The 54382-nt window shown below is 68.2% G+C and carries 57 protein-coding genes (1 of these 57 cut by a window edge); 34 read left to right on the plus strand and 23 right to left on the minus strand.

Annotated elements, in window-relative coordinates; genetic code table 11:
• The first annotated feature begins 259 nt into the window (after positions 1-259).
• The 3 genes from ALA01S_RS11245 to ALA01S_RS11250 all read left to right on the plus strand — a co-directional run bounded on the left by ALA01S_RS11245 (position 260) and on the right by ALA01S_RS11250 (position 3747).
• Entirely contained in the window at positions 260-1594 is a 1335-nt protein-coding gene (locus ALA01S_RS11245; protein WP_066336083.1) for an anthranilate synthase component I family protein, read from the plus strand.
• A 55-nt stretch (positions 1595-1649) separates the two neighbouring features.
• On the plus strand, positions 1650-1826 hold the full coding sequence (locus ALA01S_RS32875) for a hypothetical protein (RefSeq protein WP_157118928.1): 177 nt from the start codon (positions 1650-1652) through the stop codon (positions 1824-1826).
• A 331-nt stretch (positions 1827-2157) separates the two neighbouring features.
• Entirely contained in the window at positions 2158-3747 is a 1590-nt protein-coding gene (locus ALA01S_RS11250; RefSeq protein ID WP_084267447.1) for a BCCT family transporter, read from the plus strand.
• A gap of 69 nt (positions 3748-3816) precedes the next feature.
• Here the strand turns inward: ALA01S_RS11250 and pcaD are convergent, their stop codons facing one another.
• Genes pcaD through ALA01S_RS11270 form a run of 4 tightly spaced genes read right to left on the minus strand, consistent with a single transcriptional unit; the run spans position 3817 to position 7273 of the window.
• On the minus strand, positions 3817-4626 hold the full coding sequence (gene pcaD / locus ALA01S_RS11255) for a 3-oxoadipate enol-lactonase (protein WP_066336085.1): 810 nt from the start codon (positions 4624-4626) through the stop codon (positions 3817-3819).
• 14 nt (positions 4627-4640) lie between these two features.
• Positions 4641-5846, minus strand: coding sequence for a 3-oxoadipyl-CoA thiolase (gene pcaF / locus ALA01S_RS11260; protein WP_066336086.1), 1206 nt, complete (start codon positions 5844-5846; stop codon positions 4641-4643).
• 29 nt (positions 5847-5875) lie between these two features.
• Positions 5876-6556: a 3-oxoacid CoA-transferase subunit B gene (locus tag ALA01S_RS11265; protein WP_066336089.1), complete on the minus strand. Its 681-nt coding sequence runs from the start codon at positions 6554-6556 to the stop codon at positions 5876-5878.
• Between the two features lie 15 nt (positions 6557-6571).
• Positions 6572-7273: a 3-oxoacid CoA-transferase subunit A gene (locus ALA01S_RS11270; protein ID WP_066336092.1), complete on the minus strand. Its 702-nt coding sequence runs from the start codon at positions 7271-7273 to the stop codon at positions 6572-6574.
• Positions 7274-7487: 214 nt separating this feature from the next.
• Between ALA01S_RS11270 and ALA01S_RS11275 the strand changes: the two genes are divergently transcribed.
• Positions 7488-8336 carry an IclR family transcriptional regulator domain-containing protein gene (locus tag ALA01S_RS11275; protein ID WP_084267448.1) on the plus strand — a complete coding sequence of 283 codons (849 nt, stop codon included), beginning with the start codon at positions 7488-7490 and terminating at the stop codon, positions 8334-8336.
• A 120-nt stretch (positions 8337-8456) separates the two neighbouring features.
• On the opposite strand, the gene ALA01S_RS11280 is transcribed toward ALA01S_RS11275, so the two are convergent.
• Positions 8457-9074 (minus strand): FMN-dependent NADH-azoreductase, encoded by a 618-nt coding sequence (locus tag ALA01S_RS11280; RefSeq protein ID WP_066336095.1) that lies wholly within the window; start codon positions 9072-9074, stop codon positions 8457-8459.
• 108 nt (positions 9075-9182) lie between these two features.
• On the opposite strand from ALA01S_RS11280, the gene ALA01S_RS11285 reads away from it, so the two are divergent.
• Positions 9183-9617 carry a winged helix-turn-helix transcriptional regulator gene (locus ALA01S_RS11285; RefSeq protein WP_066336103.1) on the plus strand — a complete coding sequence of 145 codons (435 nt, stop codon included), beginning with the start codon at positions 9183-9185 and terminating at the stop codon, positions 9615-9617.
• 198 nt (positions 9618-9815) lie between these two features.
• Here ALA01S_RS11285 and ALA01S_RS11290 read toward each other — a convergent pair whose 3' ends face one another.
• Positions 9816-10694 carry a LysR family transcriptional regulator gene (locus tag ALA01S_RS11290; protein ID WP_066336237.1) on the minus strand — a complete coding sequence of 293 codons (879 nt, stop codon included), beginning with the start codon at positions 10692-10694 and terminating at the stop codon, positions 9816-9818.
• Positions 10695-10809: 115 nt separating this feature from the next.
• On the opposite strand from ALA01S_RS11290, the gene ALA01S_RS11295 reads away from it, so the two are divergent.
• From ALA01S_RS11295 to ALA01S_RS11330, 8 genes are all read left to right on the plus strand, one after another.
• A complete protein-coding gene (locus ALA01S_RS11295) occupies positions 10810-11958 on the plus strand; it encodes a muconate/chloromuconate family cycloisomerase (protein WP_066336106.1) in 1149 nt (382 codons plus the stop codon).
• Positions 11959-12021: 63 nt separating this feature from the next.
• Positions 12022-12312 carry a muconolactone Delta-isomerase gene (gene catC / locus ALA01S_RS11300; protein ID WP_066336107.1) on the plus strand — a complete coding sequence of 97 codons (291 nt, stop codon included), beginning with the start codon at positions 12022-12024 and terminating at the stop codon, positions 12310-12312.
• 34 nt (positions 12313-12346) lie between these two features.
• Complete coding sequence (locus ALA01S_RS11305) at positions 12347-13273, plus strand: dioxygenase family protein (protein ID WP_066336110.1); 927 nt, start codon at positions 12347-12349, stop codon at positions 13271-13273.
• Between the two features lie 427 nt (positions 13274-13700).
• Positions 13701-15167: a purine-cytosine permease family protein gene (locus ALA01S_RS11310; protein ID WP_218011452.1), complete on the plus strand. Its 1467-nt coding sequence runs from the start codon at positions 13701-13703 to the stop codon at positions 15165-15167.
• A gap of 74 nt (positions 15168-15241) precedes the next feature.
• Positions 15242-16012 (plus strand): creatininase, encoded by a 771-nt coding sequence (locus ALA01S_RS11315; RefSeq protein ID WP_066336113.1) that lies wholly within the window; start codon positions 15242-15244, stop codon positions 16010-16012.
• Between the two features lie 139 nt (positions 16013-16151).
• Positions 16152-18569: a bifunctional diguanylate cyclase/phosphodiesterase gene (locus ALA01S_RS11320; RefSeq protein ID WP_084267453.1), complete on the plus strand. Its 2418-nt coding sequence runs from the start codon at positions 16152-16154 to the stop codon at positions 18567-18569.
• A 122-nt stretch (positions 18570-18691) separates the two neighbouring features.
• Positions 18692-19099 carry an antitoxin Xre-like helix-turn-helix domain-containing protein gene (locus ALA01S_RS11325; protein ID WP_066336117.1) on the plus strand — a complete coding sequence of 136 codons (408 nt, stop codon included), beginning with the start codon at positions 18692-18694 and terminating at the stop codon, positions 19097-19099.
• Positions 19096-19794, plus strand: coding sequence for an RES family NAD+ phosphorylase (locus ALA01S_RS11330; RefSeq protein WP_066336120.1), 699 nt, complete (start codon positions 19096-19098; stop codon positions 19792-19794). Before ALA01S_RS11325 ends, ALA01S_RS11330 begins: the two co-directional genes overlap by 4 nt.
• A gap of 49 nt (positions 19795-19843) precedes the next feature.
• Here the strand turns inward: ALA01S_RS11330 and ALA01S_RS11335 are convergent, their stop codons facing one another.
• The 9 genes from ALA01S_RS11335 to ALA01S_RS11370 all read right to left on the minus strand — a co-directional run bounded on the left by ALA01S_RS11335 (position 19844) and on the right by ALA01S_RS11370 (position 27992).
• Positions 19844-21139: an amidase gene (locus ALA01S_RS11335; protein ID WP_066336123.1), complete on the minus strand. Its 1296-nt coding sequence runs from the start codon at positions 21137-21139 to the stop codon at positions 19844-19846.
• Positions 21136-21666 carry a flavin reductase gene (locus ALA01S_RS11340; RefSeq protein WP_066336125.1) on the minus strand — a complete coding sequence of 177 codons (531 nt, stop codon included), beginning with the start codon at positions 21664-21666 and terminating at the stop codon, positions 21136-21138. The genes ALA01S_RS11335 and ALA01S_RS11340 overlap by 4 nt, the downstream gene beginning before the upstream one ends.
• A gap of 20 nt (positions 21667-21686) precedes the next feature.
• Positions 21687-22676, minus strand: a complete 990-nt coding sequence (locus ALA01S_RS11345) for a PDR/VanB family oxidoreductase (protein ID WP_066336128.1) — start codon at positions 22674-22676, stop codon at positions 21687-21689.
• A 53-nt stretch (positions 22677-22729) separates the two neighbouring features.
• Entirely contained in the window at positions 22730-22882 is a 153-nt protein-coding gene (locus ALA01S_RS32880) for a hypothetical protein (protein ID WP_157118929.1), read from the minus strand.
• A 69-nt stretch (positions 22883-22951) separates the two neighbouring features.
• Complete coding sequence (locus ALA01S_RS11350) at positions 22952-24079, minus strand: porin (protein WP_238455770.1); 1128 nt, start codon at positions 24077-24079, stop codon at positions 22952-22954.
• A gap of 85 nt (positions 24080-24164) precedes the next feature.
• Positions 24165-24695, minus strand: a complete 531-nt coding sequence (locus ALA01S_RS11355) for a tripartite tricarboxylate transporter substrate-binding protein (RefSeq protein ID WP_169805900.1) — start codon at positions 24693-24695, stop codon at positions 24165-24167.
• Between the two features lie 32 nt (positions 24696-24727).
• Positions 24728-25204 carry an aromatic-ring-hydroxylating dioxygenase subunit beta gene (locus tag ALA01S_RS11360; RefSeq protein ID WP_066336244.1) on the minus strand — a complete coding sequence of 159 codons (477 nt, stop codon included), beginning with the start codon at positions 25202-25204 and terminating at the stop codon, positions 24728-24730.
• A gap of 50 nt (positions 25205-25254) precedes the next feature.
• The gene (locus tag ALA01S_RS11365) at positions 25255-26529 is read right to left on the minus strand and encodes an aromatic ring-hydroxylating oxygenase subunit alpha (protein WP_066336246.1); all 1275 of its coding nucleotides are present in this window, start codon (positions 26527-26529) and stop codon (positions 25255-25257) included.
• A 98-nt stretch (positions 26530-26627) separates the two neighbouring features.
• The gene (locus ALA01S_RS11370) at positions 26628-27992 is read right to left on the minus strand and encodes an MFS transporter (RefSeq protein WP_066336135.1); all 1365 of its coding nucleotides are present in this window, start codon (positions 27990-27992) and stop codon (positions 26628-26630) included.
• A gap of 403 nt (positions 27993-28395) precedes the next feature.
• Between ALA01S_RS11370 and ALA01S_RS11375 the strand changes: the two genes are divergently transcribed.
• Entirely contained in the window at positions 28396-29295 is a 900-nt protein-coding gene (locus tag ALA01S_RS11375) for a LysR family transcriptional regulator (protein WP_307189675.1), read from the plus strand.
• 37 nt (positions 29296-29332) lie between these two features.
• Here the strand turns inward: ALA01S_RS11375 and ALA01S_RS11380 are convergent, their stop codons facing one another.
• The gene (locus tag ALA01S_RS11380; RefSeq protein ID WP_066336143.1) at positions 29333-30508 is read right to left on the minus strand and encodes an acyl-CoA dehydrogenase family protein; all 1176 of its coding nucleotides are present in this window, start codon (positions 30506-30508) and stop codon (positions 29333-29335) included.
• 338 nt (positions 30509-30846) lie between these two features.
• On the opposite strand from ALA01S_RS11380, the gene ALA01S_RS11385 reads away from it, so the two are divergent.
• From ALA01S_RS11385 to ALA01S_RS11400, 4 genes are all read left to right on the plus strand, one after another.
• Entirely contained in the window at positions 30847-31569 is a 723-nt protein-coding gene (locus ALA01S_RS11385) for an EthD family reductase (RefSeq protein WP_169805901.1), read from the plus strand.
• A gap of 35 nt (positions 31570-31604) precedes the next feature.
• Complete coding sequence (locus ALA01S_RS11390) at positions 31605-32171, plus strand: nuclear transport factor 2 family protein (RefSeq protein WP_238455771.1); 567 nt, start codon at positions 31605-31607, stop codon at positions 32169-32171.
• Between the two features lie 194 nt (positions 32172-32365).
• Positions 32366-33319, plus strand: a complete 954-nt coding sequence (locus tag ALA01S_RS11395; RefSeq protein ID WP_066336147.1) for a LysR family transcriptional regulator — start codon at positions 32366-32368, stop codon at positions 33317-33319.
• A gap of 57 nt (positions 33320-33376) precedes the next feature.
• A complete protein-coding gene (locus tag ALA01S_RS11400; RefSeq protein ID WP_174548618.1) occupies positions 33377-33937 on the plus strand; it encodes an isochorismatase family protein in 561 nt (186 codons plus the stop codon).
• A gap of 109 nt (positions 33938-34046) precedes the next feature.
• Here ALA01S_RS11400 and ALA01S_RS11405 read toward each other — a convergent pair whose 3' ends face one another.
• Positions 34047-35012: a LysR family transcriptional regulator gene (locus ALA01S_RS11405; protein ID WP_066336149.1), complete on the minus strand. Its 966-nt coding sequence runs from the start codon at positions 35010-35012 to the stop codon at positions 34047-34049.
• A gap of 111 nt (positions 35013-35123) precedes the next feature.
• On the opposite strand from ALA01S_RS11405, the gene ALA01S_RS11410 reads away from it, so the two are divergent.
• Both ALA01S_RS11410 and ALA01S_RS11415 read left to right on the plus strand, forming a co-directional pair.
• Complete coding sequence (locus ALA01S_RS11410) at positions 35124-35876, plus strand: SDR family oxidoreductase (RefSeq protein ID WP_066336152.1); 753 nt, start codon at positions 35124-35126, stop codon at positions 35874-35876.
• A 175-nt stretch (positions 35877-36051) separates the two neighbouring features.
• Entirely contained in the window at positions 36052-37014 is a 963-nt protein-coding gene (locus ALA01S_RS11415; protein WP_169805902.1) for a cyclase family protein, read from the plus strand.
• 23 nt (positions 37015-37037) lie between these two features.
• Here ALA01S_RS11415 and ALA01S_RS11420 read toward each other — a convergent pair whose 3' ends face one another.
• Positions 37038-38012, minus strand: a complete 975-nt coding sequence (locus ALA01S_RS11420) for an AraC-like ligand-binding domain-containing protein (protein ID WP_066336157.1) — start codon at positions 38010-38012, stop codon at positions 37038-37040.
• Positions 38013-38261: 249 nt separating this feature from the next.
• On the opposite strand from ALA01S_RS11420, the gene ALA01S_RS11425 reads away from it, so the two are divergent.
• From ALA01S_RS11425 to ALA01S_RS11475, 11 genes are all read left to right on the plus strand, one after another.
• Complete coding sequence (locus ALA01S_RS11425; RefSeq protein WP_066336162.1) at positions 38262-38771, plus strand: cupin domain-containing protein; 510 nt, start codon at positions 38262-38264, stop codon at positions 38769-38771.
• A 28-nt stretch (positions 38772-38799) separates the two neighbouring features.
• On the plus strand, positions 38800-39810 hold the full coding sequence (locus tag ALA01S_RS11430; protein ID WP_066336165.1) for a hydroxyquinol 1,2-dioxygenase: 1011 nt from the start codon (positions 38800-38802) through the stop codon (positions 39808-39810).
• Positions 39811-39922: 112 nt separating this feature from the next.
• A complete protein-coding gene (locus tag ALA01S_RS11435) occupies positions 39923-40831 on the plus strand; it encodes a transporter (RefSeq protein WP_066336167.1) in 909 nt (302 codons plus the stop codon).
• Between the two features lie 11 nt (positions 40832-40842).
• On the plus strand, positions 40843-42585 hold the full coding sequence (locus ALA01S_RS11440; RefSeq protein WP_066336169.1) for an FAD-dependent oxidoreductase: 1743 nt from the start codon (positions 40843-40845) through the stop codon (positions 42583-42585).
• Complete coding sequence (locus ALA01S_RS11445; RefSeq protein WP_066336172.1) at positions 42582-42953, plus strand: c-type cytochrome; 372 nt, start codon at positions 42582-42584, stop codon at positions 42951-42953. The genes ALA01S_RS11440 and ALA01S_RS11445 overlap by 4 nt, the downstream gene beginning before the upstream one ends.
• A 14-nt stretch (positions 42954-42967) precedes the next feature.
• On the plus strand, positions 42968-43444 hold the full coding sequence (locus ALA01S_RS11450; RefSeq protein ID WP_066336174.1) for a nuclear transport factor 2 family protein: 477 nt from the start codon (positions 42968-42970) through the stop codon (positions 43442-43444).
• Between the two features lie 55 nt (positions 43445-43499).
• Positions 43500-44966 (plus strand): aldehyde dehydrogenase family protein, encoded by a 1467-nt coding sequence (locus ALA01S_RS11455; protein WP_066336253.1) that lies wholly within the window; start codon positions 43500-43502, stop codon positions 44964-44966.
• Between the two features lie 36 nt (positions 44967-45002).
• Positions 45003-45968, plus strand: coding sequence for a Bug family tripartite tricarboxylate transporter substrate binding protein (locus tag ALA01S_RS11460; protein ID WP_066336176.1), 966 nt, complete (start codon positions 45003-45005; stop codon positions 45966-45968).
• A gap of 10 nt (positions 45969-45978) precedes the next feature.
• Entirely contained in the window at positions 45979-47040 is a 1062-nt protein-coding gene (locus tag ALA01S_RS11465) for a maleylacetate reductase (RefSeq protein ID WP_066336180.1), read from the plus strand.
• Between the two features lie 36 nt (positions 47041-47076).
• A complete protein-coding gene (locus tag ALA01S_RS11470) occupies positions 47077-47916 on the plus strand; it encodes a dioxygenase family protein (protein ID WP_066336181.1) in 840 nt (279 codons plus the stop codon).
• A 2-nt stretch (positions 47917-47918) separates the two neighbouring features.
• Complete coding sequence (locus ALA01S_RS11475; protein ID WP_066336183.1) at positions 47919-48236, plus strand: YciI family protein; 318 nt, start codon at positions 47919-47921, stop codon at positions 48234-48236.
• 99 nt (positions 48237-48335) lie between these two features.
• Here ALA01S_RS11475 and ALA01S_RS11480 read toward each other — a convergent pair whose 3' ends face one another.
• Both ALA01S_RS11480 and ALA01S_RS11485 read right to left on the minus strand, forming a co-directional pair.
• A complete protein-coding gene (locus ALA01S_RS11480) occupies positions 48336-48809 on the minus strand; it encodes a MaoC family dehydratase (protein ID WP_066336186.1) in 474 nt (157 codons plus the stop codon).
• Positions 48810-48823: 14 nt separating this feature from the next.
• Complete coding sequence (locus ALA01S_RS11485) at positions 48824-49423, minus strand: TetR/AcrR family transcriptional regulator (protein ID WP_066336188.1); 600 nt, start codon at positions 49421-49423, stop codon at positions 48824-48826.
• An 87-nt stretch (positions 49424-49510) separates the two neighbouring features.
• Here ALA01S_RS11485 and ALA01S_RS11490 point away from each other — a divergent pair, with 87 nt between their 5' ends.
• The 3 genes from ALA01S_RS11490 (at position 49511) to ALA01S_RS11500 (ending at position 52022) form a co-directional block, all read left to right on the plus strand.
• Complete coding sequence (locus tag ALA01S_RS11490; RefSeq protein ID WP_169805903.1) at positions 49511-50740, plus strand: MFS transporter; 1230 nt, start codon at positions 49511-49513, stop codon at positions 50738-50740.
• Positions 50741-50887: 147 nt separating this feature from the next.
• Entirely contained in the window at positions 50888-51124 is a 237-nt protein-coding gene (locus ALA01S_RS11495; RefSeq protein WP_157118931.1) for a hypothetical protein, read from the plus strand.
• 529 nt (positions 51125-51653) lie between these two features.
• On the plus strand, positions 51654-52022 hold the full coding sequence (locus ALA01S_RS11500) for a hypothetical protein (protein WP_157118932.1): 369 nt from the start codon (positions 51654-51656) through the stop codon (positions 52020-52022).
• Positions 52023-52052: 30 nt separating this feature from the next.
• On the opposite strand, the gene ALA01S_RS11505 is transcribed toward ALA01S_RS11500, so the two are convergent.
• The 3 genes in view from ALA01S_RS11505 to ALA01S_RS11515 are tightly spaced (at most 56 nt apart) and all read right to left on the minus strand, a layout consistent with a single transcriptional unit that may run on beyond the window.
• On the minus strand, positions 52053-53039 hold the full coding sequence (locus ALA01S_RS11505) for a Bug family tripartite tricarboxylate transporter substrate binding protein (RefSeq protein ID WP_066336209.1): 987 nt from the start codon (positions 53037-53039) through the stop codon (positions 52053-52055).
• Positions 53040-53095: 56 nt separating this feature from the next.
• The gene (locus tag ALA01S_RS11510) at positions 53096-53443 is read right to left on the minus strand and encodes an NIPSNAP family protein (RefSeq protein WP_066336211.1); all 348 of its coding nucleotides are present in this window, start codon (positions 53441-53443) and stop codon (positions 53096-53098) included.
• Positions 53433-54382, minus strand: partial view of an FAD-dependent oxidoreductase gene (locus tag ALA01S_RS11515; protein ID WP_066336214.1) — the 3' portion only. 814 nt of this gene lie beyond the right edge of the window; 950 of the gene's 1764 nt are visible here — the last part of the coding sequence; its start codon lies off the right edge, out of view; the stop codon is at positions 53433-53435. Before ALA01S_RS11515 ends, ALA01S_RS11510 begins: the two co-directional genes overlap by 11 nt.

A 54382-nucleotide genomic window follows, 5' to 3' on the forward strand; every position in this document is an offset into this window, starting at 1 on the left:
GCTGGCCCTGGTGCAGCCAAGCCACTGATTTCAGCAACCGAAACTGTCCATGCATGCTTGTTTTCAAGGTCAGCCATGGGCACTTGTTGCCAACCTGCTGTTTCAGGTGGCCCGTGAAAACCGCCGTGCATCCATTGCTTTTTGGTTGCCTGAAGCATCTAAATGATCATTGAGAAGATGCCGCACACCATGAGCGCAGGTTTTCGCGAAGGGCCCGGCATGGCTGGCCGGCGTTGATCCCTGCCCACACCGCCTCACCATGGTCCACCCCCCTTTCGCCTTGCTCGACGACTGCGGCGCCACGCCAGGGCGTCCTTCAAGCCGGCTGTATGGCGGCTTCGTGCGCGAGCACCGCTGCACCGATCCGGCGAAGCTGGACGAGGTGATGGCCGCCGTGGACAGCGACATGGCTGCGGGCCTGCACGCCGTCGTGCTTGCGGACTACGAGTGGGGCGTCAAGCTGCAGCGTCCTGGTGGACGGGTGGGGGCGGACACGGGTTGCGATGGCGGCTCGGCGCTCAGGCTGCTGATGTTCTCGGACATGGCGCTCTTGTCCAGAGAGCAGGCGGATCAATGGATGGCGAGCGCGGTGGGACAGGCGGGCACAACGGGACAAGCCGGCGTGGCCTTGTGGCGCGAGAGCCTGGACGAGGCGGCGTTCCACGGCGCCGTGGACGCCATTCACCAGGCCATCCGCGAAGGGCAGACCTACCAGGTCAACTTCACCTACAGGCTCTGCGGCCAGGCCGTAGGCACGCCGGCGAGGATTTACAGCCAGCTCCGCTCCCGGCAGCCGGTGCGCTATGGAGCGTTCCTGGCACTGCCTGCGGGCGGTGACGTCGATTTCGTGCTGTCGTGCTCGCCGGAGCTCTTCCTGCGCCATGCGGCGGGCGTGATCACGGCGCAGCCGATGAAGGGCACGGCGCCCCGGTGTCCGAACGCTGAAGACGACAGGGCCATGGCACGGTGGCTGGCCCTGGACGTGAAGAATCGGGCCGAGAACCTGATGATCGTGGACCTGCTGCGCAACGACATGGGCCGCATGGCCGTGCCGGGCTCCGTGCGGGTGCCGGCACTGTTTGACGTCGAGTCCCATGCATCGGTGTTCCAGATGACGTCCACGGTGCAAGCGGCAGTGCGGCCGGACGTTGGATTTGCGGACGTACTGCGGGCCACCTTCCCCTGCGGGTCCATCACCGGGGCGCCCAAGCTCCAGACGATGAAACTTATCGAGGCGCTGGAATCAACGCCGCGCGGCCTCTACACCGGAAGCATTGGCTGGCTGGAGCGGCCCGCCGACGGGCGCCGTTGCGGGGATTTTTGCCTGTCGGTCGCCATCCGCACACTGACCCTGGGTCCTGAGATGCAGGGCATGAGAGAGGCCAGGCTTGGCGTGGGCGCCGGCATCGTGCTCGACAGCGACGCGGGCTCGGAATTGGCCGAGTGCAGATTGAAGGCGCGCTTTGCCACGGCGCCGTCACCCTGGTTCGACGCCTGCCAGGCAGGCGCGGAGCCTTCTCGCGAAGGCGATGGTCCGGCGCAGGTGTCGCCGGCTCGCGCGACGGCGTTTGCGCACGTCACCTCGTCCCTGTAGTTGCGTATGAATTTGGGCCGGATGCATGCGGCCATGGAGCAGTAAGGAGCGTCCCATGACAGAGACCAACGGTGTGTCCGTGGAGTACCAGCGGGCCTTTGCCGAGCTTGAACGCAGAGCGGCCTTGGGCGAGGTCACGCTCGCGCAGCTCAGACGGGAAGTTTTTGAGCTTCGCGAGAAGTTCTCCTGCGGGCTGCCGGTGGTGTTGCACCGGCAGCCGTTGCCGCACTGAAGCTTCCCGCGGCTTCAGCCGTTTCGCTCGGCCCTGCTGACCCGCGCGGGGCGGGCACGCGCGCGCCTGCGTGTTCCGCCTGGGCATGACCGGGCAAAACCCGGTCGTCGTTTTTGAGCAAGTCGATGTCGTGCGAACTGCGCAAAGCTCGATGGGATGCTCATCTAATGCCCCAACGATGTCCTTCCCCGTCACTTGCAAGCGGACGGGATAACTACTTGGCCAGCATTTTGGACGCGAGTTGCCAAATGCAAGCGAAAGGACCGTGCCCCTCTTTTCAAGAATACGAGGATGGCCGGATTCGCGCCAAAGAAGATCTTTAGGAGACAGCATGGACGCAAAAGTATCGGCACGAATCAAGACGCGCCCTCCACACCGCAGTGCGGTGGCATCCAACGAGAATATTCAAATATTAGGTCTGGATGTCCACCGCATCGTATGTCCGGCCGCGGTGCTCATGATCGTGGCTTTGGTAATTTATTCGGTTTCGGATCCAGCCAGCGCCGGGCACTTTCTTAACAAGGCAAAAGACTGGACCATCGTCAATTTTGACTGGTTTTATATCATCGCCGGCAACGCCTTCGTTGCCTTTTGCCTCTTGCTTGTGCTGTCGCCCGCGGGCAATGTGCGGATAGGCCGTGGCGAAACCAGGCCGGAATACGGAATCGTTTCCTATTTCTCGATGCTGTTTGCGGCCGGTATGGGCGTCGGCCTGTTGTTCTGGGGTGTGGCTGAGCCGCTGGCCTATTACACGGGCTGGAGCCATACGCCTCTCAATGTTCCGAAGGAAACGCCGGAGGCCGTGCATGCGGCGATGGGTGCGACGCTGTTTCACTGGGGGCTGCATCCCTGGGCTGTTTACTGCATCGTCGCATTGATCATTGGTTATTTTGCCTACAACCGTGGGCTTCAAAACTCTCTGAGGTCAGGTCTTGAGCCGCTGATCGGCGCGGCCCACAAGGGGTGGATAGGCCATGTGGTGGATATCTTCACGATTCTCCTGACCACGTTTGGCCTGTCTACCTCGCTGGGCCTGGGTGCCATGCAGGCGGCGGCCGGCATGCATCATGTGTTTGGCACGCCCAACTCATTTGCGATGCAGGCGGGTTTCATCGTCTTCGTCTCCGTGCTGTCGGCGCTGGGGGTGGGAGCGGGCATGCATGCCGGCATCAAGCTGCTGAGCAACATCAATATGGCGTTGGCGCTCGGCCTGCTCATTTTCGTGATCATCGGCGCCGGCGTCGTGAGCTTTATCGCCGGCCTGGGCTCGACCACCGTGGATTACGCCGAGTATTTCATTCCCCTGGCAAATTGGGCCGGCCGAAAAGACTCGGAGTGGTTTCGCGGTTGGACGGTTTTCTATTGGGCCTGGTGGGCCAGTTGGGCGCCTTTTGTCGGCATGTTCATCGCCAGTATTTCGCGGGGCCGCACGGTCCGGCAAATCGTGATCTCGGTCATGATTGCGCCCACCCTGGTGGCCTTGCTCTGGATGACTGCATTTGGCGGCGCCGCCATTCATCAGGCTGAAAGTGGCGTGGGCGAGCTCGCGGGCGGTATCAAGGACGTCACGCTGACCCTGTTCTGGTTCCTGGAGGCACTGCCTTTCGCCCAACTGACCTCCTTTTTGGCCGTGATACTGCTGGCCATATTCATGGTGACCTCGGTCAATTCCGGCTGTCTGGTGGTCGACACGCTGGCCTCAGGCGGCAAGGAGACCACCAGCGGATTTCAAAAGGTTGTCTGGGCAGCCGTGGTCGGTGTGGTGACGCTGGTCTTGTTCATCGTGGGTGGCGATGACGCGCTGAAGGCGGCACAAGCGGGTGCCATTGCGCTGGGCTTGCCTTTCATGGCGCTGATGTTCGTGCTCATGCTCGGCCTGTTCAAGGCGCTCATCGGCGAGCATAAGAAGCGCGCTTGGTAAAAGCCCCGGGGTGGCTCGCGTTCAAGGTTTGAATGCGTGTCGGGTCCGCCACTCCCGGGCAGCAGGACGTCAGCCCCGCAGCGATGCCAGCCAATCGTCCAGCGCCTGCATGAACGCCGCGGGCTGTTCCAGCACGCTCAGGTGCGAGGCCTCGCGCAACACCACCAGCCGCGCGCCGGAGATGGCGCGCGCGATGGTGTAGGCCATCTCCGGCGGCGTGCCCTGGTCCAGCTCGCCGCCGATGACCAGCGTGGGCACACCGATGCCTGGCAGCCGCGCGGTGGTGTCCACGTCGCGAATGGCTTCGCAGCAGGCGATGTAGGCGGCGCGGTCGCAGCCCAGCACGCGCTCGCGCCAGTGCGCCACGGCCCGGGGCTGCTCGGCGTGGAAGCCGGCATGGAACCAGCGCTGCAGCGCCCCGTCCACGATGGCTTCCAGCCCGCCCGCGCGCACGCCGGCAATGCGCTGCGCCCACCCGGCGCGCGCTTCGGCCGGATAGCCGGACGTGGTGTTGGCCAGCACCAGCGCCTGCACCTTGTGCGGGTGCCGCAGCGCCAGCTCCTGGCCCACCATGCCGCCCATGGACAGGCCTATCCAGGTGACGGCGCCCAGCTCCAGCTCGTCGATGAGCCGCGCCGCGTCGTCGGCCAGCTCGGCCACGGTGTACGGCCCCCCCGGCGCCGGGCTGCGGCCATGGCCGCGCTGGTCGTAGCGCAGCACGCGGGCGTGTGCGGCCAGGTGCGCGGCCAGCGCGTCCCACATCGTCAGGTCGCAGCCCAGGGCATGGGCCAGCACGAAGGTGCGCCGCGCGGCCCGGCCGTCGCCCGGGCCTTCCAGCACGTAATGCAGGCGCGGGGCGCTGCGGGTGAGGCCGTCCATGAAAGCCCCCCGCCTCACACGCGCTCGACGATCAGCGCGATGCCCTGGCCCACGCCTATGCACATGGTGCACAGCGCGTAGCGGCCGCCCGTGCGCTGCAGTTGGTTGACGGCCGTGGTCACCAGCCGCGCGCCGCTGGCGCCCAACGGGTGGCCCAGCGCGATGGCGCCGCCGTTGGGGTTCACGCGCGGGTCATCGTCGCGCAGGCCGAGCTGGCGCAGCACCGCCAGGCCTTGCGCCGCGAAGGCCTCGTTGAGCTCGATCACGTCCATCTGCGAGAGCTGCAGCCCGGTGAGCTGCAGCACCTTTTGCGTGGCCGGTGCCGGGCCTATGCCCATGATGCGCGGCTCCACCCCGGCCGTGGCCATGCCCACGACGCGCGCGCGCGGCACCAGGCCGTGGCGCGCCGCGGCGGCCTCCGAGGCCAGGATCAGCGCGCAGGCACCGTCATTGACGCCCGACGCGTTGCCGGCCGTGACGCTGCCGTCCGGGCGCACCACGCCCTTGAGCTTGGCCAGCGCCTCCAGGCTGGTCTGGCGCGGATGCTCGTCCTGGCCCACCAGCACGGGGTCGCCCTTCTTCTGCGGCACGGCCACCGGCGTGATCTCGGCGTCGAAGAAGCCCGCTTCCTGCGCCGCCACTGCCTTCATCTGCGACGCCAGCGCCATGCGGTCCTGGTCCTCGCGGCTGATGCCGAACTGCTGCGCCACGTTCTCCGCCGTCTCCGGCATGGAGTCCACCCCGTAGCGCTCCTTCATCAGCTTGTTGACGAAGCGCCAGCCTATGGTGGTGTCGTGGACGGCGTTGTCGCGGCTGAAGGCGGACGTGGCTTTCGGCATCACGAAGGGCGCGCGGCTCATGCTCTCCACGCCGCCGGCGAGCATCAGCTGCGCCTCGCCGGCCTTGATGGCGCGCGCGGCCGTGCCGATGGCGTCCATGCCGGAGCCGCACAGGCGGTTGACGGTGCTGCCGGGCAGCGACAGGGGCAGGCCCGCCAGCAGCAGCGACATGCGCGCCACGTTGCGGTTGTCCTCGCCGGCCTGGTTGGCGCAGCCGTAGATCACGTCGCTGAAGGCTTCCCAGTCCAGGCCGGGGTGCCGCGCGGCCAGGGCCTTGAGGGGCACGGCGCCGAGGTCGTCGGCCCGCACGGAAGACAGGCTGCCGCCGTAGCGGCCGAAGGGTGTGCGCAGTGCATCGCAGATGTAGGCGTGGGTGCTCATGGGGGTGTCTTTCGCAGGGCTTGTGAAGCTCAGGCCTGGCGCAGCGTCACGCCGGGCGTGAGCGCCTGCAGGTCGCGCAGGGTGAGGCCGGGGGCCAGCTCGATGACGGTGGCCTCGCCGCCGGCCAGGTCGATGACGGCCAGGTCCGTGTAGAGGCGGCTCACGCAGCCCAGGCCCGTGAGCGGGTAGCTGCACGCGCTCACCAGCTTGGCCTGCCCGTCGCGGGTCAGGTACTCCATCATCACGAAGGTCTTCTTCGCGCCTATGGCCAGGTCCATGGCGCCGCCCACGGCGGGAATGGCGTCCGGCGCGCCGGTGTGCCAGTTGGCCAGGTCACCCTGCGCCGAGACCTGGAAGGCGCCCAGCACGCAGATGTCCAGGTGGCCGCCGCGCATCATCGCGAAGCTGTCGGCGTGGTGGAAGAAGCAGCCGCCGGGCAGCAGCGTCACGGGCTGCTTGCCGGCGTTGATGAGGTCGAAGTCCTCCTCGCCCGCGGCCGGCGCCGGGCCCATGCCGATGACGCCGTTCTCGGAGTGCAGCACCACTTCCTTGTCGGCCGAGAGGTGGTTGGCAACCGCGGTGGGCAAGCCGATGCCCAGGTTGACGACGGCGCCGTCAGGGATGTCGCGCGCGACGCGCTGCGCCATCTGCTCGCGCGTCCAGCGCGTGGCGGGGGGAGAGACTTTCACGGGGGTGGCTTGTGCGCTCATGGTCGTATTCCTGGCTCAGGCGGCCTGCTTGAAGCCGCCGGCGGCGGTGGCGACGCGGTCGACGAGGACGACGCGTTGGACGAACAGCCCCGGCGTGACGACGGCTTCCGGGTCCAGCCGGCCCAGCTCCACGATCTCGTGCACGGTGGCCACCGTGGTCCTGGCGGCCATGGCCATGATCGGACCGAAGTTGCGCGCCGTCATGCGGTAGGTCAGGTTGCCCCAGCGGTCGCCTTTTTCCGCCTTGATGAGCGCGTAGTCGGCGTGGATGGGCGACTCCAGCACGTAGTGGCGGCCGTTGATCTCGCGCGTTTCCTTGCCCTGCGCCAGCGCCGTGCCGTAGCCCGTGGGCGTGAAGAAGCCGCCTATGCCGGCGCCCGCGGCGCGGATGCGCTCCGCCAGGTTGCCCTGCGGCACCAGCTCCAGCTCGATCTCGCCGGCGCGGTAGAGCGCGTCGAAATGGTGGCTGTCGGCCTGGCGCGGGAAGGAGCAGATGATCTTGCGCACCCGCTTGAGCGAGAGCAGCCGCGCCAGCCCCGTGTCGCCGTTGCCGGCGTTGTTGTTGACGATGACCAGCTCGCGCGCGCCGGTGTCTATCAGCGCGTCTATGAGCTCGTTGGGCTGCCCGGCCGTGCCGAAGCCGCCGATCATGACGGTGGCGCCGTCGCGGATGTCCGCCAGGGCCGCCGCCGCATCAGGCACGATTTTGTCGATCATGGAACTGCTCTCTGGATGGGCCGGCCGCAGCCGGCCAGCGAAGGAACACACGGGTGCCGGCCCCTTGAGTGCCGGCCGGGCTTATGTTCTAATAGCGAACATTGGTTCGTAATAAGAACAACTGAGGTGCGCAGGCTAAGGACGCGGTGCCGGCCTGTCAAGGCCATGGCGGCGCGGCCGTGTGGCTTTACCTCGGCCTTTGGAGCGGAAAACGATGGCGGGCAAGAGAGCGCAACAGGCGGAGCAGGACCCTCAGGCGGAAGATGCGCCAGACGCGGCGCACGCGGACGCGGGCGAGGCGTTGAAACCCGGCGACGGCTACGTGCAGTCCTTCGCGCGCGGGCTGGAGGTGCTGCGCAGCTTCGGCGCGCAGGCGCCGGCGCAGACGCTGTCCGAGGCCGCGCAGCGCGCGGGCCTCACGCGCGCGGGGGCGCGGCGCATCCTGCTGACGCTGCAGACGCTGGGCTACGTGGAGCAGGACGGGCGGCAGTTCCGCCTCACGCCCAAGGTGATGGAGCTGGGCTTTGCCTACCTGAGCGCGCAGCCCTGGTGGCACCTGGCGCAGCCGCTGATGGAGGAGCTCACGCAGCAGCTCAAGCAGTCCACCTCGGCGGCGGTGCTGGACGGGGCCGACATCGTCTACGTGCTGCGCGTGCCCATGGAGAAGATCATGTCCATCAACCTGGGCGTGGGCTCGCGGCTGCCGGCGCACTGCACTTCCATGGGCCGCGTGCTGCTGGCCGGGCTGGCCGAGGAGCAGCGCGAGGCGCGCGTGGGCACCCTGGTGCTGGAGCCGCTGACGCCGCGCACCATCACCGACCCGGAGAAACTGCTGGCCACGCTGTCGCAGGTGCGGCGCCAGGGCTACGCGCTGGTCAACGAGGAGCTGCAGTTGGGCCTGATGTCGCTGGCCGTGCCCATCAAGGACCGCGGCGGCCGCGTGATGGCCGCCATCAACGTCAGCAGCCCGGCGCAGCGGCAGACCGCCGCGCAGATGCAAAAGGCCTGTCTGCCTGCGCTGCAGGCGGTGGCCGAGCGCATCAGCGCCATGCTGCCGCGCTGAGCCGCCCAAGGCGGCGCGGCGCGCGCGGCGCATCCTTCTTTCAAGGCTTCCTCGATGAGGTGCCTTGCTGTCGGCCCGGTCGCGCCGAGTAGCGCGATGGTCTTTTTCCCGGCGATGAGGTCACGCGGCCTTTGCCAGCAAGGCCTTGATGGCCGTTTCGGCATTGGCGATGGCGGCCTTCACCGCATCGGGGCCGAAAACCGTGCCTTCGACGCGCACCACTTCAACATCGGTCAGGCCGATGAAACCGAGCAGGTGCAGCAAATAGTTGGTCTGAAAGTCGAACGGTGCCCAGGCACCTTCCGAGAACACGCCGCCAGCAGCGGTCACGAGATAGACCTTCTTGCCGGTCAGCAGTCCTTTCGGCCCGGCGTCGCCATAGCTGAAAGTGACGCCTGGCCAAGTGACGTGATCGAACCACGCCTTGAGCTGTGAGGGCAGACCGAAATTGATCATGGCCGAACCGAGCACGATCACGTCGGCGACCTTCAACTCATCTACGAACGCTTGGGCGAACTTCACCGCCTCGACCTGTTCCGGCGTGTGATCTTCGGCCGACCTGATCCGGCCTTGGATGTAGGCCGGCGTGATGTGCGGCGGCGGATTTGCCGCGAGGTCGCGCACGGTCAGCGGGCCGCCCAAGCGGGCCTGAATGCCTTCGGCGATTTCGGTGGCAAAGCGGCTGGAAAGGCTGTCAGCCCCGCGCGGACTGGAAGTAACCAGCAGAGTATGGCTCATGATGTTTCTAGGTATAAAATGAGAACTGAGTCAAAAATTGATTCTGACTTACCAATTCATACAGAGGATCGTAAGGTTCCTTCCCTTCCCCTACAAGAAGGCACATGCATGTCACCTGGTCACAGCGAGCTACCTGCCGATATGCCTGCACCTGACGCTGGCGGCTGTCTGGCAACCCGTGAAATCCTGGATCGCATCGGCGACAAGTGGAGCCTCTACATCGTGGCCGTGCTGGCCAATGGCTCGCGGCGCTTCAACGAATTGAAGCGCGGCATCGACGGCATTTCCCAGCGGATGCTGACGCTGACGTTGCGCGGACTGGAACGCGACGGACTGGTCACGCGAACGATGTATCCGACGATTCCTCCGCGCGTCGATTACGAGCTCACTGACATGGGAAGAACGCTGTTGAAGCCTGTCATGGCGCTGGTCAACTGGGCGAACGAAAACCAGGCCGCCATTGCCGAGGCGCATAAGCGTTTTGACGAGGCGCCGGAGCCCGATCAAGTCTTGGTTCAGGGCGTTGTCTACCAGCGTCGATAAGCGAGCCCCAGGCTGTTGGGCCTGTGCCAATGCAGCGGCGTCATTTCACCAAGGGCGCCGCGTTGGCGCCCGATTTCCCACGACACACCGCCGCCGCGCACCGGTTCGCAGTGACTCAACGGTGGCCGACCGCATCAGCAGCCATGCTGCCGCGCCGAGGCCTCCATGGCGGCGCAGCGCGCGGGCGGGTGGCGGGCCTCACCCCCGGCTGCTGACCAGCTCCTTGAAGTGCCCAAGCAGCGCCGAGCGGTCGCCTCTCCTGAAATTCATGATCACCGGCGAGACCACGCCGGCCTCGGCCACGGGCCGGTAGTCAACGTCGTCGCGGTGCAGCCGGCGCACCGACTCCGGCACCAGCGCCACGCCCAGGCCCGCGGCCACCAGGCCAATGGCCGTTTGCAGCTCGTTGGCCTCCATGGCCACGCGCGGGGCCAGGCCGTGACCGCGGAACATCTGCAGCACCTGGTCCGCGTAGCTGGGCCGCGGCCGCGCCGGGTACAGCACCAGCGGCTCCTCGGCCAGCAGTGCAAGGCTCAGCCGCTCGTGGCGCAGCAGCGCGTGGCGCGCGGGCAGGGCGGCCACCACGGCCTCTTCCAGCACCGTCTCGGCCTGGATGTCGGGGTCGCCCAGGGGCAGGCGGCCAAAGCCCACGTCGATGCGCCCGGCCTTGAGCGCGTCGGCCTGCTGCACCGTGGTCAGCTCCGACAGGCTCACCTCCACCTCCGGGTGATCCGCGCGAAAGCGCCGGATGAGCTCCGGCAGCAGCCCGTACAGCGTGGACGGGACGAAGCCGATGCCGAACCACGCGCGCTGCCCCTGCGCGATGCGCCGCGTCGCCTCGCCCACCTCGGCCAGCCGGCCCAGCACCTGCACCGTCTGCTCCAGGAAAAAGCGCCCCGCCGGCGTGAGCTGCATGGGGCGCGCCTTGCGGTCCAGCAACTGCGCGCCCAGCGCCTCTTCCAGTTGCTGTATCTGGCGGCTCAGCGGCGGTTGGGCGATGTGCAGCCGCTCGGCGGCGCGGCTGAAGTTCATCTCGGTGGCCACGGCCTCGAAGTAGCGCAGGTGTCTCAGCTCGATCATGGGGTTTGTACCGGGGAACGATACCTTTGGGGTATCGCGAAGGATGCCAACGATATTGGACGCCGAGCTCCCTGGCGCCGAACATGTGGACATCCCCCACGCAATACCCGGCATGAAACCCGCAACCATTGTTTCCATGGAGGCCGTCCTGGTGGACCTGCCCACCATACGGGCCCACCAGCTGGCCATGACGACCATGCACCGGCAGACGCTCGTCATCGTCAAGCTGCGCTGCAGCGACGGCATCACCGGCATCGGCGAGGCCACCAGCATCGGCGGCCTGGCCTATGGCGACCAGAGCCCGGAGAGCACCAAGCTGGCCATCGATGCCTACCTGGCGCCGCTGCTCATCGGCCAGGACGCGGGCAACGTCAACGCCGCCATGGCGCTGGCGGGCAAGCAGGTGCAGGGCCAGTCCTATGCCAAGTCGGCGATAGAGACGGCGCTGTTCGACGCCCTGGGCCAGCGCCTGGACCAGCCCGTGCACGCGCTGCTGGGCGGCGCGGTGCGCACCTCGCTGCCGGTGCTGTGGACGCTGGCCAGCGGCGACAGCGGCCGCGACATCGAGGAGGCGCTGTCGCTCATCGAGCAGCGCCGCCACCGCGTCTTCAAGCTCAAGATCGGCCGCGGCGACCCGGACGCCAACGTCGCCCACGTTGCGCGCATTAAGCAGGCCCTGGGCGCCGACGTGCTCATCACCGTGGACGTGAACCAGGCCTGGGACGAGGCCACCGCCACGCGCGCCATCGCCGCGCTGGAGGACGCCGGCGTGGGCCTGGTCGAGCAGCCCGTGCCGCGCCGCCACCGCCAGGCGCTGCGCCGGCTGGCCCAGCGCTTTGACGTGCCCATCATGGCCGACGAGTCCCTCAACGGCCCCGAGGACGCGCTGGAGCTGGCCGCGGAAGGCGCGGCCGACGTCTTCGCCTTGAAGATTTCCAAGGCCGGCGGGCTGCTGGCCACGCTGCGCACCGCGGCGGTGGGCGAGGCCGCGGGCGTGGGCCTGTACGGCGGCACCATGCTCGAAGGCAGCGTGGGCAGCATCGCCGCGGCGCACGCCTTTGCCGCCTGCCCGCAACTGCGCTGGGGCACGGAGCTGTTCGGCCCGCTGCTGCTCAAGGACGACGTGGTGCTGCAGCGTCCCGTCTACCGCGACTTCGAGCTGCAAGTGCCGCAGGGCCCGGGACTGGGCCTGCGGCTGGACGAGGACAAGCTGGCCCATTACCGCCGCGACCGCGAGCGCGTGCAGGTGGCCGTGGCCTGAACGCGCCGGCAAGACCCAAGCACGACCCAAGCACGACTCGAACATTACCCAGGAGTGACCACGATGCTGTTTCATGTCCAGATGACCGTGCGCCTGCCGCACGACATGCCCGCCGCGCAGGCCGATGAGCTCAAGGCCCGCGAGAAGGCCATGGCGCAGGAGCTGCAGCGCGCTGGCAAATGGCGCCACCTGTGGCGCATCGCCGGGCGCTACGCCAACGTGAGCGTGTTCGACGTGAGCGGCCCCGACGAGCTGCACGACACGCTCTCGCGCCTGCCGCTGTTCCCCTACATGGACATCGAGGTCCAGGCGCTGTGCCGCCACGCCTCGTCCATCCATGCCGACGACCGCTGACCGCGCAACGATTGAACACCGAGGAGACAACGCCATGAGCGCCAACGAATTCACCGTGCAGCAACTGCTGGAACGCGTCAACACCACGCGCCGCGCCGAGGGCCAGGGCAACGAGCGCGTGCGCCAGATCACGGCACGCATCGTGGCCGACCTGTTCCGCACCATCGACGAGCTGGACGTGAACGCCGACGAGTTCTGGGCCGCCACCGACTGGCTCAGCCGCTTGGGCGCCAGCGGGCAGATGGGCCTGATCACGGCCGGCCTGGGCTTCGACCGGCTGCTGGACATCCGCGCCGACGAGGCCGACCGCCGCGCCGGCCGCGCCGAGGGCACGCCGCGCGCCATCGAGGGGCCGCTGTACATCGCCGGCGCGCCGTTGAGCCGCTACGAGACGCGGCTGGACGAGGGCGAGCCGCGCGGCGAGGTGCTGGTGATGGAGGGCCGCGTGCTGGACGAGCAGGGCCAGCCCGTGGCCGGCGCCCTGGTGGACGTGTGGCACGCCAACGAGCAAGGCCGCTACTCGCACTTTGACCCCGAGCAGCCGCCCTACGCGCTGCGCCGCCGCATCGAGACCGACGCGCAGGGCCGCTACCGCTTTCGCAGCTTCCTGCCGCCGGGCTACGCCATTCCGCCGGGCAGCCCCACCGCCGAGCTGTTCGACGCCCTGGACCGCCATGGCAACCGGCCGGCGCACATCCACTTCCTGATCGCCGCGCCGGGGCAGCGGCTGCTGACCACGCAGGTCAACCTGCCCGGCGACACCTTCATCGACGACGACTTCGCCTTCGCCACGCGCGACGGCCTGGTCCTGACGCTGGAGCCCGGCACGCCGCCGCAAGGCTACGAGTCGCTGGGCGTGAACGCGCCGTTCACCCGCGTGCGCTTCGATTTCAAGTTGCAGCGCGCGCTGGACGAGGACGAGAGCAAGCCCCTGGCACGCATGGCGCGCGTGAAGGCTTAAGGGCGAGCGGCCCAGGCCGCGGCGGCCCGTCCGCGCCGTGCGGCCCTTGAAGCCACAAGCCCAGCATTCAGGCACCCACAGCCCACGGCGGTTCCGCAGGAGCCGCCGTGGGCTTTTCCGCTTTGCGCATGCCGGATGAAAAGTCTAGGCAGTAGCCCGGAGGGGGAAAACGCCAGCGCCGCCTGTCGCAGACGGGAAGCGCCATGGCGCAGCGGCAAAGCGTCCAGGGCGCCGCCACCACACCATGGCGTCACCCTTGACCCCCACCGGAGACGACCCATGGACATATTCAAGACCATTCGCCCGGCCCCGACGGCAAGCCATTAATTAGAAAAATATCAATAAACGCATGCAGCCGTCAGGCCGCACGGATATTCGAATTCCTGCGGCTGAATGAGTGGCATATATCTATTCGGAGACAAACCCAATGAGCAGTCAGAGCAGCGGCGCGGACGATCTCGAAGAGATGCTGCAGCCCATTCCCGAGAGCCGGCGGACCAAAAGCGTCTGGGGCCAGTTCTGGATATGGTCGGGCGCCAACGTGGCGCCCATCAACTGGATACTGGGCGCATTGGGCATCAATCTGGGCCTGTCGCTGGCCGACACGGTGACGGTGCTGGTGCTGGGCAACCTGGTCGGCATGATTGGTTTCGGCGCCTTTGTCCTGCTGGGGCAGAAAACCGGCGTGACCGGCATGGTGCTGTCCCGCGCCGCGTTTGGCCGCAAGGGCGCTTATTTGCCCGCCGCCATACAGGCCACGCTGGCCGTGGGCTGGACGGCGGTGAATACCTGGATCATTCTCGACCTGGTGATGGCGCTGTTCGGGAAAATCGGCTGGGTGGACCCGGCCGCCGAGAATTTCTGGTGGCGTTTGTCCACCGCGGCCACCATCATGACCATCCAGGTCGTCATTTGTTATCTCGGCTACCGTGCCATTGCGGCCTTCGAGAAATGGACGGTGCCGCCCACGGTGCTGGTGCTCGTGCTCATGAGCCTCGTGGCCTGGACGCAGTTCGACATCGACTGGTCCTACGCCGGCCCCGCCGACAAGGTGCTCACCGGCATGCCGCGCCTGGCCGCCATGAGCGGCGTGATGACGGCCATAGGCATAGGCTGGGGCATAGGCTGGTTCACCTACGCGCCGGACTACTCGCGCTTCGTCTCGAATGCCGTGCCCAAAACCCGCCTCTACATTGCCAGCACGCTGGGCCAATTCATTCCGGTCGTGTGGCTGGGCATATTGGGCGCGAGTTTGGCCACCAAGAACGGCAGCGCCGACCCCGGCGCGCTGATCGTCGACAATTTCGGCGTGCTGGCGATTCCGGTGCTGGCACTGGTGGTGCACGGCCCCATTGCCACCAATATCATCAATCTCTACACCTTCGGCGTGGCCGCGCAGGCCATGGACATCAAGGTATCGCGGCAAAAGCTCTCCATACTGGTCGGCATTTTTGCGATGGTCGCGGTCATGTTCTTCATGAAGCAGGAAAACTTCGCCCATGCGCTGGATGCCTGGCTGGTGTCCATCGTCGCCTGGGTGGCCACCTGGGGCGGCATCATGGCCGTGCACTGCTTTATTTTTGAGCGCAACACCCGGAATTTCGATTTCCTGTTTGAAGGGGCGGAATCCAGGCACATGGACCGCTTCAATCCCGCGGCGCTGGTGGCCTTTGCAGGCGGGCTGGTCTGCACCTATATGTTCATGTACGGGATCATTCCGCTGTTCCAGGGGCCGGTTGCAAAGGCCATGGGCGGGGTGGACCTGTCCTGGCTGGCCGGCGGCGGCAGCGCCGCGAGCCTGTATTACCTGCTGGGCCGCAAATATGCCCGCCGCTACCGGCAGCGGCCGTCGTCCCTGAATATCCAGGCGGGCGTTTCCCGTAAATCAGCCTGATGGCCGGATGGCTGGAATATCGGTCGATCCATATTTGAAATCTGCTCTTCGCGAGTATTGACAAGGAGTCTTGAATGGACAGCGTCCACATTGCCGAGCTGAGCTGGCCGGTGTACGACGAGAAGGTGAAGCACGGCCGCACCGTGGTGCTGCTGCCCATTGGGGCGCTGGAGCAGCACGGGCCGCACATGTCCATGAACCCGGACGTGCTGCTGCCCACGGCGATGGCCGAGCGGGTGGCCCGAAACATCGGCGCGCTGGTGGCCCCGGCCATCGCCTATGGCTACAAGTCGCAGCAAAAGAGCGGTGGCGGCAACCACATGCCGGGCACCACCAGCCTGGACGGGCTGACGCTCACCAGCACCATCAAGGACGTGCTCAAGGAGTTCGCCCGCCACGGGGTGCGCCAGGTGGCCATGGTCAACGGCCACTTCGAGAACTCCATGTTCATCGTCGAGGGCGTGGACCTGGCGCTGCGCGAGCTGCGCTGGGAAGGCATCCACGACTTCAAGGTCGTGGTGCTGTCCTACTGGGACTTCGTCACCGAGGACACCATCCGTGCGATCTACCCCTACGGCTTCCCGGGCTGGGCCGTGGAGCACGGCGGGGTGCTGGAGACCTCGTTGATGCTGCACCTGCACCCCCAGCTCGTGGACATGAGCAAGGCGGTGGACCAGGAGCCCGCCACGTTCCCGCCTTATGACGTCTTCCCGACCAAGCCGCAATGGACGCCCTGCAGCGGCTGCCTCTCCTCGGCCAAGCCGGCCTCCGCGGCCAAGGGCAAGCTGTTGCTGGAGGTGTGCGTGGAGGGCATCTCGCAGCAACTGCGCACGGCGTTTGACTGAAGCGGCGGCGGGCATGCCTTGAAGGGGTCCAGCGACCGCCGATCGTGACGGCGCCTCACGTTCATTGCATTGACGGGAGGTGACGACGGGCCCGGGAAGGAGTACAGCGATGCCTCTCTGTTCTCCTGCAGGCATGGCCATGGAAACCCATCGCTCCGACCACCACGGGCAACAGCGGCTGGAGCGTGCGCTGCGCACGCTCAGCGGCTGCAATCGGGCCCTCTTGCGCGCCCGGGAGGAGGCGGCGCTGCTGCAGGAAATCTGCCGCGTCGTGGTCGAGGATGGCGGCTACGCCCTGGCCCGCATCGGCCGTGCCGAGGGTGATGGGAAGCTGGGCTTCACGCCGCTGGCGCATGCCGGGCGCGGCATAGCCGATGCGGAGGTCAGGGCCCTGTGGTCCAGCGATGCCGAGCGCGACCGCAGTGCCACCGGCACGGCCATGCGCACCGGTGCCGAGTGCCTGATCAATGACGTGCAGGCTGAAAGTTATCCCGCCCTGTGGCGCGACTTCGCGCGCCGCCACGGGCTTGGCTCGGTGCTTGGGCTGCCGCTGCACATCGACGGCGCGCTGTTCGGGGCTTTGACCATAGGCGCGCCGGAGGCCGATGCCTTTGGCGCCGAGGAGCGCCAGGTGCTCAAGGAGGTGGCCGACGACGTCGCGTTCGGCCTGGAGTTCCTGCGCCTGCGCCAGCGGCGCGATCAGGCCGAGGCCGAGGTGCTGCGCCTCAACCGGGCGCTGCGCACGCGCGCGGCCGTCAACCGGGCGCTGGCGCAGGCGCAGGACGAGACAGCGCTGCTGCAGGAAATCTGCCGCGTGGCCGTCGAGGACTGCGGCTACCGGCTGGCCTGGGTGGGCTACATCGAGGCCGACGAGGCGCGCACGGTGCGCCCCATGGCGCACGCCGGCTTCGAGGAAGGTTTCCTGGCCCTGCGGCGCAGCATGACCGCTTCGAAAATCGGCCGCACCATGTCGGCCTGCTTCGACGTGGCCCGCCCCCTGGTCATGCACGACGTGACCCACAACCCGGCCTACCCGTTTCGCGAGGAGGCGCGCCGGCGCGGGTACGGGTCGCTCGTGACCCTGCCCTTGCATATCGAGGGCGAGCTGGCGGGGTCGGTGCAGATCCTGGCGGTGGAGACCGATGGGTTCAACGAACAGGAGGTCGAGCTGCTCATGGCCACCGTCGCCGACCTCGGCTATGGCCTGGGCGCGTTGCGGCAGCGCCTCAAGGCCCAGGCCGCCGAGGAAACGATCAGGCGCATGGCGTATTTCGACCCCGTGACTGGGCTGCCCAACCGGGCGCGCATGTGCCAGCTGGTGGCCGAAGCCATTGAGGCCGCGCGCGGCGAGCAGCGGTCGCTGGCCTTCGTGCGCATCGGCATGGCGCATCTTCAGGAAATCAACGAGACGCTGGGCAGTCTGGAGGTGGACAAGCTGGTGCAGGCCGTCGCGCAACGGCTGCAGCACCTGCTTGGCGGCACCGGCACCCTCGGACGGCTGACCGATGCGGAGTTCGCCGTCCTGCTGCCGCGCGCGGGCGCCGAGCAGGCCACGCAGCGGGCGCAGCAGCTCCTGGGCGCCCTGGACGCGCCGGTCGATGTCGCGGGCGTGCTGCTCGATGCGCGCTCCAGCGCGGGCATCAGCCTGTTCCCCGGGCATGCGACGGACGCCGGCGTGCTCATGCGCCGGGCCGGCATCGCGCTCACGCAAGCCCGCGCCACGGGCGCCGCGTTGCAACTCTTCAGAAGCGGGTTCGACCGGGAGTGCGCCCAGCGCCTGGAGCTCATGGGCGCGCTGCGGGGCGCCATCGAGCACGACGAGTTGCGGCTGTACTGCCAGCCCAAGCTCAAGATCGCGTCCGGCGAGGTCTGCGGCGCTGAAGCGCTCGTGCGCTGGCAGCATGCCCGCCTGGGAGAGGTGAACCCGGGCGAGTTCATCGGCCTGGCCGAGCAGACCGGGCTCATCACGCCGCTGACCTACTGGATGCTGGAATCGGCGCTGCGCCACTGCTATGCCTGGCGCCAGCAGGGCAGGACACAGCCGCTGTCGGTGAACCTTTCCGCGCGCGACCTGCACGACCCCAAGCTGCTGGCACGCATAGAAGGCGCGCTGGCCACCTGGGGCGCCGAGCCGGACTGGATCGAGTTCGAGCTGACCGAGAGCGCGCTGATGCTCGACCCGGTGGCCGCGCTGGAGAAGCTGCAGCAGCTCAAGCGGCTGGAGCTGCGCTTGGCCATCGACGACTACGGCACCGGCTACTCCTCGCTGTCATACCTGCAGCGCCTGCCGGTGGACGCCATCAAGATCGACCAGTCGTTCATCCGGAACATGCAGCGCGACAACGACTCTGCGGCCATCGTGCACTCCACCATCGACCTGGCCCACAGCCTGCGCCTGCTGGTCATCGCCGAGGGCGTGGAAGACGAGCAGACCTTCACCCGCCTGGCGGCCATGGCCTGTGACCAGGTGCAGGGCTACTGCATCAGCCGGCCCATGCCGGCGGAGCAGTTTTCGCACTGGTGCGTACAGCACGCCGGACAGCCGGGCCTGGCTTGATGCGGGGTGCCTGCCGCCCAGCCCCCGGGCCGGCTCCGTCTTGAAGGGTGGATTTTCCCGATGGGAACAAAATAAGGTTGTTTGTCCCAAATGGTACTATCACGGCGTTACCGTGAGCTGCCATGGCCCTTACCGCCCCCCAACCAGCCAGCCTGAGCTCGCCGCAGACGGCGGCTTCGGCCTTGGCGGTGTTCTTCCGCATTGCTGACCGCTGGGGCCTGAGCCCTGCGGAGAAGCAGACCCTGCTGGGCGTCAGCCGCACGGTCTTCTACCGCTGGCAAGCCGGGCAGGTGACGTCCGCGCTCGATGCCGTGACCGCCGAGCGGCTGAGCTACCTGTTCCGCATCTACGGTGCGCTGCAGGTGCTGCTGCCCATACGCGAGCGCTCCGACGCCTGGGTGCGCCAGGCCAACAGCGCGCCCTTGTTTGGCGGCGGCACGGCGCTCTCGCGCATGCTGGGCGGCCGGGTGGGGGACCTCAAGGAGGTGGCCGACTACCTCGACGCGCAGCGCGGCGGGGACTTCGCTTGACGCTGCCGCCCTGCATCGCGCCGCCCTGGCGCCCGTCCTACCGGCTGGTGCCCAGCCGCTTTCCGCCGGTCTCCCTGTTCGACGACGTGGCGACCGCCGACGAGCTGGACGCCGTGTACGCCGTGCAGGCACTGACCAATCCGCGGCTGCGCCAGGAATTGGGCGAAATCGACCTGGTGCCCAGGGAAGAGCGCGTCGTTGGCCCCGGCAGCACGCCGGTGATGGCGGCGTTCACTTACCTCAATCGCAACGGCTCGCGCTTCAGCGACGGCAGCTGGGGCGTGTATTACGCGGCGGAAAGCGTGGAGACGGCGGTGGCGGAGGTCAGCCACCACAGCGGCCGTTTCCTCGCCGCGACGAAGCAGCCGGCGATCGAGGTGGACTACCGCGCCTACGTGGCCGACATCGTGCAGCCGCTGCACGACATTCGGGCCGCGGAATGGGCGCACGCGCACGCGGCGGACAGCTACGCCGCGTCCGTGGCTCTCGCGCGTGAGCTGCGCGCGGCCGGCTCCTGGGGCCTGCTGTACCGCTCCGTGCGCCGCGAGGGCGGCGAGTGCGTCGCGGTGCTCCGGCCCAGGGCGGTGCAGTTGCCGGTGGTCCAGGGCGCGCATGTCAGCCTGGTGTGGGACGGGGAGCGGATCGCCGGTTGGTACGGGAAGTCGGCTTGGCAGGCGGTGGGGAAGGCGGGCTGAAAGAGGGCGCACCCCAACCCACTCCACGCGGCGGCACCCTCCGGCGCCCTCAAGCGATCGCGCCATGCACGCAGGCCGCCGCCTCCAGCAGCGCACGCTCCTGATCGCGGTGGCCCACCAGCTGCAAGCCCACCGGCAGGCCCGTGGGGCCAAGCAGACCCGGCACGTTGGCGCAGGGCAGGCCCAGCAGGGTCCAGACTCGGCTGAACACCGGGTCGCCCGTAGCGGCCAGCCCGCGCGGCGCCTCGCCGGGGGCGGCAGGGACGAGCAGGGCGTCCACGTCGCGCATCAACAGCGCCACGGCCTGCCGGCCGCGTGCCGCCTGGGCCAACGCCTCCTCGTAGCGGCTGTCCGGCGTGTCCAGGCCCGCCTGTATCAGCTCGGCCAGCGGGCGGCTCAGTTGGGGCCTGTGGGCGCGCCATTGCGGCGCCAGGCTGCGAGCGGCTTCCCAGGCCATCACCGTCTTTTGCACCTGCACGAGGCCGGCCAGGTCGGCGGGCATGTCCAGCCGGCGCAGCGGCACGCCGGCCGCTTCCAGGCGGGCCAGGCCGCGGTTCCAGGCCTCAAGGCCGCCGGCATCCAGCGCCTGCCCCTCGTGCGTGCGGCACACGCCCAGGCGCAAGGCGCGCGGCGGCCGGCGCTCCAGCGCGGCCCAAGGCTGCCCGGCCAGGGCGCAGCGCATCAGCTCCAGGTCGTCGGCCGTGCGCGCCAGCCAGCCCAGCGTGTCCAGCGAGGGCGCAAAGGGCTTCACGCCCGCCAGGCTGAAGGCGCCGTGCGTGGGTTTCAGCGCGAACACGCCGCAGTAGGAGGCCGGGCGTATGAGCGAGCCCGCCGTCTGCGACCCGAAAGCCAGGGGCACCATGCCGCTGGCCACGGCCGCCGCCGAGCCGCTGGAGGAGCCGCCGGGCGTGTGATCCGGATTCCACGGGTTGGCCGTCGGCCCGGGCGTGAAGTAGGCGAACTCGGTGGTGACGGTCTTGCCCATCACCACGGCACCGGCGGCCCGCGCCGCGGCCACCGCCTGCGCATCCGCCCCCGGCCGGTGGCCCCGGTAGATGGGCGAGCCGTGGCCGGTGGGCAGGTCGGCCGTGTCAAAGATGTCCTTCACGGCCAGGGGCACGCCGGCCAGCAGCCCCGGCACCTCGTTGGCCGCCATGCGCCTGTCCACGCCGCGGGCCTGCGCCAGGGCCAGCGCCGGATCGAACACCTCCCAGGCGCGCAGGCGGGGCTCCAGGGCCGCGATGCGCTCCATGGCGGCGCGGGCCACGTCCTCCGCGCGCAGGCGTCCTTCCAGCAGGGCCGTGCGGATGCTCACGGCATCCGGTGCATCCAGGCCGAGCTTCATGCCGCCTGGTCCAGCACGTGGTAGTTGCGGTTGAAGTACACCAGCCCGGGCGGCACGTTGGAGGCGTCCGCCACGACGATGCCCCGCAGCTCGACGATGAACACGCTGTGCGTGCCGATGTCGTGCGTGGCGACGATCACGCCGTCCAAGTTGGCCAGCGCCCCTTCCAGCGCCGGTGCGCCGGTGGCCAGCCGCCGCCAGCCGCAGCGCTCGAAGCGCTGCTCCATGGACACCTCGCGGTTGGCGAACATGGCGGACAAGGCCTGCTGCCCGGCGCTGAGCACGTTGACGCACAGCACCTGGTTGCGCGTGAAGAACCGGTGCGCGAACGACGAGCGGTTCATGCACACCAGCACGGTGGGCGGCGCGTCGGTGACGCTGCACACCGCGGAGGCCGTGAAGCCGGCCAGACCGGCTTCGCCGCCGGTGGTGATCACGGTCACGCCGCCGGGCAGCAATGACAGGCCGGCGCGGAAATCGGCGGCGGAGGGAAGGCTGTGGGTCGTCTGGGACAGGCAGGCGGACATGGCATCAACTCCTCAAGATTTCAAAGGTCGAGCACCAGGCGCTGGGAGCGCGCGCGGGAGCAGCAGACGATGATCTGGTCGTTGGCCGACCGCTCCTCGTCGGTGAAGTAGGCGTCCCGGTGGTCCGGTTCGCCTTCGAGCACGGCGCAGGCGCAGGTGCCGCACACGCCTTGTTCGCAGGACACGGGCACGTGGATGCCCACGGTCTTGAGCGCGGCCAGCAGGCTTTGGTCGGGCGCCACGCGCACCTCCTTGCCGCTGCGCGCGGCCACGACGTCGAAGGCGGCGTCGTCGCCGCCAGGCGCCGCGGCCGGCGCCGAGAACAGCTCGCGGTGTAGGGCCCGCTCGTCCAGGCCGGCGCCGCGGGCCTCGGCGGCCACCCAGTCCATGAAGCCCGCCGGACCGCAGACGTAGACGTGGCGGTCGGCCGGGGCGGCGCGCAGCACGGCGGCCGGGTCCAGGCGCTGGGTGCCCTCGCCCTCGCGCTTGCCCTCGATTTCGCTGAAGTGCAGGTGCACCCGCTGCGCCCAGGGCACGGCGCGCAGCTCGTCCAGGAAGGCGGCCCGCCCGGGGTTGCGAACGCAGTAATGCAGCTCGAAGGCCGCGCCCGTGGCGTGCAGCGCCCAGGCCATGGCCAGCATGGGCGTGATGCCTATGCCGCCGCCCACCAGCACGCTGTAGGGCGCGCCCGGCTCCAGCGGGAAGTGGTTGCGCGGCGCGCCTATGCGCAGCCGCGCCCCTTCGGTCAGCGCGCTGTGCACGGCCGTGGAGCCGCCGCGCGAGGCCGGGTCGCGCAGCACGCCCAGCCGGTAGGCCTGGCGCTGGCGCGGGTCGCCGCACAGCGAGTACGGGCGCACCAGCCCGCCGGGCAGGTGCACGTCCACGTGGGCGCCGGCCGAGAAGGCGGGCAGCGGCGCACCGTCCGAGGCGGCCAGCTCCAGCACGGCCACCGCCTGGCCTTGCAGCTCACGGCGGCGCACCACCACGTCGATCAAAGCTTGCGTATTCATGTTGAATCTTGTCCTTGGAGCCTGTGGCCAATAAGGGCAGGCCGTGTTTGGAATCAATACTTCCCGGCAAACCAGACCAGGTATTCATGGGCCTGCCCTGCGCGATCCATACCGTTGCGCAAGACCTGGAAAAACTGGAATGCCTTGCCAGGCCGTTGGGGTTTGATCACGGCATCAACATTAAGCGCCCGCTTGACCCGGGTCAACTTCGCATTTCAAATGGGCACCATGCATGGCACGAATGCAGTATTTGGGCGCTGCCCGCTGGCTGTAATTTAAAAACGGTGCCTGAGGCCCACCCGAATGGCGCTCTGCTGGCCATTTGCGGCTTGAATCCCGCCGCCAAATACCGGGTAGGCGTTGTATCCATCGTCCAGGCCACGGACGAATGAGAGATACACGTCGCTTCGCTTGCTGAGCAGATAATCGGCCACGGCAATAAAGGCCTTGGCATTGCCGACGCCATGGTTGCGGTCCTGGAATTGATAGGCCGCGCTCAAATCCAGGCTGCCGGTGACCAGGGCACCGACGCCGATTTCGTAGGTCTTGGCTTTCAATGCGCTCGGGACATCCGTGGCCGAGGCCCATGAGCCGAAGGCCCGCGCCGAATCGAATTTGTAGATGAAGCCGACGGCGCCAATGCGCTTGGCGGCCTGGCCGGCAGCGTCCCACGTTTGCACGGACGAAACGCCCATGCCCAGCCTGCTCCCCGCGTAATCGGCCCGCAGGCTGACGGCCCGCCCCGCCTTGGAGTCGCCCGCGACCTCGCCGAAGCCGTACATCGCGCCGGCGCTGAATCCTGCGTATTTCTCGGACTCCAACTTCACCGAGTTGTTCGTGCGGTCCCCGGCGTACAAATGGTTGTTGAGCAGGGTTCCATGGGCGGCGTCGGCGTGTAAACCCCAGGCCAAACTGCCCGCTGCGGATTGGGCGCCCATGGCGTATTGGGCGCCAAAACCCGCCATGAAATCGTATTGGCGTCCCATCGTCAGGGTGCCTAGACCTTTTTTCTGCAGGCCGACATAAGCCTGCCGGCCGAAAAGCAAGCCGCCTTGTCCTGAAGAGCCGTCGTCCGCGTTAAACCCCGACTCCAGGAGGAAAATGGTGTTGAGGCCTGAACCAAGGTCTTCCGTGCCCCGGATGCCCCAGCGGCTGCCCTGCGCCTGCCCGCTGTCCATACGCGTCAGGCTGGCGCCGGTGGGTTTTGTATGGGAGTAATGCGTCACGCCGAGGTCTATCAGGCCATAAATGGTGACGGCGTTTTGTGCAAAGGCCAGCGGCGCGGCCAGGCACAGCGAGGCGGCAAGCAGGCTGCGTATATTTTTCATTGCAATTCCCCAGGTTTTTGTCAAAGCTTGGGCAAGGCCAATATTCAAATTGGTCTTGCTGCTGTTGAATGCCATTCACGGAAAGCACACGGCCCCGGTGGCTCGAACGCCGGCTGCCGCGGTGGGCAGCGTGCCCGGGGCGCCCAAGGCCCCTGCGGGTTCAATCCTCGGCGGGGTAGCCCGTGGCCTTGACGATGGCGCCCCAGCGCTCCAGGTCGGCCTTGACGGGGGCGGTGAACGCCGCCTGGTCCATCGAGTAGGCGTCCAGGGCCAGCTTGTCCAGCGTGCCCGTGAGCTCCGGGGACCGTGCCGCGGCGGTGACCGCGGCGTAGGTGTCCTGCACTGCCGCGGCGGCATAGGACGCGTCTTTCGGGCGCTTCCTGCACCAGTCGACGAACTGCGCCAGCGTCGTCACGGAGGCGGGCACCATGGGGCCGACGACCAGCGCGATGGGCTCCGACGCGACGGGCGCCACGGGGATGATGTCCGTGTCCGTGTGGTACGCGAGCTTGCGGAAGACATGCGGGTAGATGGCCAGGATGGGGTCCGCCGTCATCAGCAGCGTCTTCGCGTCGGCCGGGCTGCCCAGCATCTGCGTGACGGCCAGCCGGCCGCCCGCGCCGGGCTTGTTCTCGGCGATGACGGCGGCATCCTCGCGGGCCAGCTTGGGTGCCAGTGCGCGTGCCAGCACGTCCGCCGTACCGCCTGGGGGAAAGCCCACCTTCACAGCACGTAGCCGACGGTGGAGAGCGTGTCGATCGAATTGATCAGGCGCACCACCTTGCGCCGGATGCGCCAGGTGTCGCCGTTGCGCACCAGGTCCCAGGTGACGTCGGCGGTGTGCTGGTGGAAGCAGCCCTTGCGGAAGTCGCGCAGGTCCTGCGCGCCGCGCAGCGTCACGGCGCCCGCGTCGCCGCGCAGGATGCGCAGCCGCGAGACGTTGCGCACGGTGCGCGCGCGCGGCTGGGTGGAGACGGACTCGCCGCTGGCCAGCCGCGCCACGCGCCTGGCACGCATGTCGGCATCGTCGTTGGCGTAGTTGAGCGTGTTGGCGAAGTCCTCGGTGTCGGGGTCTATGGGGACGACGTAGAGCCCGTCAGGCGTCCACAGGTCCAGCCAGGCGGCGTATTCGGCGTGGTCCAGCAGGTCGGCCTCCGCCCAAACGAAGGCGGTGGCGCTGTTGAGAAGGTCGAGATTCATGACGGTGGGCATAGGGATGGGTGAATCGGCAGGCGTCATTGCGCGTGGGGTCAGGCCGTCATCAGCTTTTTCCACTGCTGGTAGGCCGCGCGCATGCCGGTCTCGGCGCTGACGTCGCCCGCGCGGCCGTCGGCGGTCAGGCGCTCGCCGGGCAGGCCGCGGTTGAGCAGGATCCACAGGTCGCGGCCCGCGCTGGAGCCCTTTTGCACCCGCTCCCAGGCCTCGGAGTCGTCCGGCGTGCCGAAGCCCATGGGCCCCTGGAAGTGCTCGTGCAGGCGCAGCCGCGCCTGGTTGGCCACCGCGGGGCCGCCGTCCATGGTGATGACGGCGTGGTGGATCTCGGTCTCGTCCACCGCTACCGGCTGCAGCACGCGGAAGAAGGCCATGGAGCAGGCGACGTTGGGGAAGAGGTTCAGGTTGAACCCCGTGCCGCCCACGGCGCGGACGATGCGCCGCACCTGCGCCTCTTCGTGCCCCTCGTCGCGCAGCGCCTGGGCCAGCGCCTCGAAGCGCTCGGGGATGGGATCGTCGAGGTGGGCCTCCAGGTCGATCAGCTCGGGGATCATGACCATCACGCTGTGGCCGTTGCCCAGGTCCTCGACGTAGCCGGGGCCGCCGACGAAGTCCAGCATGCGCTCGGTCTGCGGGTCCACGGAGCTGAGGAAACTCTTGTGCACCAGCGGGAAGTGGTAGGCGTCGGTGGTGTTCTCCAACTGGATCTTCCAGTTGCCGGGGAAGCGGAAACGGTGCTCGCCGGCCACCTTGACGGGGTAGCCCGCGCCCTGCTTCATGAAGAGGTCCATCCACTTCCTGGCCGGGCCCAGCCACTGTTCCAGCGGTGCCATGTCGTCGCGGAAGGTGGCGAAGATCATCCCGGCGTACTGCTCCACGCGCAGGCTCACCAGCGGGAGCTCGCCCTTGTCCAGGCAGTCGCCGTAGCTCTGCGAGTGCGGCACGCCGCGCAGCGAGCCGTCCAGCGCGTAGGCCCAGCCGTGGTAGGGGCACACGAAGCTGGCCGTCTTGCCCTTCTTGTGCTCGCACACGGTGGCGGCGCGGTGGCGGCAGCGGTTGAGCAGCACGTGCACCTGGTTCTTGCGGTCGCGCACCACGATCACCGGCTCCATGCCCACCCAGTGCGTCTTGAAGCTGCCCGGCTCAGGCAATTCGCTGGCATGCGCCACCCAGACCCAGCAGTTGCGAAAGATCCGGTCCATCTCCTGGTCGAAGAGGGCGGGGTCGGTATAGAGCGAGGTGTGGACGCGGTCTTCGCGCACCAGGTCGGCGACCGGACGCTGGAAATTCAAGGGGAAGGTCGGGGCATTCATGGTCGATATCCAAAACAGGGCAAAGGGGGCAAAGGGGAGCTTGCGGGGCGCCTTGTTTTCCAGCGGCACCCCGGGCTGCCCCGGAGAGGGCGTGACGCTCAGGTGGGCAGCACGGTGGTGGCCGGCGGATTCACCGTGCCGCGCACTTGCCGGTCCTTTTTCCGCAGCGCCGCCGGATAGGTTTCAGGCGTGAGCACGGCCGCCAGCAGCGTGATGGCGCCCATGGCCGCCAGGTAAATCGCGATGGGCACGCCGGAGCGGTAATGGGCGAGCAGGGCGGTGGCGATCACGGGCGCCAGGCCGCCGCCCAACACCGAGGCCACTTCGCGGCCGATGCCGATACCGGAATAGCGCAGCCGTGCCGGCAGCAACTCGCTGATCAGCGCCGGTTGCGCGCCTTCGAGCAAACCCAGCACGAAGCCATTGGCCAGGACGAAGGCCGTGACGACCAGCGCGGGCTGCCTGGTATCGAGCAGCAGGAAAAACGGGTAGGCCAGCACCACGACGGCCAGGGAGCCCGCGATGTAGACGGGTTTGCGGCCTATCTGGTCGGTGAGCCATCCGGCCAGCAGGGCAAACGGAATCATGGCCACCATGGAGCAGGTGAGGGCGCCCAACACGAAGGCATCGGACAAGCCCAGGAACTTGCCGTAGGCGATGGAGAAGGCGAAGAAGATCCACGACGCCGTGCCTTCACCCAGCCGCAGGCCGAAAACCATCAGCACTTCCTTGGGGTGCTGGCGCAGCACTTCCACCAGCGGCGCCTTTTCCACCTTTTCCTTTTTCGTGGCGCAGGCGAATTCCTCGCTCTCGCTCATGTGGGAGCGCAAATACACGCCCAGGGCAATGAGCAGCACGCTGGCCAGGAAAGGCACGCGCCAGCCCCAGTCCAGGAAGGCGTCGCCCGAAATGCGCTGCATCAGCATGAAGGCGCCGGTGGAGAGCACGAAACCCACCACGGCGCCGCACGGGCTCCAGGCGGAGAGAAAGCCGCGGCGGTGCTGGGGCGCGTTTTCGCTGATGATCAAAATGCTGCCGCTCCATTCACCGCCGGCGGCCAAACCCTGCACCAGGCGCAGCAGCACCAGCAGCAGCGGCGCGGCAATACCGATGTCGGCATAACTGGGCAGCAGACCCATCAGGAAGGTCGAGACGCCCATGGCGGCCAGCGTGAGCGTCATGGTGAATTTGCGCCCGAGCCTGTCGCCAATATGGCCGCACAGCATGCCGCCGAAGGGGCGGGCAATGAAGCCGACGGCAAAACCGCCAAAAGCGGCAATGGTGCCGGTCAGCGGATCTTCGCCGACAGGGAAGAATATCTTTCCAAACACCAGCGCCGCGGCCGTGCCGTAAAGGAAAAAGTCATACCACTCCAGGATTTGGCCGATGACCGAAGTGAATACCGCTTTCCTGACGCCGCTTGTTTTCGCCGGGGCCTGTGGCCCATTGCGTTCATTGCTCATATAACTGCCGCCCACGAGGGTTGAAAAAATGGAACGCAAAACTTTTTCTTCACGTTCCGGCATGCATAAACATTAATTTCTGCCTTGATCTGGGTCAACTTCGTTTTTTGGATTTGCCGCATGCATGGCGCGAATCGGCCGCATTCGCTAAATGTGCGGGATTACCCTGAGCTCAAATGCAAATGCACAAAATGCTTGCAAACTTGCACCATGGTTAACCCTGGGCGCACCAAGCTGGCGCAGAGGAGATGGGTGGGGAATTTGCCCCAGGCAGCTCCTTGCCGGCTCCATCGACGGCATGCAGGGGGCACCTCCCGTGCGCCGGGCGCGACAAGGTGCGGGGCTATACTGAATGGATGGAATGTCGAGAGGTTTTTCTATGAGAAGTGTGAGCCTTTCGAACGTGGATCTGAATCTCCTGAAAACCTTCATGGCCATTTGGGAATTCAGGAGCCTGACCCAGGCCGGGGATGTTTTGCATTTGAGCCAGCCCGCCGTCAGCCATGCTTTGCGCCGGCTGCGGGAGGTTTTCGACGACCCTTTGTTCGTGCGCAATGGTGCCGTCATGGTGCCCACGGACGCAGCGGCCCGGCTTCACGCCCCCATAGACGACGCCCTGGTGATTATTCGCGGTGCGCTGCAGCAACACGCCAAATTCGACCCGGCCACTTCAGTACGGAGTTTCCGGCTCGCCATGTCCGACATGGCCGGTTTGCACGTGTTGCCGCTGCTGTTTGCCGCACTGGCCGAAGAGGCGCCTTTTGTGCGGGTGGAATCTCGCCAGGTGCCCGTGGAGGAATTGGGCGTAGCCATGCGCAATGGCGACATCGAAGTCGCCATTGGTTATTTGCCCGGCTTGGGAGACGAATGCCTGGGTGAAATGATGCTGCAGGACGATTTCGTTTGCCTGCTGCGTTCAGGCCACGCGCTGGCCGCGCAGGAGCTGAGCCTGGCGGATTTGAATGGGCTGCGCTATGTGCACGCGGAAACCACGGCCACGGGCCACGGCCTGGCGGAAAACGCCCTGCAGGCGGCGGGCGTGCGGCGCAATATCGCGGTGCGCATTCCGCATTTCACGGTCTGCCCGCACGTGGTGGCCAAGACCGATTTGGCGCTGGTATTGCCCCGCACCATTGCCAAGGCTTTCAATGAAATGGGCGCTTTCGTGATCAAGGACATGCCCATAGAAATGCCCGTCATCCTGGTCAAGGTTTACAGCCACAAGCGGTTCCAGGCGGATTCAGGCATTGCCTGGCTCCGCTCGAAACTGGTTCAGCTTTTGGGCCCGATACCAAGCACGTGACGGGCCACCGAAACAGCAGCCCCTAGCGGGGAAAAAATCAAGGATAGGGCACGCTGGGCGAAACGCCCGCGAATATGGCACCGGCGCTGTCATAGGTGGCTTCGCTGAGCGTGGCGTGCTGCGTCACGACCATGGCATCGCGCACCAGCCATTGAAGCCGGTTGTTGTTGAATATGGCCGACATGCCTGCCAGTTTGTAGGCGCTGTTGATCACGTCCGCGCAGGTATGGGCGGCGTTGGTGGCGGCCAAGCGCACGCGGTTGGTTTGCTGCAGCGTCAATTCATCGCCGCGCGCCAGCACGTCCCAGGCGGATTCCGTCGCCTCGTAATAGAAGGCCCGCGCGCTCAGATAGTGGGCCTGCGCGCGTCCGAGGGCCATGCGGTAATAGGAGCGGTCGGCCAGCTTGCTGGTGCCCTGGGTGGCATTGCCCACGCCGCCCATTTCAATCAGGATTTCCAGGGCGGCCTTGGCCAAACCCAGGTTGACGGCGGCGTGGACCTGGGCCTGCAGCGCCACCGCGGGATACCGGAAAATCGGCTCGTCCACCGTGACGGCGCCGCCGCGCACGAAAGTCCAGTCATCGGCCACGAATTCATTGTGCAGTTGCAGGTCATGGCTGCCCGTGCCCTGCATGCCCACCACGTCCCAGTTGTCGATGATTTCCACGCGGGACGCCGGCAACACGGCCGCCAGCGGCTTGCCGGCCATGCCGTTGGGTCCGGCGGCGCCTATGCCCACGCTGAGCCAGTCGGCGCACTTGCACCCGCTGGCAAAGCGCCAGCGGCCGCTGACTTTCCAACCGCCATGGACGCGCTGCGCGGGCTGTAGGGGATACAGCCCCCCGCCATAAACCTGGTCCGGCCCGTCGGCATAAATCATGGCCTGGGTTTCCAGCGGCAAGGCCGCCAGATAGGTATTGGCCGAACCGAAAGCCGCGACCCAGCCCGCCGAGCCGTCGGCCTCGGCGATGCGCTCGACCATTTTCAGGAAATCGGCCGCGGGTAATGCGTCACCGCCAAAGCGTTTGGGCGTGGAGGCACGGAAAATACCGGCTCGCTTCATGGCATTCACCACGTCGCGAGGCATGTGGGACAATTTCTGGAAATCATTTCGCCGGGCCTTGATCAGTTGGATCAGGTCGGAAAATGCCGCCTCCTTGTCGATGGATTTGGCCGGCAGGGTTTCATTTTCACAAGAAATGACTGCGCTCATGCTGCATGTCCTCACGATGGGTTGATTGCGCTTCGATGCCACTGGAAATTGAGGTGGGCCAAGCGCTTGGGTGAAAGATGCTTGACGCCCATCAAGAAGTCAAATGCGCGATGCCTATGCATTGCATGCGGGCGGCGAATTCAAGGCCGTTGCGAAGAAGCAAATCCAGAAAAATCAGCCGCTTGCCAGCGCATTCGCGAGACGAATCTGCTGTATTGGCGATATGAATTTGACGGACATCAAGCTGTTGCCCAAAGATGTATTTTCAGCAGACGGCTTGTCAACCGTTGAAGCGCTCTTCCCATCAACAGCAAGGCGGTATTCCTTGCAGGATGCTCATGAATTACTGCTTATTCCTGCTGGCGCAGGCCGACAAAACACAGGCCAACCTCGTTGCGGCATCGATAAGCCCGGCTTTTGTCCGCTCCCTGCGTGCCATTCCCGGTTTGGCTCGGCTGACGGTGCATCGCGCCGGTGGCCGGGCGCAGGACCCTGCAATCGCGCATGGCGAAGGGCCGGCAGGGGTGTTTCAGTTTTACTTCGGCGATTTGCCGGCGCTGGAGGCTGCGCTGGCGCGTGGCGCGGCGCTGGATTGCGCCTGGCGCGGGAGCGACGTTGCGGCACTGCAGGATTTGCGCTGGAGCCAGCAGGTCATGGCCGTGCGCCGTTATGCCTTGGCGACGGCCTGGCCGCGACAAGAAAAAGCGATCCGCCAAGCCTGTACCTATTTCGTTTCCTATGAGGGGCGTGCTGCCGACGACGAGGCCTGGCTGGCCCATTACCTGCGCCATCACCCGCCGCTGATGAAAAAGCTTCCCGGCTTGCGCGCGCTGGAGGTGTATTCCCGGGTGGACTGCGACAGTGGTCTGGCCATTTCAAAATCGCGGGCACTCCAGCGCAATCTGGTCATGTTCGATTCCCTGCAGGCATTGAATGAGGCGCTCGATTCTCCGGTGCGGCGGGAGTTGCGGGCGGATTATGAAGGTTTTCCTGCGTTTGAAGGCGTCAGCCCGCATGGCGCCATGGAGACGGAAATCCATGCGCCGACGCTGCGGGTTTGAAACCCCCCTCTCCAACCTCATCTGAGATTTTCACCATGCCCAGCACCATGAACGATTGGCCTGCCGACGCGGCAGAGGTGTTTCGTCGCCTGTCCGCGGAGTCGGATATCCGGCGCCTGATTTCTCGTTACATGCGCTTGTGCGACCTGCCCTTGCCAGATGCCGACCTTTCCGAGGCGCAGCGCGTGCATGCCATTGCCGCGCTGTTTTGCGAGGACGGCGTATGGGAAGGCGTGGGCGAATATTATGAAAACCAGTTCGGCCGCCTGGAAGGGCGAGCCCGAATCGCCGGGCACTTCAGCAATTTTTTCAATGCGCAGGAACCGCGGTTGATATTCAATTGCCATTATCTGACCACGGAAAATATAGAGGTCAAGGGTGATGTCGCCGAGGGCCTTTGGGTCCAGTTCCAGCCCTGGATTTACGCAGACAGTTCGTCCTTGCTGCGCTCCAGCCGGCTGCGCTGCCTGTTTCGCCGTGAACAAGGCGTCTGGAAAATTGCGCATTACCGGACGGAGAATGTATTCATCGCGCCGCTGCCCCCAGGGTGGGCGACAACGTTCCCCAAAAGCTTCTCCTTGCTCCGGTCTGCGCTGTCTTGAGAAGCCGGGGCCCGGGTCAAGGTGCTGCTTATTGTGTCGGCAAATATATTGATGGTGACAACAAACATTTTTTGATGGAAGCCACTTGCTTCGATAATCCCTGGCCCCACTACTCACGCTGTTGGCGGCATGGAGTGCTTCACGGGCCTGGTTTTGAGGCCGCCGCACTGCGGCACGCTCATCGTTGAACACGCATGGACCGCTTCCTGAGCATCGAGGCCTTCGTGCGCGTGGCGCAGACGCAAAGCTTTGCCGAAGCCGCGCGGCAGTTGCGCCTGTCGAGGGCCGTGGTCACGACCCGGGTGCAGCAGCTTGAAGAGGTGCTTGGCGACGCGCTGTTCCATCGCACGACACGCACCGTGCGGCTGTCGGAGATGGGGCAGGCCTTCTATCGCGACTGCCTGGAGCTGGTGACGCGCACCAACGACCTGGTGGACCAGATGCGCGAGGTGCGCGGCACGCCGGCAGGCTTGCTGCGGGTGCATGCGCTCACCGGCTTCATGCTGGGACATGCGGCCAGCCTGCTGCGGGAGTTCCAGGAGCGCTACCCGGACATCGTGCTGGACCTGTTCGTGAGCGACGCGGTCATAGACCCGGTGAAGCAGGGCTTCGACGTGGCGCTGCAGATCTTCAAGCCCGTGTCGGACGAGCTGGTGTCGCGCCGGCTGTTCCCGGTGCGCCGCGTGTTCTGTGCCTCGTCGGAGTACCTGCTCAAGCACGGCTCGCCGCGCATGCCCCGCGACCTGTTTGGCCACCGCCTGGGCCTCTATTCGGGCTACCCCACCCGCGACCGCTGGACCTTCCACCGCACCGGCGAGGACAGCGTGACGCTGGACCTCAAGCCCGTGCTGATGAGCAACTCGGTGCACCTGCTGCGCGACTACGTCTGCGAGCACGCGGGCATCGTGTGCCTGCCCACGCTGGTGGCGGCCGAGGGCATTTGCAGCGGCCGGCTCAGGATCGTGCTGCCGGACTACCAGCTCTCGGCGTTCTGGCTCTCCGCCGTCTACGCCCGCACGCTGCGGGGCGCGTTCAAGCTGCGCCTGTTCATCGAGAGCCTGGGCGCGAGCTTCAGCGGTGGCGAGCCGCCCTGGGACAAGGCGCTCATCGAGCAGGGGCTGATACCGCCGCAGTTGCTGGAGGACTGAGCCGGCGCCCGCCTATCCTTGCCCCCACACAAGCTGTCAATGGGAAGGAAACGGGCCATGCTGAAGATGGATGCCGCTCGCAGCGTGCTGGTGCTGGTCGATTACCAGGGGCGGCTCATGCCGGCGATTCATGGTGCACCGGCCGTGGTCGAGGCCGCGCTTGTGCTGGCAGATGCCGCGCGCGCGCTGGGCGTCCGGGTCGTGGGCACGGAACAGAACCCGGACAGGCTCGGCCGCAACGACGAAGCCGTGCGCCGGCGCTGCGACGTGACGCTGTCCAAGATGCACTTCGACGCCTGTAGCGACGGGCTGGCGGAATTGCTGACCGAGGGCCGTGCGCCAGGCGACCAGCCCGCGGTCGTGATGGCAGGCTGCGAAGCGCACGTGTGCCTGATGCAAACCGCCCTGGGGCTGCTGGAGCGCGGCTTCCGGACCTGGGTGGTCGAGACGGCGTGCGGCTCGCGCCGCGCTGCCGACAAGCTGGCGGCCATGCAGCGCCTGCGCGAGGCCGGCGCGACCGTCGTCAGCGATGAAATGGTGCTCTTCGAGTGGGTGCGCCATTGCCGCCACCCGCAGTTCAAGGCAGTGCTGAACCTGGTCAAGCGCCGCGGCACTTGAAGCGGCAAGGCCGGCCGTCGTGCCCGCGCCACCGTGGATCGGGTTTTCCAGCCGCACCGCAGCCCTCGCGGAGTGCCGGCGCGAAGCCCCTCGAACCCGGCGCCAGGCTTCACCTGACGCCCGCTGCTGCGGGCGTGACGTCGCGCAGAGGCTGAGCCGACAGCCCCGTTTGCCGTGCATCGAGGGCTTCAAAGACTTCGGCGATCCAGTCGACGAACACGCGCGCCCTGGCGTTCAGGTGACGGTTCTGCGGGTACATCGCGTACAGCGGCATGTGCGCCTGGCACCAATCCGGCAGGACCTGGACCAGCTCGCCACGGTCCAGGTCAGGCTGGATCTGAAAGCGGAAATTCAGGCCGATGCCCAGGCCGGCCCGCAGCGCGTTCAGGTGTGCCGTGCTTTCGTTGACCGCGACGCCACCCTCGGTCGGCACCTCGATGACTTCCCCCGCTCGCTCGAAGCGCAGCGGAAACGATTTGCCTGTCAGCGAAGAAAAGTAGCCGACCAGGCGGTGTCCGGCCAGCAGCTCCGAGGGATGGGCCGGCAGACCGTGGCGCTCCACATAGGAGCGGTGGGCACACACCAGCATGTCGAGCTCGCACAGCTTGCGGGCAACGAGTGAGCTTTCGGTCAGAGCCCCGCCGCGGATCACGCAATCGATGCCCTCGCTGATCATGTCGGCCGGCCGGTCGCTGACGCCCAGGCGCAGCTCGATGTCCGGATAGCGGGCCTGGAAGGCCGGCAGCGCCGGAATCAGGGCCAGGTTCGCCAATGAAGAGCCGATGTCCACGCGCAGCCGGCCACGAGGCTGTGCACGCGTTCCGCGCGCCATGGCATTCATGTCGTCCAGCTCGCCGAGCAGGTGCAGCGCTCGCTCGTAGTAAGCCGCGCCTTCCGGCGTGACCGTGGCTTGGCGCGTGGTGCGCTGGATCAGCCTGGTGCCCAGCGCTTCTTCCAGCTCCTGGATCAATTTGCTCGCCGTCGAGCGGGGCAACCCGAGCTGGTCAGCGGCGCGGCTGAAGCTGCCGGCGTCGGCTATGCGGACGAAAACCCGAATCGCAAGAAGTTGGTCCATGCGCTCTATTGTGCATGCATGTGGATAATAATTTCAGATTTTGCGTATTTGATTCTGTTGGTGGACTGTCTACAGTGCTCCTCATTCGCTCACTAACCACATGAGGACGTCATGAAGAAGCTCGAAGGAAAAGTCGCTGTCATCACCGGTGGAACCTCCGGCATCGGCTTGGCGACTGCCAGGCTGTTCCACGCCGAAGGCGCCCAGGTCTTCATCACCGGCCGCCGCCAGGCCGAGCTGGACGCCGCTGTCGCAGCCATTGGCAAGAACGCCGTCGGGGTGCAGGCCGATTCGGCGAACAATGCCGACCTCGACCGCCTCGTCGAGACGATCCGCGAACGCGCCGGCCGTATCGATAGCCTGTTCGTGAATGCGGGCGGCGGCGGCATGCTGCCGCTGGGCCAGATCACCGAAGAGCACTACGCGGACACTTTCGACCGCAACGTCAAGGGCTTGCTGTTCACGGTGCAGAAGGCGCTGCCGCTGCTGGCCAAGGGCGCTTCCGTCATCCTGCCCGGCTCGACGACCACCATCACCGGTACGGCGGCTTTCAGCGTCTACAGCGCCAGCAAGGCTGCGGTGCGTGCGCTGGCGCGCAGCTGGATCCTGGACCTGAAGGAGCGCCACATCCGCGTCAACGTGATCAGCCCGGGGCCTGTGCGTACGCCGGGGCTGGTGGAGCTGGCCGGCAACGATCCTGCCGCCCAGCAAGGCCTGCTCGATCACCTGGCCAGCCAGATTCCGCTTGGGCGCGTGGCGGAGCCGGAGGAAATCTCCAAGGTGGTGCTCTTCCTGGCATCGGATGACTCCAGCTTCGTCAACGGCGCCGAGCTGTTCGCCGACGGCGGCATGGCGCAGGTGTGAGCCGAGCCACCGCGGCACAGCGCCGCGGCTTGTGCCGAAGTGCGCCCACGAAGGACGCCATCTCGCATGGACGGACAAGCGCCCGGCACGCGCAGGCAAGACGGCGCCGGCCTTCCAAGGCACCTTCCGTGTCGTGGTCCGCATGGACTGCCCGCACCAACACCACGAGGAAGACATGCCTGCTCCAGCCACACGTGCCTCCCACAGCCGCCATGCGGCAGCCTCGTTGCTCCTGGCCTGCGCGGCTGCGCCGGCCGCGGCGGCTGAAGCTCCGGCTTGGTTCCCGTCCGAGTGGGGCGTGCAGGACCAGCGCGGCGCGGCCAACCGCATCACCCCGGAGCGCACGCTTGCGGCGCTGCGCCTGGCCAAGACCGGGCGCATCCATTCGCTGGCCCAGCCGTTTCGCTCCGACATGCCCATTTGGGGCGGGCGCTCCTTCCAGCTCACCATCCCGCACGCTGACGAGCCGCCGAGCAAGAACGCGCTGACGGCCAACCTCGACTTCGTTGCTGGCGAGCTGGGACAGGTCGGCACGCAGCTCGACGGCCTCGGTCACGTGGGCATCGGCGACCTCTACTACAACGGCAACGACCGGCGCGAGTTCGTGCGGCGCAACGGGCTGCAGCGCCTGGGGATTGAGCACGCGGGCCCTTTCGTCACGCGTGGCGTGCTGGTCGACGTGGCGGCCTACAAGGGCGTGCAGCGGCTGCCGCCCGGCTACGAGGTCACGGCGGCCGACCTGCAGGGCGCGCTGGCACGCCAGAAGCTCAGCTTGCGCGAAGGCGACACGTTGCTGCTGCGCACCGGATGGGCACAGCTGTGGAAGAGCGACCCGGCCGCCTACACCGGCAACGCGCCCGGCTGGGGGCCGCAGGCCTGCGAGTGGATCGTGCGCCAGAAGCCCGCGGCCACCGGCTGCGACACCTACGGCTGCGATGTCGTCCCCAACCCGCACGACGCCGCGGTGCTGTGGCCCTGCCACCAGATCATGGGCACCCAGGCCGGCATCTACAACATCGAGAACCTCGATCTTGAAGCCCTGGCCGCGGACGGCGCGCACGAGTTCCTGTTCGTCATGACGCCGCTGCCGCTGGTGGGCGCCTCGGGCTCGCCGGTGGCGCCCATCGCCATCCGCTGAAGAACGGGGTAGCGGCGCGCCGTTCAGCCCCCGCGCTGCACGGCAGCGCCGCACCTGCGCCGGTATTCGCTGGGCGAGCATCCGTAGCGTTGCTGGAAGGTCCGGCTGAAATGCGCCGCGTCGCTGAAGCCGTGATCGAAAGCGACTTGCGTGAGCATGCGGTGCGAGGCGGCCGGATCGCGCAGCACCCGCTCGCAGGCGGCCAGCCGCTGCTGCCAGATCCAGCGCGAGGCCGTGCAGCCCTGCGTCCGGAACAGCTGGTGCAGGCTGCGCAGCGACACGCCGGCCGCCTGGGCGAGGTCACCCAAAGTCAGCGACGGGTCGTGCAGCCGCTTCATGGCCTGAAGCTTCACGCGCTCGAACCGTGGACAGCTCGAGGGTGCCGCTTCGCCGCGCAACTCCCGCAGGCCCGCCGTGACGACGTCCAGCAGGGCGCTGGCCAGATCCTCCGCGGTGCCGGCCTGTGTCGCCGACAGGTCCTCGCCGAGCGCCATGAGCATGGGCTGCAGCAGCCGGCCGGGCAGCGTGTCGGCCGGGGCGGCCCGGGCCACCAGCCCATCACAGCCGCCCAGTCGCGCCAGCAGCTCGCGCCTGGGAATGCGCAGCACCACCTGCCGGTAGTCGGCGTCGTAGGCCAGCTCGTAGGGGCGGCGCGTGTCGTAGATGGCGAACTCGCCCGGCGCCAGCCAGGTCTCGCGGCCCGCCTGGCGCACCGCGCCACGGCCGGCAAGCTGCAGGTTGAGCAGGAAAAACTCCTCGGCACCGCGCGCGGCCTGGCGCTGCGAGCGCGTCACGCGCTTGCTGCCGTGCCCGCTGGAGCAAAAACGCGTGAGCGACAGCGCGGCCAGGTCGCGATTGAGCATGGCGGCATCGAAGCCCGCGGGCTCCGCAATCTTGAAGGCCGACTCCACGAAGCGGTCGGACACCGCCTGCGTCCAACCGGCCACCCGCTGGTGTGGAGGTAACGACAAGGTGGCGAAACCGTGCGCGTGTGCCATGAGCTGCTCCAGGCCAGGAAGCGGCGATTGTGCGTGGCTCGCGTGCTTGGCGCGAGCCATCGGTCCAGCCGTGCGGGCCTACACGGGATCAACCCGCTCAGTTCCTGACAGGCTCTAGGGAAGACCCTCGCCATTGTTTGGAAACTCCAAACAATCCAGTCGCGTCGCGCTGTCTACCGCCAGGGCAGGGCGCTTCCTAGACTTCGCTCCACTGATTCACCGGACCGCCAGCGTCCACAGGAGCGAGACATGAGCGCAGTCGAATACCAGACCCGTTTCGGGTCGCTGTCGAATTACGAGAAGGGCGGCGTGCAGGCCATCGCCGACGACGTGCGGCACTACGCCTTCTCCAACTGCTTCGACATCGCGGCCCACAGCAAGCCCTACGAGCGGGTGGTGTTCGGCCAGAACCAGGTCTACGTGCTGGAGTGCCTGCGCGCCGAAGGGAGCTCCCCCTGGTACACCTGCGCGCACGACGAGTTCGCCCTGGTGATGGACGGCGACGTCGAGGTGCACCTCGTCAAGCTCGAAGCGGCGCAGACGGTACCGGACCCGGACAAGAACGGCGCCGTGCAGGTCGAGGGCCCGCCGCGCGGCGCCCGCATGGGCTGGATGCGCCTGCAGCGCGGCCACCAGGCGCTGCTGCCCAGGAACACGGCCTACCAGTTGCGCAGCGCCACGCCGGGCGTGGTGGTGCTGCAGACCTGCAAGGGCGATCTCAGCATCGAGCGCTGGGCCGAGATCTGCCAGACCGCCTGAAGCCTTGCAACACGCCGGAGACCTTGACATGAACGCAGCAGCCACCGCCCTTGCCCAGCCCGCGTCCGCGACGTCGGACCTCACCTGCGGCTACCAGCGCTTCGCGCTGGGCGGCTTCACCTTCCGCCGCGACGAATACTTCGCCCACGTCGGCTGGACCGCCCGCGACGGCAGGCCCATGAGCCACACCATGGACGCGGGCAACTTCCTGCGTGCGCTCATGCGCGACGTGGCCTGGGGCTTCTTCTACGGCACCGTCAGCTTCGACGACGTGGTGGGCACGCACAACCACTACAAGACCGTTGACCTCTTCGCCGGCAGCTTCAACGGGACGATGAAGGAAGCGGGCGTGGACCGGCTGGAGAACTTCGCCACGGACGAGATACGCGCCACCTTCGAGGCCATGCTCGACGACTGGACCAACGAGCGCTTCGACCCCTTCTCCGCCCCGCAGGAAACCGGCTCGCCCTACGGCCGCAAGCAGGGCAACAACCGCGCCAAGATCACGCGGGCCCGCGAGCTGGCCAAGCGCTGCGTGGGCCTCAAGGGCGACCTCGATCTGCGCAGCGACGAGCGCGGGGCCCCGGTGAACCGCGCCTTCGCCGATGTGCCGCAGGAGCAGCCGGAGCTGCACCCCGAGCCGGGCTTCGAGGACGAGGTGCACGCCTTCAACCTGTTCGGCTTCCTGAGCCGCTCGCAGGTGACGTGGAACCCGAGCTTCACCTCGGTCGTCAAGCACAGCTACATGTGCCCGACCACCGAAGAGCACATCCTGCCCATCCTGCACGGCAACGACCGCGTGGAGTGGTTCTTCCAGATGTGCGACGAGATCCACTGGGACTGTGCCGACAAGGACACCGGCAAGCCCCTGGCCCGCGTGATCATGAAGGCCGGCGACATGGCGGCCATGCCCGCCTACTGCCGCCACCAGGGCTACAGCCCCAAGCGCTCGATGCTGCTGGTGTGGGAGAACGGCTCGCCCTCGCTGGTGTACGAGATCCAGAAGGGCGAGAGCCCGGAGATCCCCGTCCAGTTCTGAGCTGACGCCCGCCGCCTGAGCGCGGCACCCCAAGCCTGGCGCCGGCCACCGCGCGCCCCGAGCGGCGCGCGGTGAAGGGCGCAGCCTTGCCCAACGATTTCGCAGAGGCACGATGAAGACGTTTCCATCCCGCGCCGGCTCGGTGCTGCTGGCCACGGGCTGCATGGCCGCGGCCGGCAGCGCATGCGCAGGCGGCATTCCCTTCGCCGGCAACCGGCCGCAGAGCTTCGAGTTCCCGCTGGACTACGACCAGCCCTACAACTCGGTCGGCCAGTTCGTCCAGTACACCAGCGACCAGCGCGTGTTCGATGCCGGCGGCAACAAGGTGGACGGCAACGGTGGCCACACCTTCGTGGGCCTGACCTCGCTGCTGCACTACTGGAAGCTCGACGGCCTGCCGCAGGTGGGCTGGGTGGGCTCGGTGACGATTCCGGAAGTGCGCGCCCAAGGCCGCGGCTTTTCCGCCAGCGGCATCGGCGACCCGCTGGTCGGCGGCCTGGCCTTCGTCAAGCCCACGCCCACCAGCACGCTGGGGCTGCAGGCCCTGGTGCAGGTGCCCATAGGCGCCAAGGAGGTCACCTCCGACACCTGGGCGCTGTGGCCGTCGGTCTTCTACAACGCCTGGTTCGGCGACCGCCTGAACCTGGACGTGCTGGTGGGCGGCGTGCTGCGCGGCACCACGCACCGCACCGGCGCCAACGACGTGGATGCCGGCAACACCCTGCACGCCAACGTGCGCCTGGGCTACGGGCTGGAACCCGTGCGCTACGACCGCGGCGTGCACACCATCCCATTCGTCGGCCTGGACTTCCAGAAGACCCGCCGCGCCTACGACAAGGAGACCGGGTTGGTGTTGCCCAACTCCGACAGCCGCGAGACCGCGGCCAGCGTGGGCGTGCTGTTCCAGATCCAGCGCGCCAAGACCTACGACCAGTTCGAGATCCATTACGCCAAGGGCGTGAACGGCCGCAACACGTCCGTGACCAACGGGGTTTTCCTTCAGTACTGGCATTACTTCTGACAGGAGACAGCATGAGCACTTCCCACCACGGCGGCCCGGCCGAGCCCTCGCGCCGCCACTTCATTCGCAGCGCCGGCGCGGGCACCGCGGCCGTCGCCGCCACGGCCCTGGGCGTGGCCGGCACCTCCGCTGCGGCCGCAACCGCCTTCGATGCCGAGTACGACCTGGTCGTGTGCGGCAGCGGCTGCGGCGGCCTGGCCACGGCGCTGTTCGCCAAGTGGCAAGGCGCCAGCTCGGTGATCCTGGAGAAGGCCGGCAGCATTGGCGGCACCACCAGCAAGGCCGCGTTCTGGTACTGGGTGCCCAACAACGAGGCCATGCGCAAGGCCGGCATGGCCGACCCCAAGCCGGACTTCCTGAAGTACGTGGCCCGGCTGAGCAACCCGCAGGGCTACGACCCGCGCGCGCCGCGCTACGGCCTCTCGCAGTGGGAGTACGACATGTGCGAGGCCATCTACGACAGCGCCTCGCCCGCGGCGGAGCTGCTGGCGGCCAAGGGCGCGCTGCCCTACAGGCATGTGGCGGACGTGCCCGACTATTTCGCGGAACTGCCGGAAAACAAGGCGCCCAAGGGGAGGGTGCTGGTGCCGGCCGAGGCCAGCCCAAGCATGTCCGATGGCGGGCGCGTGGCCATACGCATGATGTCGGCCAAGGCGCGGCAGGAGGGCATTCCCATACGCACCGGGCAGCAGGTGACGCGCATCTTGCGCAACGCCGAGGGCCGCGTCGTCGGCGTCGAGGCGCAGGACGAGCTGGGCAAGGTCACGCGCTTTGGTGCACGCAAGGCCGTGGTGTTTGCCACGGGTGGTTTCACGCACAACCCGGAGCTGCGGCGCAATTTTCTCAGCGGTCCCATCTTCGGCGGCTGCGCCGCGCCCAGCAACGAGGGCGACTTCGTCGCGCTGTCCTCGCCGCTGGGCGTGCAGTTGCGCAACATGAACCATGCGTGGATGTGCCCCATCCCGCTGGAGAAGGCCGTGGCGCGGGACGGCTCCATCTCCGGCATGTTCTCGGTGGCCGGCGACTCCATGCTGTGGGTCAACAAGTACGGGCGCCGCAACGTCAACGAGAAGCTGCAGTACAACGAGCTGGCCCACAGCTTCCACGCCTGGGACGGCGCCAAGGCCGAGTTCCCGGACCTGGTGCGCATCGCCCTCTGGGACCAGCGCTCGCAGCAGCACTCGGCCAGCCCCGAGTACGGGCGCCTGATCGTGCCGCCGGGCACGGATGACAGGCACGTCATCAAGGCGGCGGACCTGCCCGCGCTGGCCCGCGCCATCGACGAGCGGCTTGCGAAGTACGTCGGCGTCACCGGCGGCGTGCGGCTGGCGCCGGACTTCCTGGCGCAACTGCAGGCCTCGATCGCCCGCTACAACGAGCTGGCCAAGGCCGGCAAGGACGTGGACCAGCACCGCGGCGAGCGCGTGGTCGAGCAGCTCTTCAACGGCGACGTGAAGGACGAGCCCGGCCGCGCCAACCCCACGCTGTGGCCGCTGGCCGACACCGGCCCCTACTACGCCGCGCTGGTGGTGCCCGGCGCGCTGGACACCAAGGGCGGCCCAAAGACCGACACCCAGGGCCGCGTGCTCGATGCCGCCGACAAGCCCGTGCCCGGCCTCTACGGCGTGGGCAACTGCGTGGCCTCGGCCTCGGGGCGGGCGTATTGGGCCGGGGGCGCGACGCTGGGGCCCATCATCGCCTTCGCCTACCGCGCCGGCCGTGCCGCCGCCGCCGAGCCCGGGAGCGCCGCATGAAGGCCGCGCTGCTGAGTGCCCTGGGCACCCTGCTGCTGGCCGCCGCGCCGGCCTGGGCCGACGCCCAGCTCGGCGAGCGCCTGGCGCGCGCGAGCTGCGCCCAGTGCCACAACTTCGCCAAGGCCGAAGGCCATGGCGTGGGCCCCAACCTGTTCGGCCTGCTGGGCCGCCCGGCGGGCGTGGCGCCGGGCTTCGAATTTTCCAAGCCGCACGCCGACGCGCTCAAGGGCAAGACCTGGGACGCCGCGCTGCTCGATCGCTGGCTCACCGACACGCAAAGCGTCGCGCCGGGCAGCGGGATGGTCTATTTCCAGGACGACCCCGCCAAGCGCGCCGCGCTCATCGAGTACCTGCAAACGCTCAAGTGAGCAAAGGAACCGCCATGGCACTGACCCGCCAAACCATGACCGACGAGCAGCGCAAGTCCGTTGCCGTCGAGTACCTCAAGGCCTTCGACAACGCGGGCGTCACCTCCGGCGGCGGCTCCATCCTGGAGCTGTTCGCCACCGACGCGCAGGTCTGCTTTCCCAAGTGGGGCCTGGCCAGCGGGCGCGACGAGATAGGGCGCCTGTTCGGCGACGTGGGCGCCACGCTCAAGTCCATCCACCACCACTTCGCGCACTTCAACTGGATCTTTTCCGGCGGCGACCTGCTGGTGTGCGAAGGCACCAGCCACGGCGAGCACCGCGACGGCCCCTGGCGCGCCGGCGTGCCCGCGTGGGGCGCGGGGCACTGGTGCGACGTGTTCGAGATTCGCGACTGGCAGATACAGCGCTGCTTCATCTACCTGGACCCCGACTACGCGGGCCGGGACACCGGCCGCTACCCGTGGCTGGCCGACAAGCCCAACCAACGCTGAGCCCGACGCCATGAAGCTGCCCAACGATCTCCCGGCCGCGGCCCACGGCCTGCGCATACGCCACCAGCTCTTCATCGACGGCCGGTTCGTCGATGCCCTCGCGGGCCAGACGCTGCCCACGCACAACCCGCACGACCTCAGCGTCATCGCCGACGTCGCCATGGCCGGCCGCGAGGACGTGGACCTGGCCGTGGCCGCGGCGCAGCGCGCCTTTCCGGCCTGGAGCCGCATGGCCGCCGCCGACCGGGGCCGCATCCTGCTGCGCCTGGCCGACCTGATAGAAGCCAACGCCGAGGAGCTGGCGCGGCTGGAGTCCCTGGACACCGGCCACCCGCTGCGCGACTCGCGCAGCCTGGACGTGCCGCGCACGGCCGCGTGCTTCCGCTACTTCGGCGGCATGGCCGACAAGTTCCAGGGCGAGACCATTCCCGTGGAAGAGGGCTTCCTCAACTACACGCTGCGCGAGCCCATAGGTGTGGTGGGCCAGGTCGTCCCCTGGAACTTCCCGCTGATGTTCACGGCCTGGAAGATGGGCCCGGCGCTGGCCGCGGGCAACTGCGTGGTGCTCAAGCCCGCGGAGCTCACGCCGCTGAGCACGCTCAAGGTGGCCGAGCTCATGGCCGAGGCCGGCATGCCCGCCGGCGTGGTCAACGTCGTGCCCGGGCTGGGCTCGGTGGCGGGCCAGTACATCGCCGAGCATCCGGCCATCGGCAAGGTGGCCTTCACCGGCAGCACGGCCACGGGGCGGCGCATCGTGCAGGCCTCCGCCTCCAACCTCAAGAAGGTGCAGCTGGAACTGGGCGGCAAGGGCCCCAACATCGTGTTCGACGACGCCAACCTCACGGCCGCCGTCAACGGCAGCGCCTGGGCCATCTTCCACAACCAGGGCCAGGCCTGCATCGCGGGCACGCGGCTGGTGCTGCACGAGCGCATCGCCGACGAGTTCCTGGACAGGTTCCTGCCGCTGGCGCGCTCCATACGCGTGGGCAACCAGCTCGATCCGGACACCGAGATGGGCCCCCTGACCAGCGCGCAGCAGCGCGACCGCGTGCTCAGCTACGTCGAGATCGCCAAGGACCAGGGCGGCGAAGTGCTGGCCGGCGGCCGCCCGCCCGCGGACGCGGCGCTGGCGCAGGGCTGCTACGTGGAGCCCACCATCGTGCGGGCGCGCAGCTATCGCGACCGCATCGCGCAGGAGGAAGTCTTCGGCCCGGTGGTGACGGTGCTGACCTTCAAGGACGACGCCCAAGCGCTGGCCATTGCCAACGGCACGGAGTACGGCCTGGGCAGCGGGCTGTGGACGTCCAACGTGCAGCGCGCCCACAAGCTGGCGCGCGACATCCATGCCGGCATGGTGTGGATCAACAGCTACAAGCGCGTGAACCCCGGCTCGCCCTTTGGCGGCAACGGCGCCAGCGGCTATGGCCGCGAGATGGGCTTTGACGCGATGCGCGAATACACCACCGTCAAGAGCGTCTGGGTCAACGTCGATGCCCAGATCCCGCCCTGGTACCGGCGCTGATGCCGGACCCGACAACCACCACGGAGCCCCACCCTCATGAAGCCCTTGTTCTCCTTCCTCGTGGCCGGCGCGATGTCGCTGGCCGCCTTCTCGCTGCACGCGCAGGCCTGGCCGGCCAAGCCGGTGCGCATCGTCGTGCCCTTCCCGCCGGGAGGCATCGTGGACATGGTGGCGCGGCAACTGCAGCCCGGGCTGCAGCAGGCGCTTGGGCAGACCGTGATCATCGACAACAAGGCCGGCGCGGGCGGCTCGGTCGGCTCGGCCGAGGTGTCGCGCGCCCCGGCCGACGGGCACACGCTGCTGATGGTGTTCGATTCCTACGTCACCTACCCGCTGGTGTATCCGCAGGTGGGCGAGGGCATCCTGAAGAAGCTCGCGCCGGTGACGCAGATCGCCAGCAACCCGCTGGTGCTGGTGGTCAGCCCGCGCGTGACGGCGCCTGACCTCAAAGCGCTGGTGGCGCAGTTGCGCAGCCAGCCCGACAAGTTCAACTACGCCACCACCGGCGCGGGCAGCAGCAACCACCTGACGGCCGAGTACTTCAAGAGCGTGTCGGCCACGCAGATCAACCACGTGCCCTACCGCGGCGGCGGCCCGGCGCAGCAGGACCTGTTGGGCGGTCAGGTGGACATGATGTTCCTGTCGGCCGTGCTGGCGCAGCCGCACGTGAAGGCCGGCAAGCTGCGCGCGCTGGCGCAGACCGGGGCGCAGCGCTCGCCCGCGTATGCGGGCGTGCCCACCGTGGCGGAGTCCGGTTACCCGGGCTTCGAGGTCGAATCATGGGTGGGCCTGCTGGCGCCCGCGGGCACGCCCGCGCCGGTGATCGAGCGGCTGCAGGCGGAGGTGTCCAAGATCCTGGCCGCGCCCGCCTTCCGTGCTCGTCTGGAAGAGCAGGGCCTCAAGGGCATAGGCAGCACGCCTGAGCAGTTCGGCCAGACGCTGGCCACCGAGCGCCAGCGCTGGGCCCGCCTGGTGGCCGAGCGCAAGCTGCCGCTGGAATGAGGAGGCTGCCATGACGCCCTTCACTTTCCAGGCCCGCCTGCCCCGCGTCGTCTTCGGCCCCGGCACGCTGGAGCAACTGCCCGCCGAGGTCGAGCGCCTGGGTGCGGCCAAGGCGCTGGTGCTGTCCACGCCGGACCAGCAGGCGCAGGCCCAGCGCGTGGCCGACATGCTGGGCGCGCGCAGTGCCGGCGTGTTCGCCCGCGCGGTGATGCACGTGCCCGTGGAGACGGCCCGCGAGGCCCGCGAGCAGGCCCGGCGGCTGGGCGCGGACTGCGCCGTGGCCATAGGCGGGGGCTCGACCACCGGGCTGGGCAAGGCCATCGCGCTGGACAGCGGCCTGCCCATCATCGCGGTGCCCACCACCTACGCCGGCAGCGAGATGACGCCCATCTACGGCCTCACCGAGGGCGGCCTCAAGAAGACCGGGCGCGACGCCCGCGTGCTGCCGCGCACCGTGATCTACGACCCCCGCCTCACGCTCACGCTGCCCGTGGGCCTGAGCGTGACCAGCGGGCTCAACGCCATCGCGCATGCGGCCGAAGGCCTGTACGCGCACGACGGCAACCCCATCCTGAGCCTCATGGCCGAGGACGGCATACGCGCGCTGGCGCAGGCCCTGCCCGCGCTGCACCGCGACCCGTCCGACCTGGCCGCGCGCAGCGATGCCCTCTACGGCGCCTGGCTGTGCGGCGTGGTGCTGGGCAACGGCGCCATGGGCCTGCACCACAAGCTCTGCCACACCCTGGGCGGCAGCTTCAACTTGCCGCATGCCGAGGTGCACACCGTCGTGCTGCCGCATGCCCTGGCCTACAACGCGCCCAACGCGCCCCAGGCCATGGCGGCCCTCTCCCGCGCGTTGGATGCCCCGGACGCGCCGCTGGCGCTGCAGCAGCTCGCGGCCCGCCTTGGGGCGCCCACGGCGCTCAAGGACATCGGCATGCCCGCCGACGGGCTGGACCGCGTGGCCGACCTGGCCGTGTCGGCGCCGTACCCCAACCCCCGTCCGCTGGAGCGCGCCGCCTTGCGCGCGCTGCTGCAGCGCGCGTGGGACGGCAGCGCCCCAGCGCCCTAGCTCTTGCCGGCGCACGCCAAGACCCGAGGAGCCGCCATGCGCAACATCGACGAGTTCAACATCACGCGGGCCGTGCTGGAGAGCCTGGAAGGCTGCGACGACCCGCGGCTCCAGGAGATCATGGGCGCGCTGGTGCGCCACCTGCACGACTTCGCGCGCGAGGTCAGGCTCACCGAGGCCGAGCTCATGCGGGGCATCGCCTTCCTCACCGCAGCCGGTCAAAAGTGCGACGACAAGCGCCAGGAGCTCATCCTGCTGTCGGACACGCTGGGCCTGTCCATGCTCGCGGTGGCCCTGAACAACGCGCGTCCGGCAGGCGCGACGGAGGCCACCGTGTTCGGCCCTTTCCATGTCCACGACGCGCCGCGCATGGAGCAGGGCGACGACATTGCCGCCGGTGCACCGGGGGAGCCGCTGGACGTGGAGCTGTGCGTGTGCGCGCTCGACGGCACGCCCATTCCCCATGCCGAGGTGGACGTGTGGCAGGCCGACGAGCAGGGCCTGTACGACGTGCAGATTCCCACCCTCGGTTCACGGCGCCGCGCGCGTGCGGTGATGAAGGCCGACGTGGAAGGGCGCCTGCGCTTTCGCAGCATCGTGCCGACGGCCTACCCGATTCCCACCGATGGGCCGGTGGGCGAGATGCTCGTGGCCACGGGCCGCCACCCCTGGCGTCCCGCGCACGTGCATTTCATGGTCAAGGCCGCGGGCTACCAGACCTTGATCACGCACGTGTTCCGGGCGGGCGACCCGTACCTCGACTCGGACGTCGTCTTCGGCGTGCGCAACTCGCTGGTGGCGAGCTTCGACGGCCGGGACGCCCAGGGCCGGCGGCGCCTGGACCTGCGCCTCGTGCTGGCACCGCTGGAGCCGTGAGCATGGCCCAAGCGCCGCACCCCTACTTCGCCGTGTGGGCCACCGACCGGGCCGATGCGCTGGAGCGGCGCACGCGCGTGCGCGAAGAGCACCGCCGGCGGCTGCGCGACGCGCATGAATGCGGCGTTCTCGTGCTGCACGGCGGGCCCACCCTGGAGGCGCAGGACCAGCACATGAACGGGACGCTGTTGATCGTGCAGGCCGCAACGCTGCAGGCGGTGCAGCAGTTCATCGAGGGCGACCCCTACGTGCGCGAAGGGGTGTACGACAGCGTCGTCATTCGCCCCTGGGCCTGGGGCCTTGGGCGCCCGCCGGCGTGACGGGGCCGGCCCTTGAGGCCCGCGCACCGGCGCGAAGCCCATCCTTGCGTGCCACGCCCCAGGCGTGGGCCCGGGCGTCTCAGGCTGGCGCAGGCCGCTTCACGCCGTTGCGGCCTGGGGCCGCCGCAACACCAGCAGCCGCGCGGTCATGCTTTGCACGCACTCGCCGTGCTGGTTCAGCGTTTCCGAGCGGCAGGTCACGATGCCGCGATCGGCCTTGGAGCGCGACGGGGCGACGTCAAGCACCGTCGTGCTCACGCGCAGCAAGTCGCCGGGGCGCGTGGGCCGCGGCCATTGCAGCTCGGTGCCCGCGCCTATGACGCCGCAGCCGAAGGGCAGGCTTTCCACCAGCAGCCGCATCGTGAGGGCGGCCGTGTGCCACCCGCTGGCGGCCAGGCCGCCGAACACGCTGGTGCGGGCCGCCTCTTCGTCCAGATGAAAAGGCTGCGGATCAAAGCGCGCCGCGAAGCTCCGCACCTCGTCCGCCTCGACCAGCAGCGTGCCGCTTTCGAAACGGTCGCCCACGGCCAGGTTGTCCAGGTACAGCGGTTGTCCAGCGGTGTGAGCGGCCATGGCGGTGCAGGTTTTCAGGTTGAGGAACCGGCTGCGAGCGCCGCATCCAGCATCACTTGCGCCGCGCCGCGTGCCGTTTCGGCCGCCTCGGCGCCGGTACCGACTTGCGAGGCGGCCAGGGCGCCGTCGTAGAGCAGCGCGAGCTGCCGCGCCAGCCCGGCGGCATCGGCCACGCCGGCTTCCCGCGCCAGCGACGTGAACAGCTCGCGCAGCCAGCCGCGGGCCTCGTCGCACACCGCCTTCACACCCGCGCTGGGCTGCGTCTCGGCCGTGACGCGGGTGAACGCGCAGCCGCGGAAGCCCGGCGCCGCCGTGGCTTCGCACAGCGCGTCGAACACGCCCAGCAGCTTCTGGCGCGGGGTGTCGCAACGCTCCAGGCGCTGCGTGATGCGTGCCTTGCGCACCTCGTGCCGCGCCTGGAGGTAGGCGCGTATGAGCTCGTCCTTGCTGCCGAAACAGTCGTACAGCGACGCCTTGGCCACGCCGGCGCGCTCGATCACCCGGTCGATGCCCACGGTATGGATGCCGCCTTCGTAAAACAGCTCGTCCGCCGCGGCCAGCAGCCGCTCGCGTGCGGAACGGGGGGCGGGATCGGCATTGCGTTTGGTGGCCATGACTTGAATCTACCAGACAGGTCTGTACACTTCAAGCAATCAGACAGATCGGTCTGTCTGCAAAGCTTCACTTTGACAGGAGTTGCCGTGACCTGTGCCAACCCCACGTCCCCGCCCGCGCTGCCCATGTCGCGCACGAGGCGCTTGCCCCCTCAGGGCGCCTTCGTGCTCAAGGCCTCCATGGCGCTGAGCTTCCTGGCGGGCTCCAGCGCGCCCACGCCGCTGTACGCGGTCTATCAGGCGCAGTGGGGCTTCTCATCGACCATGCTGACCCTGGTGTTCGGGGTGTATGCCATCGCGGTGCTGCTGGCGCTGCTGGTGGCGGGGCGCTTGTCGGACCATGTGGGCCGGCGTCCCGTGCTGATGGCGGCTGCCGCGGCGCAGGCCCTGACCATGGTGGTGTTCGCGCTGGCCGGCGACGTGGGCGACTTGCTGCTGGCGCGGGTGCTGCAGGGGCTGTCCACCGGTGCCGCGGTCGCCGCGGTGGGCGCCGGGCTGCTGGACCTGGACCGTGCCCGCGGTGCGGTGGCCAACGCCGTGGCGCCCATGCTGGGCACGGCGGTGGGCGGCATCCTGGCCGGCTCGCTGGTGCAGTACCTGCCGCAGCCGACGCACCTGGTCTATGCCGTCATGGGCGCGGTGTTCGTCCTGCAGGGCGTGGCGCTGGCCTTCGTGGGCGAGACGGCCGAGCGGCGGCCTGGGGCGCTGGCTTCGCTGCGCCCGCAACTGAGCGTGCCGGCGCACGTGGTCAAGCCGCTGCTGCTGGTCACGCCGGCCATCGTGGCGGCTTGGGCGGTGGCGGGCTTCTACGGCTCGCTTGGGCCGACGCTGCTGCGCAGCCTGGCCGGGTCGGCCTCTTTCCTGTTGGGCGGGCTGGCGCTGTTCGTTCTGGCCGGCAGCGGTGCGCTGGCGGTGCTGGCGCTGCGGCAACGCTCCGCGCAGCGGCTGTTGCGCATAGGCACCAGCTTGCTGCCCGCCGGCTTGGCCGTGGTCATGGTGGCGCTGGCAACGCACTCGGTGGGGGTGTTCCTGGCCGGCACGGCGATGGCGGGCGTGGGCTTCGGCACGGCGTTCCAGGGCGCGCTGCGCACGCTGGTCGGCCCGCTGGCCGCGCACCAGCGCGCCGGCGTGCTGTCGGCGCTGTTCATCCTGTCCTACCTGGCCATGGGCGTGCCGGCCATGGTGGCCGGCTGGCGCCTGGCCCAGGGCGGGGACATCCTGCTCATCGCGCAGGCCTTCGACGGCGTGGTGCTGCTGCTGGCCGTGCTGGCGCTGCTGGGCACGTTCGTCCGGCAGGAGGCTGCGGCGCCGTCGTGACGGCAGCCCGCACGGCTTGGAAGGCATCCGTCTCTTTGAACCATTCTTTGAACCATTGCGGCACAGGCGGCTACTCAGCCTTGCCGGTCGATGCGGCGGGACCTGCCGCCGCCTGACTGGGAGACCGCAACCTGCAAGGAGATGGCCATGGATGGGAAGTCGAAGCTGCGCGCCTTGGGGCTGGCGCTGGCGATGGTGGCAAGCGCAGCCGGCACGGGCTGGGCGCTCCAGCTGCCCTTGACGGCCGTGGTGGCCGACGTCGGTGCCGTCGACATGCCGACACCGGCCGGCACGCCCGTGCCCAGCGTGCAAGGGGTCGGCACGGAAGCCTCCGCCGGCCTGGAGGCCATGTCGGCCACGGGCGCCGCTGCCGTGCAGCAGTGACTGCGGCGCCCGCAAGACTTGCCACGGCTTGCGGCTCCCGACAGGGGCAGGCGCCATGGACCGGGGGTGTGCCTGGGTTTAGCCAACCGTCACGCAGGAGGCCGCCTGGCTAAGCCTCGTCTAATTTTTCGCCGCCACGATGCCTCTCAGGTGCTTGCAGACGCAACTGCAATGCAGCCTGGGTTTACCGGGTGATTCGCAGGGTGGGTTGACTGTTTGTCTTCTCCAGGTTCCTTATTCCCACCCCGCGCAGCTTCGGCTGCCGCCCGCTTTGTTCTCCTGTCCGCATCGAGCCCAACGGCGCGGCGGCACCGCGATCCTTCCGGTCGTGGCGCTGCCGCGCGTGACCGGGGCCGCTCTGTGCTGGACGCGCAGGCGTGGCACAAGGCCTGCAACTTCTGCCCATAACGCAAACGTCGCAGTGAACAACCACACCTCGCCCAACCCTGTCCGTGGCATGCCCGGTGGCGGTGACCATCCGCCGCACGGTGCAAGGCCATGCACGCGCGATGCCGTTGCATTGCAAACCGTGGCCTCGCGATTGACGCAGCCCGTGCAGCAGCTCCTGCAGCGCTGGCAAGCGCTGCAACAGGACGTGTGCCGGGCCCGGCATGCAGGCGATCCGCAGCGCATTCACCACTATGTGCTCGGCGGCGCCAAGCTGGCGCGGCTGGGCGTGTTCGACGAGGTGAGCGTGCTGCGGCACATGGCCAAGCTGCTGCTGCACACCGCGCGCGATCCGGCGCTGCCGCTGTGGTGGTGCAAGGCCTGCGTGGAGCAGCTTGCCGCGGCGCTGAGCGATTTGCAGGGCCTGCTCGGCCCTCGCGGCACGCGCACGGCGGCAGCCATTGGTGCGGCGCTGCGGCAAGCCGGCTCAGCCCACGCCGCGCCGTGCTGAAGGCCACGGGGCGCGGGCTGCATGCCGACTTCAGTCGATGGCGATCCGGCGTTCCTTGATCAGGGCGGAGAGCAGCTTCGTTTCGTCCGCGACCGTCTTGTGGAACGTGGCGCTGTCCTGGGCCACGGGTTCGACGCCCAGCTCCGCGAAGCGTTGCTTCACTTCCGGCAGCGCCACGGCCTTGGCGACCTCGCGGCTCAGCCGCGCCACCACCTCCGCCGGCGTGGCCGCGGGCGCGAACAGGCCGAACCAGTTGCCCAGCTCCACGCCCTTGATGCCGGCCTCGGCCAGCGTGGGCGCGTCCGGGAAGAAGAGGGAGCGCCGGGTGCCGGTCACCGCCAGCAGCCGGGCGCGGCCTTCGCGGATGTGGCTGAAGCCGCTGGCGGGGTCGAAGTAGTAGTCGATCTGGCCGGCCAGCAGGTCCTGCAGCGCCGGTGCCGCGCCCCGGTAGGGCACGTGCACGGCGTCCATGCCGGCCTGCTGCTTGAACAGCTCGCCCACCAGGTGCATCTGCGTGCCGGGGCCGCCTGAGCCGTAGGTGAGCTTGCCGGGGCTGGCCTTGGCCAACTGCACCAGCTCGGCAGCGCTCTTCACCGGCAGATCCTTGCGGACCACCAGGTACAGCTGCGCATGGCCCATGCTGACCACGGGCTGCAGGTCGCGCTCGGGGTTGAGCGCGGGCTTGAAGAGGGAGGGGTTGGCCGTCTGCACCGAGATCGGCGCCACCATCAGCGTGTAGCCGTCGGCCGGCGCCTTGCCGACCTCGCTGACCGCCAGGTTGCCGCTGGCGCCGGGCTTGTTGTCGATGATGACGGTCTGCCCAAGCGCCTTTTGCAGCGGCACGGCCACCACGCGCGCCATGACGTCGGTGGTGCCGCCCGGCGGGAAGCCCACCACCATGCGTATGGGTTTGCTGGGCCAGGGCTGCTGCGCGAGCGCGGGCAGCGCGGCACCCAGCGCGCACAGCGCGGTGGCGGCCTGCACGAGGCGGCGGCGGAATGCGGGCGTCTTGTTCATGGCTTGTCTCCTTGTGGTCTGGATGAATGGACAGGCGGGCCCGGGGTGGGGCCGCTTCAGGCCCGCTGCTTCAGGCTGGGCAGCTCGATGCGGCGGATGAGCCGGTTCTCCTGCGCCACGATCAGCTGCGCCGAGGCTTGCAGGTAGGCCGGGAAGGCGGGGTGGCTGTCGCGCAGCGCGCTGCGCCGCTCGTACTCGGCCAGGCTCTCGTAGGCCCAGAGGTGGACGAACTGGTTCAGCGGCCCCACCTGGCTGACGTGAAAGCCCAGGGGCTGGCCCAGGGTCTCCAGCAGCACCGGCATGGCCAGCCGGTCGAACACCTCGATGAACTCGTTCATCCGGCGCAGCGCGATGGTGTAGACGCGGTGGTCCACCAGCGGGTAGCGGGCCAGGTCAGGCGGCATGGTGCAGCTCCCCGGCCGGCGCCTGTTGCGACGGCGCGTTCAGTGTTTCCACGCCGGCGATGTGGCGGGCGGTGATGTAGCCGAAGGTCATGATGGGCCCCAGCGTGATGCCGGCGCCGGGGTAGTTGCCGCCCATGATGCTGGCGCGGTCGTTGCCCACGGCATAGAGGCCGGCGATGGGCGCGTCGCGCCCGTCCAGCACGCGGCCGGCCACGTCGGTGCGTATGCCGTCGAAGGTGCCCAGGTCGCCCATCACCACCTTGAGCGCGTAGTAGGGCCCCTGCCCAATGGGCGCCACGCAGGGGTTGGCCCGTTGGGCGGGGTCGGCCAGGTAGCGGTTGAAGCTGGTGCTGCCGCGGCCGAACTGCTCGTCCACGCCGCGCACGGCGCCCGCGTTGTACTCGCGCACGGTGCGCTCCAGCCCGGCCGGGTCCAGGCCGGCGTTGCGGGCCAGCTCGGCCAGCGTGCGGCCTTTGGCCAGGTAGCCGCTCTTGAGGAAGGACCGCAGCGGCATGGGCGCGGGTTTCACATGGCCCAGGCCGTACTTGCGGATCGTGAGGTGGTCGCAGACCAGCCACATCGCCGTCTCGCGCTCGCCCTCGCAGGCCTTGACCATCGCGGCGCCCACGTCGTGGTAGCTCTCGGACTCGTTGCAAAAGCGCCGGCCCCGGCGCGTGACGCCGATGATCCCGGGCTTGTAGCGGTCCAGCAGGTGCGGGAACACGCCCACGCGGCCCTGTCCCAGCGGCACCCGCGACACCGGCATCCAGGCCGCCGGCTGCGGGTAGCGCAGGGGCACGCTGCCGCCGGCCTGCTCGGCCATGCGCGCGCCGTCGCCGGTGTTGCCCTGGGGCACGGGCGAGACATGCTCGCCGCCGCGCTTGACGTGCGGGTAGGCCGCCTGCAGCCGCTGCACGTCGTGCGAGAAGCCGCCGCAGG

It is taken from the genome of Azohydromonas lata NBRC 102462 (assembly GCF_001571085.1).
Lineage (GTDB): Bacteria > Pseudomonadota > Gammaproteobacteria > Burkholderiales > Burkholderiaceae_C > Azohydromonas > Azohydromonas lata.

Excerpts from the sequence above, each read along its gene's own strand:
- ALA01S_RS11440 (WP_066336169.1), top strand. The coding sequence starts at position 40,843 with ATGAGCACTTCCCACCACGGCGGCCCGGCCGAGCCCTCGCGCCGCCAC.
- ALA01S_RS11505 (WP_066336209.1), bottom strand. The coding sequence starts at position 53,039 with ATGAACAAGACGCCCGCATTCCGCCGCCGCCTCGTGCAGGCCGCCACC.
- ALA01S_RS11460 (WP_066336176.1), top strand. The coding sequence starts at position 45,003 with ATGAAGCCCTTGTTCTCCTTCCTCGTGGCCGGCGCGATGTCGCTGGCC.
- ALA01S_RS11250 (WP_084267447.1), top strand. The coding sequence starts at position 2,158 with ATGGACGCAAAAGTATCGGCACGAATCAAGACGCGCCCTCCACACCGC.
- ALA01S_RS11325 (WP_066336117.1), top strand. The coding sequence starts at position 18,692 with ATGGCCCTTACCGCCCCCCAACCAGCCAGCCTGAGCTCGCCGCAGACG.
- ALA01S_RS11475 (WP_066336183.1), top strand. The coding sequence starts at position 47,919 with ATGGCCCAAGCGCCGCACCCCTACTTCGCCGTGTGGGCCACCGACCGG.
- ALA01S_RS11350 (WP_238455770.1), bottom strand. The coding sequence starts at position 24,079 with ATGGCATTCAACAGCAGCAAGACCAATTTGAATATTGGCCTTGCCCAA.
- ALA01S_RS11285 (WP_066336103.1), top strand. The coding sequence starts at position 9,183 with ATGTCACCTGGTCACAGCGAGCTACCTGCCGATATGCCTGCACCTGAC.
- ALA01S_RS11425 (WP_066336162.1), top strand. The coding sequence starts at position 38,262 with ATGAGCGCAGTCGAATACCAGACCCGTTTCGGGTCGCTGTCGAATTAC.
- ALA01S_RS11485 (WP_066336188.1), bottom strand. The coding sequence starts at position 49,423 with ATGGCCACCAAACGCAATGCCGATCCCGCCCCCCGTTCCGCACGCGAG.
- ALA01S_RS11305 (WP_066336110.1), top strand. The coding sequence starts at position 12,347 with ATGAGCGCCAACGAATTCACCGTGCAGCAACTGCTGGAACGCGTCAAC.
- ALA01S_RS11400 (WP_174548618.1), top strand. The coding sequence starts at position 33,377 with ATGCTGAAGATGGATGCCGCTCGCAGCGTGCTGGTGCTGGTCGATTAC.
- ALA01S_RS11275 (WP_084267448.1), top strand. The coding sequence starts at position 7,488 with ATGGCGGGCAAGAGAGCGCAACAGGCGGAGCAGGACCCTCAGGCGGAA.
- ALA01S_RS11395 (WP_066336147.1), top strand. The coding sequence starts at position 32,366 with ATGGACCGCTTCCTGAGCATCGAGGCCTTCGTGCGCGTGGCGCAGACG.
- ALA01S_RS11445 (WP_066336172.1), top strand. The coding sequence starts at position 42,582 with ATGAAGGCCGCGCTGCTGAGTGCCCTGGGCACCCTGCTGCTGGCCGCC.
- ALA01S_RS11245 (WP_066336083.1), top strand. The coding sequence starts at position 260 with ATGGTCCACCCCCCTTTCGCCTTGCTCGACGACTGCGGCGCCACGCCA.
- ALA01S_RS11340 (WP_066336125.1), bottom strand. The coding sequence starts at position 21,666 with ATGTCCGCCTGCCTGTCCCAGACGACCCACAGCCTTCCCTCCGCCGCC.
- ALA01S_RS11345 (WP_066336128.1), bottom strand. The coding sequence starts at position 22,676 with ATGAATACGCAAGCTTTGATCGACGTGGTGGTGCGCCGCCGTGAGCTG.
- ALA01S_RS11495 (WP_157118931.1), top strand. The coding sequence starts at position 50,888 with ATGGATGGGAAGTCGAAGCTGCGCGCCTTGGGGCTGGCGCTGGCGATG.
- ALA01S_RS11405 (WP_066336149.1), bottom strand. The coding sequence starts at position 35,012 with ATGGACCAACTTCTTGCGATTCGGGTTTTCGTCCGCATAGCCGACGCC.
- ALA01S_RS11380 (WP_066336143.1), bottom strand. The coding sequence starts at position 30,508 with ATGAGCGCAGTCATTTCTTGTGAAAATGAAACCCTGCCGGCCAAATCC.
- ALA01S_RS11430 (WP_066336165.1), top strand. The coding sequence starts at position 38,800 with ATGAACGCAGCAGCCACCGCCCTTGCCCAGCCCGCGTCCGCGACGTCG.
- ALA01S_RS11465 (WP_066336180.1), top strand. The coding sequence starts at position 45,979 with ATGACGCCCTTCACTTTCCAGGCCCGCCTGCCCCGCGTCGTCTTCGGC.
- ALA01S_RS11390 (WP_238455771.1), top strand. The coding sequence starts at position 31,605 with ATGCCCAGCACCATGAACGATTGGCCTGCCGACGCGGCAGAGGTGTTT.
- ALA01S_RS11370 (WP_066336135.1), bottom strand. The coding sequence starts at position 27,992 with ATGAGCAATGAACGCAATGGGCCACAGGCCCCGGCGAAAACAAGCGGC.
- ALA01S_RS11420 (WP_066336157.1), bottom strand. The coding sequence starts at position 38,012 with ATGGCACACGCGCACGGTTTCGCCACCTTGTCGTTACCTCCACACCAG.
- ALA01S_RS11415 (WP_169805902.1), top strand. The coding sequence starts at position 36,052 with ATGCCTGCTCCAGCCACACGTGCCTCCCACAGCCGCCATGCGGCAGCC.
- ALA01S_RS11280 (WP_066336095.1), bottom strand. The coding sequence starts at position 9,074 with ATGAGCCATACTCTGCTGGTTACTTCCAGTCCGCGCGGGGCTGACAGC.
- ALA01S_RS11435 (WP_066336167.1), top strand. The coding sequence starts at position 39,923 with ATGAAGACGTTTCCATCCCGCGCCGGCTCGGTGCTGCTGGCCACGGGC.
- ALA01S_RS11310 (WP_218011452.1), top strand. The coding sequence starts at position 13,701 with ATGAGCAGTCAGAGCAGCGGCGCGGACGATCTCGAAGAGATGCTGCAG.
- ALA01S_RS11265 (WP_066336089.1), bottom strand. The coding sequence starts at position 6,556 with ATGAGCGCACAAGCCACCCCCGTGAAAGTCTCTCCCCCCGCCACGCGC.
- ALA01S_RS11470 (WP_066336181.1), top strand. The coding sequence starts at position 47,077 with ATGCGCAACATCGACGAGTTCAACATCACGCGGGCCGTGCTGGAGAGC.
- ALA01S_RS11480 (WP_066336186.1), bottom strand. The coding sequence starts at position 48,809 with ATGGCCGCTCACACCGCTGGACAACCGCTGTACCTGGACAACCTGGCC.
- pcaF (WP_066336086.1), bottom strand. The coding sequence starts at position 5,846 with ATGAGCACCCACGCCTACATCTGCGATGCACTGCGCACACCCTTCGGC.
- ALA01S_RS11315 (WP_066336113.1), top strand. The coding sequence starts at position 15,242 with ATGGACAGCGTCCACATTGCCGAGCTGAGCTGGCCGGTGTACGACGAG.
- ALA01S_RS11410 (WP_066336152.1), top strand. The coding sequence starts at position 35,124 with ATGAAGAAGCTCGAAGGAAAAGTCGCTGTCATCACCGGTGGAACCTCC.
- ALA01S_RS11385 (WP_169805901.1), top strand. The coding sequence starts at position 30,847 with ATGAATTACTGCTTATTCCTGCTGGCGCAGGCCGACAAAACACAGGCC.
- catC (WP_066336107.1), top strand. The coding sequence starts at position 12,022 with ATGCTGTTTCATGTCCAGATGACCGTGCGCCTGCCGCACGACATGCCC.
- ALA01S_RS11450 (WP_066336174.1), top strand. The coding sequence starts at position 42,968 with ATGGCACTGACCCGCCAAACCATGACCGACGAGCAGCGCAAGTCCGTT.
- ALA01S_RS11360 (WP_066336244.1), bottom strand. The coding sequence starts at position 25,204 with ATGAATCTCGACCTTCTCAACAGCGCCACCGCCTTCGTTTGGGCGGAG.
- ALA01S_RS11335 (WP_066336123.1), bottom strand. The coding sequence starts at position 21,139 with ATGAAGCTCGGCCTGGATGCACCGGATGCCGTGAGCATCCGCACGGCC.
- ALA01S_RS32875 (WP_157118928.1), top strand. The coding sequence starts at position 1,650 with ATGACAGAGACCAACGGTGTGTCCGTGGAGTACCAGCGGGCCTTTGCC.
- ALA01S_RS11365 (WP_066336246.1), bottom strand. The coding sequence starts at position 26,529 with ATGAATGCCCCGACCTTCCCCTTGAATTTCCAGCGTCCGGTCGCCGAC.
- ALA01S_RS11510 (WP_066336211.1), bottom strand. The coding sequence starts at position 53,443 with ATGCCGCCTGACCTGGCCCGCTACCCGCTGGTGGACCACCGCGTCTAC.
- ALA01S_RS11295 (WP_066336106.1), top strand. The coding sequence starts at position 10,810 with ATGAAACCCGCAACCATTGTTTCCATGGAGGCCGTCCTGGTGGACCTG.
- pcaD (WP_066336085.1), bottom strand. The coding sequence starts at position 4,626 with ATGGACGGCCTCACCCGCAGCGCCCCGCGCCTGCATTACGTGCTGGAA.
- ALA01S_RS11320 (WP_084267453.1), top strand. The coding sequence starts at position 16,152 with ATGGAAACCCATCGCTCCGACCACCACGGGCAACAGCGGCTGGAGCGT.
- ALA01S_RS11270 (WP_066336092.1), bottom strand. The coding sequence starts at position 7,273 with ATGATCGACAAAATCGTGCCTGATGCGGCGGCGGCCCTGGCGGACATC.